Origin of the sequence: Phenylobacterium sp., assembly GCF_031984885.1 — a bacterium.
In the GTDB taxonomy this organism is placed as follows: domain Bacteria; phylum Pseudomonadota; class Alphaproteobacteria; order Caulobacterales; family Caulobacteraceae; genus Phenylobacterium.
In genome coordinates, this window is the sequence record NZ_DAMABV010000007.1 from 108,228 (window position 1) to 164,480 (window position 56,253).

The window sequence follows — 56,253 nt, forward strand, 5'->3', positions numbered from 1 at the left end:
CCTGCCGTTCGAACCCAAGCTGTTCGGCCAGGCGGCCAACAACGGCCAGATGATCAGCGAGGTCGGCCCCAAGTCGCGCTCGGCCGAGGGGCTCGACCACCTGGCCCAGCAGATCGCCCGCCGCGAGCCGCCGCAGGTCCAGAAGACCTCGCTGCTCTCCAGCCTGTTCAAGAAGAAGTAGATGTTCGGCAAGCGTCCCACAGAAGGCGGGTCGCAGGCGCCGCGCCAGGCGCCGCCGCCGCCGCCCGCCGAAGGCGCGGCGATCGCCACGCGGCCGCAGCGGGTCGATCCCGCCGCCGCGCCGATCGCCCCGGTCCAGACGCCGCCGCCGACCGAGCGCGCCGCCAAGCCTGCGGCCGGCCCCAAGCCGACGCTCGGCTTCGAGCAACTGCGCGCCGCCCAGGGCCCGGCCCCGGCCACCCAGGTCGTCCGTGAGCAGAGCGACTACTACCACGCCACCAAGACCACGATCTTCAACGCCCTGATCAACACGATCGACCTGGCGCAGCTCGCCCAGCTCGACGCCAAGCAGGCCGCCGAGGAGATCCGCGACATCGTCGCCGAGCTGGTGGCGATCAAGAACGTCTCGATGTCGGTGGCCGAGCAGGACACCCTGGTCCAGGACATCATCAACGATGTCCTCGGCTATGGCCCGCTGGAGCCGTTGCTGGCCCGCGACGACATCGCCGACATCATGGTCAACGGCGCCGGCCGGGTGTTCATCGAGGTCAGCGGCAAGGTCCAGCTCACCAATGTCCGCTTCCGCGACAACGGCCAGTTGATGAACATCTGCCAGCGGATCGTCAGCCAGGTCGGCCGCCGGGTCGACGAAAGCTCGCCGATCTGCGACGCGCGCCTGCCCGACGGCAGCCGCGTCAACGTCATCGCCCCGCCCTTGGCCCTGGATGGTCCGACCCTGACCATCCGGAAGTTCAAGAAGGACAAGCTGACCATGAAGAACCTGGTGGAGTTCGGCTCCATCAGCCCCGAAGGGGCGCGGGTTCTCGGCGTCATCGGCGCCTGCCGGTGCAACCTGGTCATCTCCGGCGGGACCGGCTCGGGCAAGACCACCCTGCTCAACACCCTGACCGCCTTCATCGACCCGGCCGAACGCGTCATCACCTGCGAGGACGCCGCCGAGCTGCAGCTCCAGCAGCCGCACGTCGTCCGCCTGGAGACCCGGCCGCCCAACCTCGAGGGCCAGGGCCAGATCACCATGCGCGACCTGGTCAAGAACTGCCTGCGGATGCGTCCCGAACGCATCATCGTCGGCGAAGTCCGCGGCTCGGAGGCGTTCGACCTGCTGCAGGCGATGAACACCGGCCACGACGGCTCGATGGGCACCTTGCACGCCAACTCCCCGCGTGAGGCGATCAGCCGCCTGGAATCGATGATCACCATGGGCGGCTACGGCCTGCCCTCGCGGACCATCCGCGAGATGATCGTCGGCTCGGTGGACGTCATCGTCCAGGCCGCCCGCCTGCGCGACGGCTCGCGCCGCATCACCCACATCACCGAGGTCGTCGGCCTGGAAGGCGACGTCATCATCACCCAGGACCTGTTCGTCTACGAGATCACCGGCGACGACGCCGACGGCCGGGTCCTGGGCCGCCACCGTTCCACCGGCATCGCCCGTCCCCGCTTCTGGGACCGCGCCCGCTACTACGGGCTGGAGCGCGAGCTGGCCGAAGCCCTCGACGCGGCGGAATAGCCGATGCTGATGACGTTGCTGATCGCGGTCCTGGGGTTCGTCGCCATCGCCGGCGTCGGCTTCGCCCTGGCCGGCGGCTCGTCGGCGGACGCCAAGACGCTGAAGCGCGCCCAGGTCATCGTCGGCGCCGAGGACGCCCGCGAGGCCGGCCGCCGCCGCCCCGCCGCCACCGCCCAGGAACAGCGCCGCAAGCAGATCCTCAAGACCCTCAAGGACCAGGACCGCGAGCAGAAGAAGGCCCTGCTCAGCATCACCGCCCAACTCCGCCAGGCCGGGCTGGAGATGAAGGTCGGGACCTTCTGGCTGATCAGCGGCGCCCTGGCCTTCGCGGTGCTGGTCGTCGCCTGGGTGGTCACCGGCACGCCGCTGGTCGCCGTCGGCCTGGCCTTCGCCACCGGCCTGGGCCTGCCGCGCTGGGTGGTCGGGGCGATGGCCAAGACGCGGATCAAGAAGTTCACCGAGACCTTTCCCGACGCCATGGACATCGTCGTGCGCGGCATCAAGTCGGGCCTGCCGGTGCATGACAGCCTGCGGGTCATCGCCAAGGAGACGGCCGAGCCGCTGGCCGGCCAGTTCAACCGCCTGGTCGAGAGCATCGGCATGGGCATGAGCGTCGACCAGGCGCTCGAGAAGATGCACGCCGAGATGCCGACCCCGGAGGTGCGGTTCTTCGCCATCGTGCTGGCCATCCAGGCCAAGACCGGCGGCAACCTGGCCGAGGCGCTGGGCAACCTCTCGACGGTCATCCGCTCGCGCAAGCTGATGCGCGAGAAGGTCAAGGCGCTGTCGGCCGAGGCGGTGGCCTCCGCGGCCATCATCGGCTGCCTGCCGCCGGCCGTGGCGGCGCTGATCTTCATCACCGCGCCCGACTATATGGGCCCGCTGTTCACCGACCCGCGCGGGCGCATCATGCTGATGATCGGCGCCTTCTGGATGACGCTCGGCGTCCTCTCGATGCGCAAGATGATCAATTTCAGGCTCTGACCGGCATGATCGCGGCGCTCACCAATCCGGCCAACCTGCTGGCGGCGTTCGTCGCCGTGATCTGCTTCGCCACCATCATCACCATCGCCATGCCGATGATGGACCGCCGCAACCTGGAGGCCCGGCTGAAGTCGGTCTCCACCCGGCGCGAGGAGCTGCGCCGCAAGTCGCGCGAGGCCCTGGCCGTCCGCGGCGGCCAGAGCAGCCTGCGCCACGTCGACGAAGGCCTTTACAAGCGGGTGGTCGAACGGCTGCAGCTCTCGCGGCTGCTGGAGGACCCGCAGGTGGTCGACAAGCTGGCCCAGGCCGGCTTCCGCGGCCCGCGGCCGGTCTCCACCTTCTACTTCTTCCGCTTCATCCTGCCCTTCGTGTTCTTCACGGTGATCGGGGCCTACCTGTTCCTGGTCAACGATTTCGGCCTGCCGCCGATGACCCGTTTCTTCTTCGCGGTGGCGGGCCTGACGGGCGGCTACTACGCGCCGAACGTCTTCATCAGCAACGTCGCCCAGAAGCGCCGCGAATCCATCGTCGGGGCCTGGCCGGACGCGCTCGACCTGCTGCTGATCTGCGTCGAGAGCGGCATGTCGATCGAGGCGGCGATCCAGAAGGTCAGCCAGGAGATCGGCGGCAACTCGATCGAGCTGGCCGAGGAGCTGACCCTGCTGACCGCCGAGATCTCCTACCTGCCCGAACGGCGCATGGCCTATGAGGGCCTCGCCCGCCGGACCAACCACCCGGGCATCAAGTCGGTGACCACCGCGATGATCCAGGCCGAGCGCTACGGCACGCCGCTGGGTGCGGCCCTGCGGGTCATGGCCAAGGAGAACCGCGACATGCGCATCGCCGCGGCCGAGAAGAAGGCCGCCCAGTTGCCGGCCAAGCTGACCATCCCGATGATCGTCTTCTTCCTGCCGGTGCTGTTCATCGTCATCCTCGGGCCGGCCGCCCTCAAGGTCCGCGACCTGATGGCCGCCAGCGCCACGGGCGGCTGAGGCTACGCCGCCAGCGGCCCGCCGGCGATGGTGATGCGGTGCATCAGACGGCGCCGGCCCTGATAGTCGTTCATCGCCTGGTGCCAGGTGGCGCGGTTGTCCCAGATCGCCATCGAGCCGGGCTTCCACGAGAAGCGATGCACGAACTGCGGCTTGACCGCGTGCTGGTAGAGATAGGCCAGCAGCGCGCGGCTCTCCTCCATGCTCCAGCCCTCGAAGCCCAGCGTGAAGGCCGGGTTCACATAGAGCGCCTTGCGGCCGCTGCCCGGGTGGGTGATCACCACCGGATGCACCGCGCTGGGCGTGTCGTCGTGCCCGGCCAGATGCGCCTGGTCGGTCTTGGTGAACACGCCTTCCTTGCCATAGATGTGCTCGGAGGCGTGGATCGCCTTCAGCCCCGCCAGCGTCGTCTTCAGCCCGTCCGACAGCGCCTCGTAGGCGGCGTACATGTCGGCGAACAGGGTGTCGCCGCCGCTCGGCGGGGTCTCGATGGCCAGCAGCACCGAGCCCATGGCCGGCTCGGCGTCATAGCTGTGGTCGGTGTGCCAGCCGCCGCCGATATTGGTGGTCTGGGCCTCGGTCTTCTCGACCTTGGCGATCTGCGGATACTTCTCCGAGGGCGGGAAGTAGCGGTTGACCACGATCGGCCCGATCTTCTCGGCGAAGGCGATATGCTCCTCCGGCGTCAGGTGCTGGTCGTGCAGGAAGGCCACCCCGCGGCGGTAGACGGTGTCGCGGATCAGGTCGATCTCGGCGTCGCTGGCCCGGGCCAGGGCGACATTGGCGATCTCGGCTCCGCAGCCTTCGGTTTCGCGGACGATGGCGTTCATGGTCGCCTCCCTGGCGCTGATCTTTGCGCGGAGCCTAAGAACGCCGCTCGCCGAAGATTGTCACTCAAGTTACAATTGGCCGATGACCGACGATCGCCAGGCCGCCCTCGACATGCTCCGCGCCGCCGGATGGCTGGCCCCCTATGGCGAGGACCTGGCCCAGGCGCTGCTGGCCGAGGGCTCGCTGGCGCGGCTGGCCGCCGGCCGCTGGGCCCAGGCCGAGGGCGACGAGCAGACCGGCCTGCTGGCGGTGGTCGAGGGCGCGGTCGATCTCTACTGCCAGGCGCCGGGCGACCGCGAGGTGCGCTTCAACCAGATCGGGGCCGGCGCGGCCCTGGGCCAGACCATCGCCTTCGGCGGCGGCCCGCGGCTGGTCACCGCCGTCTGCGCCGCGCCCAGCCTGCTGCTGCGGGTCTCCGACGCGGGGCTGGAGCGCATCGCCCGCACCCGGCCGCAGATCTGGCGCGCGGTCGCCTCCCTGGTCTATCTGCAACTGCGCGGCGCCCTGCACATGGCCGCCGACGCCATCGCCCTGCCGCCGCGCCAGCGCCTGGCCTCGCGGCTGCTGGCCCTGGCCCGCGCCCGCCAGGGCGAGCCGGTCCTGGCGCTCAGCCAGCAGGCCCTGGCCGAGATGGTCGGCCTGACCCGCAAGACCGTGAACGGCTACCTGGCCGACTTCCAGCGCGAGGGCATGGTCCGCCTCGACTACGGCGCCGTCGCCCTGCTCGACCTTCGCCGGCTGGAGCGCGTCGCCGCCAGCTAGGCCAGCCGGGCCTCCAGCCAGGCCAGCAGGTCGGCGACCACCTCCTCGCGGTTGGTCTCGTTCAGCATCTCGTGGCGCCCGCCGGGATAGACCTTCAGCGTCACGTCCAGCCCCGCGGCCTGGTAGGCCTCGACCAGCGGCGTCAGCGCCTTCAGCCGGTTGTTGATCGGGTCCTGGTCGCCCACGAACACATAGACCGGCAGCCCCGGCTTGATCGCGCCCAGGTCGCCGGCCGACAGCGCCTTGGCCGCGAGCCCATAGAACGAGGCCTGTGAGGCGTCGTTGAAGCGGATGCCGCAGAACGGGTCGGCGACATAGGCGTCCACCTCGGCCGGATCGCGGCTCAGCCAGTCATAGTCCGTACGCGGATTGTCGAACATGCTGTTCGCCGGCCCCTCGAAGCGCGGCCCCGGCCCGGTGGTTCCCGACAGCACCACGGCGTCGATCAGGTCCGAGTGCGCCCGCAGATAGGCCTGCGAGAAGATCGCGCCCATCGAATGGCCCATCAGGATCAGCGGCAGGCCCGGATGCTCGGCCCGCGCCAGCCTCGACAACTGCGCCATGTCGGACACGCAGGCCTCCGCCCCGCCGGGGCCGAAGTCGCCCAGGTGGCTCATGCCCGAGGTCAGCCCATGGCCGCGATGGTCGGCGGCGTAGATCAGGAACCCGGCCTCGGCCAGCGGCGCCAGCCGCTCGCGATAGCGGCCGGCGTGCTCGCCCGCCCCATGCGCCAGTTGCAGCAGCGCCCGCGGCGCGGCTGCGCCGCTCCAGCGGAACCCGGCCAGCGCCGTCCCATCGGCGCCCTCATAGCGAAAGCGGGTCTCGGCCATGCCTGTTCTCCTCATCCTGCGTCCAGGAATAACGACCTGCCGCGGCGCTGCAAGACGCGCGCGCGGCTAGGCGGCGGCTGCTCGCGCATAGCGGCCGGGCGGCTGGCCGACATGCTTGCTGAACGCGGTGCTGAAGGTGCTGGCCGAGCCGTAGCCCACTTGCTCGGCCACCTGCGCCAGCGCGACCTTGCTGCGCAGCAGGTCCTTGGCCAGGGCCATGCGCCAGGTCAGCAGGTATTCCATCGGCGGCACGCCCACGACCCGCGTGAAGCGGTCGAAGAAGGTCGAGCGCGACAGCGCGCTCTCCCTGGCCAGGTCCGCCACCGTCCAGGGCCGGGCCGGATCCTCGTGCATCCGCCGGATCGCCGGCGCCACCCGCGCCTCGCCCAGGCCGCGCAGCAGGCCCGGCGGCGCGTCCTCGCCCTGGGCCGCGCGCAGCGCCTCGACCAGCAGCAGCTCCAGCAGCCGCGAGACCACCAGGTCGCGGCCCGGCCGCTGGGCGTCGGCCTCCTCGCCCAGGAACCGGACCAGGGTCGCCAGCCGCTCGGCGCCGCGCATGTGCACCATCGGCGGCAGCAGCGGGCCCAGCAGGTCGGCGTCCGGCGAGTCGAAGACGAAATAGCCGCCCAGCAGCCGCACGTCGGCCGGCCCCTCCGGCGTCCCGTGGCGGACCTCGTCGGTCGGGGCGGGGGTCAGCTTCGGGTCGATGAACCGCGCCGTCGCGGGCTCGAAGCCCGACATGGTGAAGCCGGGCGTCGCCGGCAGCAGCACGAAGTCGCCGGTCTCCAGGGTCACGCTCTCCTGGCCGTCGACGGCCAGCCGGCATCGCCCCTCGATCACCGTGCAGAAGCTGGGCTGGCCGAAGTCCGAATAGCGGACCGCCCAGCGGCCGGCGCCGCTGATGCCCTTGGTGAACACCGTGCGTGGCCGCAGCAGCGCGATGACTTCCGACAGGGGATCGATCATGTCCGGACGATAGCCAACTAAATCCGGACTAGGAAGCGTAGATCGTCCGACGTTCGCCGCCTACCGTCCGATCGTCAGACACGAAAGGACATCCCCATGAAGACCGTGCTCATCACCGGCTGCTCCTCCGGCTACGGCCTGGCCACGGCCCGCCGCTTCCACGACCAGGGCTGGAACGTCATCGCCACCATGCGCACCCCGCGCGAGGACATCCTGCCGCGCTCCGAGCGCCTGCGCGTCCTCCGGCTCGACGTCACCAGTCCGGGCGGCATCGCCGCGGCCATCGACGCCGCCGGCCGCATCGACGTCCTGGTCAACAACGCCGGCATCGGCGTGATCGGCGCGCTGGAGGCCACCTCCATGGCCAAGGCGCGCGAGGTGTTCGAGACCAACACCTTCGGGGTGATGGCCATGACCCAGGCGGTGATCCCACAGTTCCGCCTGAGCCGGTCGGGGGTGATCGTCAACGTCACCTCCAGCGTCACCCTCGCGCCCATGCCGCTGGCCTCGGTCTACACCGCCAGCAAGATGGCCATCGAGGGCTTCACCGCCTCGCTGGAGCACGAGCTGCGCGCCTTCGGCGTCGGCGTGAAGCTGGTCGAGCCCGGCTATGGCCCGACCACCCGCTTCACCCAGAACTCCGACCTCGACCTCGCCCAGGCCGTCCCCGAGCCCTACCGGCCCTTCGCCCAGCCGATCCTGGACGCCTTCGCCACCCCCGCCCTGGTCACCACCGAGGCCGACGTCGCCGACGCCGTCTGGCGCGCCGCCAACGACACGACGGGCCAGCTACGCTATCCCGCCGGCCCCGACGCCGTGGCCCTGGCGGCCAGCTAGGCGGGGTCGCCGCACTCGTGTCATCCCGGTCCTGCTGCGCAAACCGGGATGACACGCGGGTATTCCGCCTACGCCGCCGCCTCGAGATAGTCGGTGATCGACTCGGGGCTGGGATCGAGGCCCTTCAACTGCAGGACGGCGCCGGCGTTGCCGCGGTGATAGACGCCGTGCAGGCTGACGTGCAGCAGGATCTCGCCGCGCCGCATGCGCGCCGGCTTGCCGCTGGTGAAGACGAAGTCCACCGGCTGCTCGAAGTCCTCCGCCGAGAGGTCCTCGGCATAGGTGGCGTACCAGTCGTCGACCTCGCGCATGCCGGCCGCCAGCGCCTCGAACGTCGGCAGCACCTCCGAGCGCGCCGCCCGGTAGCCGTGCGGGCGCCCCAGCAGGTGGTGCTGGAAGATCCGGTCGACCGCATGGATGTGGTCGAAGATGCGCAGGAGGATCTCGGTCTCCTGCTCGGTCAGTCGCTCCAGGTTCCGGTCGACCGCCTCGCAGAGGCCGCGATCGGCCCATCGTTTGACGGCCATGAGCTGGGCATAGGGCGGTCGGGTCAAGATCCAATCTCCATTAGGGCATTGATTTACTGGCCTTCTTCGGCAAGAATATGAGTAATAGCTCGCAACTTCCTACTCGCATTCGGAGCTTGAGGACCCTGGCGCGCAGGCCGCTGACAAACCCGAGGAAAAACGCCTCCCAGGCGCGGTCCCGCGCGACGGTCGACGCCCTGGTCGAGGCGACCGCTCGCATTCTGGTGCGCGAGGGTTTTGAGCGGGCCAGCACCAACCGCATCGCCGCCCAGGCCGGCGTCAGCATCGGCTCGCTCTATCAGTATTTCCCGGGCAAGGAGGCGCTGGTCGCCGCCGTCATCGCGCGCCACAACCGCGACCTGATGCGGGTCACCGGCGACGCCCTGGCCCAGGTCGCGGCCGCGCCGATCGAGACCGGCGTGCGGACCCTGGTCGCCGCCGCGATCGAGGCGCACCGCATCGATCCCCAACTGCACCGCGTCCTGGCCGAGCAGACCCCGCGCACCGGCGCCCTGGCGGACGTCGAGCTCTTCCACCGCGAGGCCCACGGCCTCTTCCGCGGCTACCTGGAGGATCACCGCGACGAGCTGGGCGACCTCGACCTGGACCTGGCGGCCTTCGTCTGCGTGACCTCGATCGAGGCCCTGACCCACACCGCGGTCATCCACCGCGCCGACATCCTCGCGGGCGACGCCGTCGCAACCCTGGTCGACGAAGCCGCCCGCCTGGTCATCGGCTACCTGCGCCCCCGCGCCGTCGCCTGACGGCTACGGCGGCGAGCGGATCGCCAGCCAGTCCTCGCACCGCAGGCCCTCGACTCGCCCGAACTCCGCCAGATTGCCGGTCACGACCGTAAGGCCCCGGCTCCGGGCGTGACCGGCGATCAGCAGGTCATATCCGCCGATCGGCTGGCCGCGGCGCTCCAGGCTCGCGCGGATCTCGGCCGCGTGGTCGGCGGCGACGTCGTCGAACGCGAGGACCTCCAGGCGCGAAGCGAACCGCTCCACCTCGTTGCGATTGTGTTCGGGCAGCGCCGTGAAGCAGCTCGGTCAGCACGATCGTCGAGATGCAGAGGCCGTCGGCCGCCGCCGATCAGGACAGCCGGTCGCGGAAGTCGGCGTAGTCGAACTGGCGGACCAGCCGCAGGGCGTCGGACTGGCTGTTCCAGAGCGCGATGGCGGGCAGGGGCACGCCGTTGAACGTCGTGGTCTTGACCATCGAGTAGTGCGCCTGGTCGAGGAAGGCGATGCGCGTTCCCGGCGCCGGGGGCTCGCCGAACAGGTAGTCACCGATGACGTCGCCGGCCAGGCAGGAGGGGCCGCCCAGGCGGACGGGCGCGCCGTGCTCGGCTTCGTTCAGCAGCGCCGGGCGGTAGGGCGCCTCCAGCACGTCGGGCATATGGCAGGTCGCCGAGATGTCGGTGATCGCGACGCGCACGCCGTTGTCGAAGGCGTCGAGGACCTCGCCCACCAGGATCCCGGCGTCCAGCGCGATCGCTTCGCCCGGCTCGAGATAGACCTCGACGCCATGCCGTTCGCCGATCTCGCGCAGGAAGGCGACGAGGTCCTCGCGCGCATAGTCGGCGCGGGTGATGTGGTGCCCGCCGCCGAGGTTGATCCACTTCAGGCCCGCCAGCGGCCCCGCCAGCCGCGGTTCCATCGCCGCCCAGATCCGGCGCAGCGGCTCGAAGCCCTGCTCGCACAGGGCGTGGATGTGCAGGCCGTCGACCCCCTGCAGGTGTTCGGCCCGCAGTTGCGACACCGGAAAGCCCAGGCGCGATCCGGGGCAGCAGGGATCGTACTTGGCGACCGCGGCCTGGCTGTGCTCGGGATTGAGGCGCAGTCCGATCTCGAAGACCGCCCCCTCGGCCCGCACCTGGGCGATCAGGTCCGCGAAACGGGCGATCTGGGCCGGCGAGTTGAAGATCACCGTGTCGGACAGGCGCAGGATCTCGGGCAGGTCCTCGGCGCGGTAGGCGGGGGAATAGGTGGTCAGCTCGCCCCTGTAGTGTTCGCGGGCCAGCCGGGCTTCCCACAGCCCGGAGGCGCAGACCCCGTGAAGGTGTTCGCCGACGAGATCGGCCAGCGCCCACATCGAGAACGCCTTGAGCGCCAGCAGCACCTTGGCGCCCCCGCGCTCGGCGACGTCCTGCAGCACCGCCAGGTTCCTGCGCACCGCCGCCTCGTCGACGACGAAGCAGGGCGAGGGCACGCGGTGAAGGTCGAAACGGGCGAAGGCCCCCGGGCCGCCGGCTTGGGTCTCCATCTTCAGAAGGCGAGCGGCGCGGGCAGGTCCTGAACCTGCCAGGGCAGGCCCTGGCGGTTCATCTGCGCCATGAACGGATCGGGGTCGAGCTGCTCCATGTTGAACACGCCCGCGCCCCGCCAGGCGCCCGTCAGCAGCAGCAAGGCGCCGATCATCGCCGGCACGCCGGTGGTGTAGCTGACCGCCTGGCTGCCGGTCTCGGCATAGGCCTCTTCGTGGTCGCAGACGTTGTAGATGTAGACCGTCTTCTCGCGACCGTCCTTCCGGCCGGTGGCGATGACGCCGATATTGGTCTTGCCGCGGGTGACCGGGCCCAGCGACGAGGGCTCGGGCAGCAGCGCCTTCAGGAACTGCAGCGGGATGATGTCCACGCCCTGGAACCGCACCGGGTCGATGCGGGTCATGCCGACGTTCGACAGCACCTCCAGGTGCTTCAGATAGCTGTCGCCGAAGGTCATCCAGAAGCGGATGCGCCCGATCTCCGGGAAGAACCTGGCCAGCGACTCCAGCTCCTCATGGTACATCAGGTACATGTTCCGCTCGCCGACCTGCGCGAAGTCGAACGCCTGCTTGTGGGCCAGGGCAGGTCCCTCCACCCACTGGCCGTTCTCCCAGTGGCGCGAGGGCGCGGTGACCTCGCGCAGGTTGATCTCGGGGTTGAAGTTCGTCGCGAACGGATGGCCGTGGTCGCCGCCGTTGCAGTCGAGGATGTCGAGCGTGTCGATCCGGTCGAGCAGGTGCTTGCGGGCATAGGCGGCGAACACCGACGTCGCGCCTGGATCGAAGCCGCAGCCGAGCACGGCCATCAGCCCGGCGTCCTTGAACCGCTCCTGGTACGCCCATTGCCAGCTATATTCGAACTTCGCCTCGTCGCGCGGCTCGTAGTTGGCGGTGTCGAGATAGTTCGCCCCGGCCTTCAGGCAGGCCTCCATGATCGAGAGGTCCTGGTAGGGCAGGGCCAGGTTGACCACCAGGGCGGGCTTCACCGCCTCGATCAGCGCGGCGGTCGCATCGATGTCGTCGGCGTCCAGTTCGGCGGTCGCGACGCTCACGCCGGTGCGCTGCTTCACCGAGGCGGCGATGGCGTCGCACTTGGCGCGGCGACGGCTCGCCAGCGTGATTTCAGAGAAGACGTCCGGGTTCATCGCCATCTTGTGGACGGCGACCGACCCGACGCCACCGGCGCCGATCACAAGCACCTTGCTCATCTATCCAACTCCCGACGTCAAATCCGTGCCGCCGCCCGTCGACCCCGACGCGCGGCGGCGGGCCTTATACGAGGTCGGGATAGGCCGTGCCCACCCCCTAGAGCAACGCCCGCTGCGCGCGCGACAAGGAGACCCACCCCTCATCTGGTCATTGCGGGAACCGCCCGCGCACCAGTTGCAGCCGGACCGGCTGGCCGTTCAGCGCCTTCGACGTCCAGGCGACGGTCGCCGCGTCCTTCGGCACCGGCGTGCAATAGACGATCGGGGCCGGGAACGGCCGTAGCTGGCGCAGGCAGATCTCGTCGGCCTTCAGGCTCCAGCGCCCGCTGGAGGGCTGCCCCCGCCGGCCGGCGGCCGTATAGCCGCCGTCGCTGTCGAGCCAGATGTGCTGGGTCTTGCCGTCGGGAAAGGTCGAGACCACGGTGTTGCCGAACGCCGCCTCGATCGGCGGCGCGGCGCTGGCCGAACTCGCCGCCAGCGCAAGAGCCAGGACGAGCGGCGCCGCGAATCGCATGCCGCCAGCCTGCCTGGCCTCTGCGTCAGTCCCGCGACGCTTCCGTCGCCAGGACGTGACGCCTTGTTCGAGGATCGGCCGGCGGGGAGGCCGCCGTCATCGCGCGCTACAACCGCGACCTGATGCGGATCACCCGCGAGGCGCTGTCCCAGGTCGCGGCCAGCCGATCGAAACCGGCGTGTCCGCCCTTGATCTGCGGGCGGGACCCCACCGGAGGGGACCGTTCAGCGCCAGCAGCGGACATCAGTTGAAGGGCCGAAAGCGGGCTTGCGAAGGTCTGCTGCCGGTGACCCCGTCAACAAACGCATCCGACCCAATGTGGGTATAGAGGCCACGCTACCCGCTGCTCGGCGGCGTTTACTTCCCTCAAAGCTAGGTTCGCTACCTTGGAGCGATGAAGCGCCTGATTGCACCTTTGTCGGCTCTGCTCTTGCTACCTGGATGTCAGAGTACGAACCCGACTGACGCCTACATCCAGGCCGCGGAACGAGCGTTGGAGGAAGCGACGGCGCCACCACCCGCTTCGTTCTCTGCCGCGGCGCTCGCCGAACTCGACGAATTGTCGCTTCCGGTGAGCGACCACCTTTCGGCGGTCCGCTATTGCGCATTCATTCTTAGCCACATCACGGTCGACCAGAACGTCTTCGTAGTCGCCAGGCAGCGCGCCGAATGGCAGCAGATCAATGGGCCAAGGCCCATGATCTCGAGCTTTGATTTTGGCTCGCTGTTCCCGGTGATCCAGACCGAGCCGAGCTTTAGTCATCAGGCGGCGGTCAACCCGGGCTCTGCCAGTCGAACTTATCTCGAGCCGAACGTCGGGGTGTGCACGATCCTCACGACCGGCGAGCCGGCCGCCCAGCAGAAGACGTCGGATTGGCTCAGGGCGAGGGGCTCGACGTGGGTCGCCGCCGGACGCAGCGGCGCGTGGCGTGCGTACAAGCTTCGCAATCCTGTCCGCCTCACCCAAGTTGACGTTCGAATTTTCGAAGCCGTGCTCTCAGCCGAGGCAAAGAACAATGGGGTCACCGGCCTGCATGTCGTGGCCTTGACCGGACTGCCGTAGCCGAGCGCCCTAAGGCAGAAGTGAACTGCCGGCCATGGTCGCGAATGCGCCACAAGCAGACTCTCCTGTCGGTGCGGAAGGCGGACTCTCTGGAGAGCCGACCAGTGACGTCATCGCCTAGTCGATCTGCCCACGACGAGAGATGTGGGATCCGCACGCACGGCCTCGCCGTTACCGACTGCGCCGTCAGCCGCGGATGCTTCTGAACGGGCGATCTGTTCAGGACGACGCCTTGCCGCGCAAAGGGCGATCCAAGCTTGACTGCAGGACGCAGCGTCATGAATCTGCCCCCAGGTGCCCCCCTCGCATGCCGCGTTGTTGTAGCTGCGACGTCTGACTGAATGTGTATAGAAATGATGATGAACGCCATGAATTACGCATGGTCACCCATCGAGAAGGAGGGGGGCGCCGCCGGGTGGGAAAGATCGCTGTAGAGCTTCAGTCCCACGCAGCGCTGCTGAAGTACCTGGGCCTTGGTAAGGCCGAGTACATCTTCCTGAAGCGATACGTTGCTTATCGTTACTCGGCCGTCGCAGTCCCGAAGCGCCGTGGCGGGTCGCGGACTCTCCTGATCCCTGAGCCACGCCTGAAGTACCTTCAGCGCAAGCTCTACGCCCTGCTGCAATCCGTCTATGTCAGGCGAGCGCCTGTGCATGGCTTTGTGGCGGATAGGAGCGCGATCACCAACGCCAATCAGCACCAGGCGAGACCTTTTCTACTGAATCTTGACCTCGAGAATTACTTCGGCTCGATCACAACAAACCGCGTTCGGGGGCTACTTACCGCAATCAGCTTGCCTCAGTTGAACGCGGACTTGATCGCGACCCTATGCACAACTGCCAATCAGCTGCCGCAAGGGGCACCAACGTCGCCCATTCTAGCGAACATGGTCACTCACCGGCTCGATAAGGAGTTGATGGCTTTCGCGGCCCGCCATCGCCTTCGCTACACGCGCTATGCCGACGATCTTTCATTCTCAAGCTACGTGCAGCCCACCGCCTTGTTCGCTGACGCGATCCCCCTACCTGGCCGCATCGCAGTTTCCGAGCTTTCAGTGGAGCTGCAGAGCCTAATCTTGGGCAATGGGTTTCGCATCAATCCGGGCAAGGTGTGGTTTGCAGATAAGCGTACGCGCAAGGAGGTGACCGGCCTGATCGTGAATGAGTTCACCAATATCAGGCGCACCCATGTGCGGAGCATTCGCGCGGGTCTTCATCGGCTTGACACCCTCGGCGTGTCTGCAGCTCTTTCTGCATATGAGCCTCGCCCCGGCAACAAGGGTACGTTCGATCAGGTGCTGAGAGGCCAACTGGAATGGTTGGCCCAGGTTCGGGGCCGGAGCTTCAGCGCCTATCGAACGCTTGCGAAGCGCTACAACACGCACTTTCCCGGGACGCCGCTACCCATTGATCCCACGCATGAAGAGATCGCGCGCGACGCTGTTTTCGTCGTGGACTGGGAAAGCCCTGACGGCAGTGATTGCGGGCAGGGCACTGCGTTCTTCCTCGCTGGAAGCGGCTTGGTAACCGCCGAGCATGTTGTTTCCGGTTTGGCTGGCGGGAAGGCGGAGATTTATCGCCCTCATAAGCCCACGTTGAAATACTCAGCTACTCTGAGCCCCGTGTACAGCGCGCATGCCGACTTGGCGCTGCTCGACCACGATGTTCCTGTCTCTGAGCAAGCGTGGCTGGAGGCCTCCCTGGGGGGCGAGCGGGCTGGCGAGCCCATCAAAGCGCTCGGTTTCCCTGACTACGCACCGGGCGACGAACTGAGTGTGAGGGAGGGGAAGATCGTAGGACGCTCGACGAAAAGCGCCGTCCGCATGGTGGAGGTCGACGCGATTCTTCCGGACGGTATGAGCGGAGGCCCAATCGTGAACAGCCGCTACCAGGTCCTCGCTGTGATCAAGAAAGGTGGACCGCTGGAGCACCGCCAGCTGGGCGTCGACCTTACCGAACTTGCGAAGCTTATTGATGCGTCCAAGACAGCAAGCGCCGTCGCGCCGCCGCCTTCGAGCTCGCCATAGGGCGGCTTCCAGATGTGGGCTGATGTCGCGTAGCGGCACCCTGCTGACTTTGAGCCTTCCGGGCGAAGCGCGGTCGCCGCGCCACTTGCGGACGTTGCCCTTGGGATCGAAAGCAGACCTTCAGACCGCACGCTGCCAGCTCGGTCGCGCCTGCTACAGGTAGATTTGCACGTGTAGGCGCGGCGTCGCTGTATTGTACGTCCTAAAGCATGCTGCAGCACGGGGCCTTGGTGGCGGGCGTCGCCGAATCTACAAGACGGTGAACCCTAACGCTTCCAGTCTAGGCTTCATGGCCTTCAAGTCGGCGGCGGGGACACCAATCCAGAGGAGGTCGCGGGGGCGGGTGACGGCGACATAACCGATGCGCCCGATCTCGCTGCCCGTGCCCGCGAGCATCCCTTCGAGGTGTGACTTGGTGGCGATGTAGAGCACCGCATCGAGGGTCTCGCCCTTGGCGCCGTGGACCGTGTCGACGCGAAGCGGCTTGACAGGATCGGCCTTCACAGTCGACACCGGCGTCGAGGGCAAAGCCTTGGCGCTGAGCCGCATGGCCAGGTTGGACGCCGCCGCCAGGCCGGTGCTGGCCTCGATCGCTGTGAGTAACACCTGGGTCGAGATCCGTAAGGCGTCCAGCCAGTCCGTGTTGGCCTGTAGGTGGGCGCCGGGAAGCCCGTCGGTGCGCGAGCGCACGAAGTTCCAGATCAGGCGGCGGACCGGCCGAAGCTCGGGATGACGCTTCGGGTCGAGCAGGTTATGGGCGAATCCCTCCGGCGGGGTCTCCAGCAGCGATTGCTCCAGCGCTTCGGCGACCAGGCGAAAGGCGCGGTGATACTCTCCGCGCCCATCGCGAAGCGCCGCGGCCCGCGCCAGCATGCGCACTGCGCCGGCACCCAGCGCGGTGCCGCCGCCGGTGATGGTCTCCACTAGTGAGGTGGCCCGGCACAGCACGGCGCTTCGACCGACATCCAGGCCACAAGCCTCGATGGCCTGACGGAAGGCCGCAATCAGCGCGTCGTGGCCGTTGGGCACGTAGGCGACGGCATAGGCGCCGGCGGGCGGCCCGACCGACCGCCGATGGGTCTCGCCGGTCTCGCCGGCCAAGCGCTGGGCGATCTCGTTTATGGCCGGGATCGATCGGTAGTTCCGGCTGAGCGAGTAGGGAGTTGTCGAGTGACCGCGCAAATAGGCGCCGTCGGCGCCAGCGTATTCATAGATGCCCTGGTGCGGATCGCCGATCAGGGTGACGGAGGAGCCCGTCTTCGCCAACAGGCCCAGGATGGCCTGCTGCGCCGAACCAATGTCCTGCGCTTCATCCACCAGGATTTCGGGATAGCGGTGGGCGAAGGCCTTCAACAGGTCGGCCTCGGCCATCAACGCCTTGCAAGTCCAGAACCGGCCGAGGTCGTGGGTGTAGGCCCCCACCTTGCCCAGCCGCTCGATCAGTCCGAGCGCCTTGGACTTGTCGAGCGCGACTTGGGTGCCCCGGATGTCGAGGAAGAACTCGAACCGCCGGTCGACCACTTTGGTGTGGATCTGACCGACAGAGATGGGCGGAGCGCCTTTCGACAGCGGCGGTAGGGTGAAGCCCTTCAGGAACGGCTCCGAGCCCGACACCAGGAACGCGGCGCGAGGCGCCTTCATCACGCGATAGGCATGCGGGCGTAGGATGTTGGCGGTGATGAACCCGTCGATCGTATCGATCTCGACCCCGCCGCCAGGTGGAATTGACCTGGCCTCGCAGAGCGCGGCGAAATCGCGCCGGAAGGTGTCGACCGCGATGTTGGAGAACGACAGCAGCGCGACGCGCCCGCGAGCGCGGTCGAGGCGGCGGCGGACCTCGACGAGGCGATGGACCGCCGTGCGCGTCTTACCGCTGCCGGCGCAGGCGAGCACGGCAAGCGGGCCGAGACCGGCTGCGATCACCGCCTCCTGCTCGCCGGAAAGGCTGGTCATGTCTCGGCCTGGCATGCGTGGGCGATGGCATCGCGGATGTATTGCGGGACCTTGCGGGTGGCTCCAGTCGCTAGGAGGGCCTGGGCGAGCGCCTGGCCGAACTTGCCCTTCTGGACGTTGTTCTGCTCCCGCTCGAACATCCCGCTGAATAGCGCTCGCGCCCGGGCGGGCGGGCCGGCCAACGCCGTCACCGTCGCGTCCAGGTCCGCTCCGATCTGTGGGTGGATCTCCTTGAGCGCGGTCAGCATGGTGGCGACGTTCTCGGGCTCAAGGGCGAGGTCGTATTCCAAGGTTTTCTGGCCATGGAAAACCTTGACCAGGCTGTCCGCCAAGTCCTGCATCTTCTTTGTGTTGTCGGAGACCGTGACCGTGTCGCCGGCGGCGGGGTAGAGGGCCTTTCCCTTGTCATCCGTGGGATCGGCATCGGTGATCACCGACACCGGAATCTTCAACGCCTTCTCACCGAACAGGGGCAGGAAGCAGTCGAAGTTCAGGCCCTCGACGCTGATCAGGCTGACCCCGTAGTCCCGCAGCTTGAAGCCGGCGAGCTCGGCCAGCACGCTGACCAGCATCAGCTCGGCCGCGCCCTCCACGAAAATGATCCGGCGGGCGAAGAAGATTTCGGCGCGGGTGACGTCGAGGTAGCGCTCCAGCTTCTCGCGCTTGCCTTTGGCGAACTTGATCGAGCGAGGCTGGAACGCCTCGACGTGACCGCCTTGGTCCACCAAGCAGACTAGGGTGTTCAACTCCGCGATGCTGGCGAAGTTCGGCGAGTGGCTGGTGACGAAGATTTGGACGGGCTTTTCGCCCGCGACCGTCTTCTGGATGTCGGCCAGGTAGCGGAGCAGCACCGCCTGGAGCTGCGGATGCAGGTGGGCTTCCGGCTCCTCGATAATCAGGCCGCGGTAGGCCGCGTCGGTGTTCTTGGCCATCTCGCTCAACACGACGGCCATGTAGATGAGGTTGTTGAACCCGAGGCCGTTCTGATCGATTTCGAACTGATCGACGGAGATGGACAGGCGCGCGGCCAGACGCTGGAAGTCGCTGGCGCTGAGGCCAATCTCTAAGGCCTGAGCCAGTTGATCGCCGAGCATCGACTCGTGGCGCCCAGTGATAGCGGCCTGGGTGCTCTTGATCGGCTCGTGGGCCTTCAGGGTCTTGTCCAGCTCCAGCAGCGCTGCGTTGACCGCCTCTTTGCCTGCGTCGTCGGTCAGAATCTGCAGCAGCCGCGCGAGCTGGCTGCCTCGGCTCGGCCGCAGGCCCTGGGAGGCGTCGCGCAACGCCGGCAGGTAGACGCCGCGCAGGTGGTCGCCCATCTCCGTGGTCAGGCCGTTCTCACGGTGCTCCCCGCACCAGCGCTTGGCTTGCAGCCGTCCGCCCTTGTCCGGCTCGGAATAGGCGACAGAGAAGTAGGCGTGCATCTTGCCGTCGTCGTCCGGACGGATGGCGGCCATGAACTCGGCCTCGTCATCCAGGCTCAGGTCTGCGAAGGTGAATTCGAACAGGATCGAGCCGGACGGTTCGCCACCCTTGGGGTGGTGAATGTCATCGACGTTGAGCCTGGGGTAGGGTTCGTCGATGCCGCCGAGCAGCGCGCGCAGGGCGTCGACCACGGCGGTCTTCCCGGCGTTGTTCGGCCCGACGAGGATGTTCAGGCCCTTCTGGAACTCAAGGGTCACGTCCTTGAGCTTGCGGAAATTCACGATCCTCAACTTGGACAGATACACCCGATCCTCCCGTCGGCAGATCCACGCGCGGGTGGGCTCGGAGAATCATCGCCGCTGCGCAGTATAGTTGCAGTTGTACAGTGACTGTTACCTCACACGAGTAACCGAGGGCTGCGAGGTTAGGGCGCTTGACTACACCGTCTGGGACACTTTGAGGCAAGTAGCTTCCGTCCTCGGCGCAGCCGACTCCGTCAACGCCCGCCTTCTTGCAAAACTACCCCGTGGAAAGGCTCTATATCCGCAATAGCCCTCCAAAAGGATCCCATGGACTCGCTCCTTTCGAACGCTGTTCAGTCCATCGAAATCGGAGTCGAGGACTTCAAATCATCCGATCCCCGGCGGCTTGCCTCGGCCGTCCGCAATGTTCAGGCCGGCATACTCCTGTTGTGCAAGGAGAAGCTTCGGTGCCTGTCGCCGCCAGGGAGCGACGAGGTGCTGATCAAGGCGCGGATTGTTCCAGGCCTGGACCCGGCCGGCCAGCTTGCATTCAAGGGGCATGGCGACAAGACCGTCGACGAACAACAGGTTGTCGATCGGTTCGGTCAGCTCGGAATTCGTCTCGATTGGGGCCCGCTGCGTAAGCTGACCATCCATCGAAATGTCCTGGAACACTACCGATACTCTGGCAGTCGTGAGGAGCTGCGCGAGGTGGTGGCGCAGTCGGCGACCATGATCCGACGCCTCTTCGACGTCTTGGAGCTGGATCCTGTCGACGAACTCGAGCCTGATTGCTGGGAGTTCCTGCTCGAGAACGAGGCGGTCTTCCAAGAAGAGTTGGCGCGCAGCCGCGCGTCAATCCAGACCATGCTTTGGCGGTCGCCCACGATGGCCCGCGCCGCGGCGACAGACCTTTCGTGCATGAATTGTCGCTCCGACCTGCTTGAGCTCGAGAACCCCGATGACGTTGAGCAGGACACTGCCCGCTTCAAATGTCGGGCATGCGGATGGACCTTCCCAGCCAAGGCACGCATCTGGCCAACCCTCGTCCAGTATTTCGGCCAGGATCTATATGAAGCCGCCACTCAGGGAGGCCTCGCCCCGCTCTTCAAATGCGATGCCTGTGGCGAGGTCGCAGTGGTGGTCGACGAGGGAGAGTGCGCCTCCTGCGGTAAGGGCGGATACGAGCTCCGTTGCGAAGTCTGCAACACGATCCTGACTGACGAAGACCGCGAGCAAGGCGACTCCCGATGCCTTCAACACCTCGATGCCGAGATCGCCTTCTTCAGCCGAGATCGCCATCCGACCGCCGAGTAGCGACGGCTTGGCCCGTGATCGCGCGGATGGGCGCGGCGCTATGGTAGGTTCCGACTTCGTTCCGAATCGACCTCAATGGCTACAGCACTTGGATACGTCGACCATCGCCCCTTCGCTGGGCTGGGCGCCCGGCTGATCTTCGGCCGCCGGCCGGATGGATCTGTTATTCGTATAGAGGACGTGCCAAGCGGACTGGCTTGTGACTGCGTCTGCCCTGCCATCGACTGCGCCCAGCCCCTGATTGCCAGCAAGGGCGAGAAGGTCGCGCATCACTTTCGACATGTGAGCAGTGCGGTCGGCTGCTCGGGCGCCGAGACGAGCGCGCACATCTGGGCCAAGCAGGTCCTGGAGCAGGAAAAGGCTATATGGCTCCCGGCGATCGAGGCGACAGTCAAAGGCGTCACCGTCACGCTCTTTCCCAAGCAGAAATTCAAGTTCGACGCCGTGCGGCTGGAAACGCGGATCGGCGAGGTGGTGCCCGATGTGGTGTTGTCGAAATGTGCCCATGACTTGATCGTCGAGGTGCAAGTCACCCATGCCTGCGGGCCGGAGAAGATCGCCAAGCTCGAAGCAGCTGGGATGTCGACCCTCGAAGTCGACCTCAGCGCCTACCGCACCTGTGACGATGAAGCGAATGTCCGAAAGGGGATCCTAATCACGGCGCCAAGGCGCTGGCTGGTGAATTCCAAGCTTGCGGCGGCCGAGGAGGCTGCGCGGCTCAAGGCTGCTGAAGTCGAGGCTGACCGGCGGCGCGCGGCGGAAGCAGAGGCCGCCGAACTGATGCGTCGGTTGGTTGAGGCGCCCAGGATGAACGAGAAGCCCTTTCAGCCCCTGGTCGAGGCGGCGGAAGCGCTCGGGCTGGGTCACCTGCTGGACGGCCCTGAACCGGCGCCGTCCGGATTCGCCGTTTCGACGCGAACCTGGCGCGCGGCCGTTTTCATCCGCGTCATCTACCCGGCGACCGCGCCTGGAAATTCCTGGTGGCAGCCGACCGTGGACTTTAATCAGGCAGCGGAGAAGATCCGAGACCTCTGGGCCCTCCCCTTTCGGCCGAAGATCGAGCTGAGCGTTCTTCGCGCGCTGGCGCGTCGACAACCAGCCATCGCGCATCCGACTGATACCGTCAGGGCTTTCCTCGAGCTTCTCCTGCAGGATGGACTGCTGACCTACGCCAAGGGCGACTATTCGGTGGCCCCCCACCATCGACAGGCCCTGAGAGACGGTGCCAAGGCGATCAACGAGCGGACGAAGCGATCGAAGGACATTGCCGAAAAAGTCGAGGCCATCCTTCAGCTGGCCGATGACGACGAACGTTCGGGCTTTCGTCTGGACGATTGGATGCGCACGCCGCCGCCGGGCTTTTCAACAGCGCCAGCCGACTTGATCGCCACCGGCGGCGAGGAGTTCGAGCGCCTGGAGAGTGCTTTGTACGGGCTCGAACCCATGCCCTGGCGTCGGACCATCCCGAGAGATGCCGTGGGGCTTCCTGTCAAGCGCCACCTGGAGCGCGAGGCCGAAATGGCGCGCGCAGCCGAGGAGGCCGCAGAGGCCGCACAGCAAGCGGAAGCCGAGAAGGCGCGGCTCAGTCGGATCGACAGGATCAAGGCCTATGCCACCGCCGCGCTGGGCTGGACGGGCAAGGAATGGCTGGAGCAGATGCCAGTCAACGCGACGATCTCTCGCCTGGCGGCCGCAGGCGCCAGCGACGAGGGCTATGAGCGGATCAGGCGGGGAATCGAGAAGGTAACTGCCGACCGGCGCCTGGCGCAGGAGCAGGCTGAGGCGATGGCGCGGCGCCAAGCCGTCCTTCGGCGTCGGGCCGCCGCAGCGCTGCCAGAGACCCATGCCGCATTTTTCTTGAACAACGCACGGGGCGAACTTGGTCGCCGCACCCCGCTGGAGGCTTGCGGCAGCGACCGCGGACTTGATGACGCCCTTGCGTTACTTCCGAAGAGACGACGCCACTAGCCTGCAAGAGGGACATCCCCTTGACTGCGACGCTAGGTGCCCCAGATTCACGGTGGGCCGCAATCGTCGGCCTGGCCGCTGCCCTGGCGAAGAGCATTCGCTCAACGACACCGTAGACCATGGTTTTCACGCCGATTTCCCATCTGGCCGTGAGAGCGAGCAGCGCGTTTTCGCGAAGGCCAAGACAAGGAAGTCGAAGTGTATACGACCCATGACGGTGCCAAAAGGCGCGCCAAGGAATTGAAGCGGCTGTTCGACGACAGCGGGCTGCGATACCCCCTCCACAAGACCCAACGCGCGATCGCCAAGGCTGGCGGCTACGCGGATTGGCACGAGCTGCAGGCGCGGCTGGCGGCCTCCGCGCCCGCTCAGGATTCGGCCACGTTTCGCCGCCACTTGCTCTCCGCCCTCCCCTTCCCGTGCCATGCCCCGGTCATGGCGTGGCTCGACGATGAGTTGACCGACGTCGCGCTCGAACCGGGAATCCCGCCGCGCTACTTCCGCGACGTTCACCCCTACGTCATGGGTGCCTCCGTTCTGCACCGCAGTCGCACGGCCCTGCTACGCCCGGGCTCCGGCGTTGGACAGAAGCTGCGGGAGCAACTTGTCGTCGGGCTCCTGCTGAACATCCACGGCGGCCCGAGCCCTTGGCCTCGTCTCGACCCCGAGTCCCTGGCCCTGGTTTTCGAGGGCGATCTGAGGGCTCTGTTCCGGCAGGATGTCGACCACGCCCGCTTCCCAGCGGAGTTTCAGCGCCTGCAAGAGGAGGGCCTGCTCGTCTGGAGCGGCGGGGTCCTTGAGGTGATGCCGCCCGACGTCGATGCGCTGATGGGGTGGGTACGCGATCACAACACCCGGCTCGCGGAACACTGGGTCGAAGACGGGCAGAACGCCGACATGTTGGCCGATAGCCTGCGCAATGCGCTCGCCGCGATCGGCATCGACAACGCCCGGCGTGTGGCGGACGCTGTCGCCCGGCAAGGCTCGGACGCCTACGTCACCCCGTCAGGCGCGATCCTCGAGTTGATGACGAACCTGGCTGCACAGGGAGACATCGCCACGCTGGCGCGCGCCTACGCGCTGTTCGCGCGCATGCACCGCGTGAACAGCAGGTTCGTTCGCGAGCAGGTGCCGGCCAAGATTTTGTCCAACTACTTCAGCGGGCGTCTCCAGCTGGATATGCGCAAGGCGGTCGCGTGGGCGTCGCAGACTCCCGGCTGGGAGACAGAACTGAAGGCGTCGCTGGCTGAGCCCGCGATGTTCGTTTCGGCGGTTTATCGGATGGCGGAGCAAATCCGCGCGGCGGCGTGACATCAAAGCTGTGGTAACGGCGCTGATCGCGCCGCTGAGATCGCAGTATAGCTGGAGATTAGCCTCCCCAACCCAGTACGCTACCCGGAGATCACGTCTGGCCGGTCATCCTCGCACCGCGTCGAAGTGGCTCTGACGGCGGAGCAACTCAATCTTCATATTTTGCGCAAGCGCCCTCGCGAAGTAGCGCCGGCAAGGCGCGCAGCGTCGCCCCATCGCGAAAGTCTGGCCTCATGCGCGCCCACTGAGTGAGAGTCGATGGTGCTCCTGGCGTTGCGCCCGGAAACGGACACTCCCGACGTCAGCAATGAGCCCAAAGCGGCAGCCCTCCGCTCCCACCCCCTACGGCGTCTGCCGCAGGCTCTCCCACGAGCGGTTCGCGCCCGCCGCCGCCGCGTTTGCGGCCGGGGCCTTGGCGCTGCGCAGCCAGGCGAGGTTGTTCTCGACCATTTCGGGCGGCAGGTCCTGGCGGGCCAGGCGTTCGGCCTCGTCCAGCCGGCCCGAGAGGCCGACCACCAGGGCCAGGTTCTGGCGCACCGCGATCGGGGCGTCGGGCCGGGCGGCGGCCTGGCGCAGGGTCGCCTCGGCCTGGGCGGTGTCGCCGCGCGCGGCGTAGTACATGCCCAGATTGCCCAGGGCGACGGGGTTGTCCGGGGCCAGGGCCAGGGCCTGGCGGTGGGCGGCCAGGGCCTCGTCGAAGCGGCTGGCCTGCTCGTAGGCGACCCCCAGCAGCGAGGGGATGCGCCAGTCGCGCGGCGCCAGCTTCTGCGCCTGGCGCGCGGGCTCGATGGCGTAGAAGCCCCGGCCGCGGCCGACATGGCTGCGGGCCGCCTCCAGCAGCGCCTCGACATTGTTCGGGGCGGTGATCAGGGTGCGCTGCGCGGCCTGCAGGGCGTCGTCGTAATTGCCCATCTGGCGCAGCGCCTGCGAGAGATAGACCCCGGCCTCGGGGTCGGCGGGGTCCAGCTCGGCCTCGTGCGCCCAGAACGCCGCGCGGGCCAGCGGATCGAGCCGCTGCACCTGGGCGCGCTCCTGGGCCGTGGCCTTGCGCGGCGCCGCGGCCGCTTCGCCGGCCTTGTCGGCCGGCTTTGCAGAGGGCGCGGCCAGGGCCGGGCTGGCGCCCAGGGTGAGGGCGAGGGCGGTTGCGGCGAGGGCCGACATGCGACACATGAAGTGACGGGCTCCGGGTGATTGCGGCCAAGCATCCCCCGCCCGCTTAAAGGAAGCGTTAAGCATAATTTCCGCCGCCGGGCGGGCTTGGAGAGCGCCATGACCGAAGTCGTCGTCGACCATGCGGAGGGCGCCGTCGTCCCCGTCCATGCGCTGCGCGAAAAGGAGGTCGCCGGCTTCCTCGACGGCCGCCAGGCCTTCGTGAAGGCGTTCGCCGAGCTCTCGGAGTTCAAGGGCAAGCCCGGCCAGGTGCTGGTCGTCCCCGACACCGAGGGCGGCCTCGACCGCGTGCTGTTCGGCCTGGGCGAGAGCGGCGACGCCCAGGCGTTCCGCGCCCTGGCGGCCAAGCTGCCGGCCGGCGACTACCGCATCGCCTCGGCCCCGGCCGAGCTCGCCCCCGACCAGGTCGCGCTGGCCTTCGCGCTGGGGAGCTACCGCTTCGACCGCTATAAGAAGAAGGGCGAGAAGCATCCGCGCCTGGTGGCGGGGGAGGGCGTCGACGTGGCCGAGGTGCGCCAGGTCGCCCATGCCTGCGCCCTGGCCCGCAACATGGTTAACACCCCGCCCAACGACATGGGGCCGCTGCAGATCGAGACCATCGCCCGTGAGATCGCCGAGCAGCACGGCGCCTCGATCACCGTCATCACCGGCGAGGGCCTGCTGGAGGCCAACTACCCGGCCGTCCACGCCGTCGGCCGCGCCGCCACGCCCGAGCGCGCGCCGCGCATGATCGAGATCACCTGGGGCGAGGCCGGCAGGCCGCTGGTCGCCCTGGTCGGCAAGGGCGTGGTGTTCGACACCGGCGGCCTCGACATCAAGCCGGCCGCCGGCATGCGCACCATGAAGAAGGACATGGGCGGCGCCGCCCACGTGCTGGCGCTTGGCCGGATGATCATGGCGGCCAGGCTGCCCGTGCGGCTGGCGATCCTGGTCCCGACCGTCGAGAACGCCATCTCCGGCGACGCCATGCGGCCGGGCGACGTGCTGGCCAGCCGCAAGGGCCTTTCCATCGAGGTCGGCAACACCGACGCCGAGGGGCGGCTGATCCTAGCCGACGCCCTGACCCGCGCCGCCGAGCTGGAGCCGGCGCTGACCCTCGACCTCGCCACCCTGACCGGGGCGGCGCGCATGGCGCTCGGCCCGCAGTTGCCGCCCTTCTACACCGACGACGACGAACTGGCCGGCCAGATCGAGGCGGCGATGAACGCCGTCGCCGACCCGATGTGGCGCATGCCGCTGTGGAAGGGCTATGTCGACTCGATCGACTCCGACGTCGCCGACGTGAAGAACGACTCCGACGCCTGGGCCCAGGCCGGGTCGATCACCGCGGCCCTGTTCCTGCAGAAGTTCGCGCCCAGCGGCCCGTGGGCCCATTTCGACATCTTCGCCTGGAACCCGCGCGGGCGGCCCGGCTGGCCGTCGGGCGGCGAGGCCCAGGCCATCCGCGCCCTCTACAGGATGATCGCGGACCGCTTCGGATGAGCCTCGATCCCCGCGCCGTCCTGGCCCGCCCCGACCTCGCCGCCCGCGACCTGGAGGCTATCGTCGCTGCCGATCGCTATGACGATAGGCGCCGATACGTCTGTCGGACCCCTGCCGCGGCCTTGCGCCGCGCGCCATCGTCCGACGCCGAGCAACTCGACCAACTCCTTTTCGGAGAAGGGTTTGACGTGCTTGAGGTCCAGGACGGCTTCGCCTGGGGCCAGGCCCGCCGCGACGGCTATGTAGGGTTTGTGGAAGCTGGCGCCCTGAAACCTGCCGATAGCGTCGCCAATATGAAGGTTTCTGCGCTCCGCACCTATGCCTTCGCGCAGCCCAGCATCAAGTCGCGGGCCATCGGTCCGTACTCGCTGGGAAGCCTGCTGACGGTCGAGGCGCGGGAGGGCCGATTCGCCAAGGCGGCGGACGGCGGTTGGTTCGTGGAGGATCACCTGGCGCCGATCGGCGTCTTCGAGGCCGATCCGGCCGCCGTGGCGCTGCGCTATCTGGGGACGCCGTACCTGTGGGGCGGGCGCGAGAGCCTTGGCCTCGACTGCTCGGGCCTTACGCTGCAAGCGCTCGGGGCCTGCGGCGTGGCCCTGCCGCGCGACACCGACCAGCAGGCGCAGGGCGGGGCGGCGGTGGCCGAGAGCGACCTGGCGCGCGGCGACCTGGTGTTCTGGAAGGGCCACGTGGCCATGATGCTGGACGGCGAGGCCATCGTGCACGCCAACGCGCACCACATGGCCACAGCGATCGAGCCCTTGTCGGTGACAAGGGCTCGCTACGTCGCGGCGGGGGTGGGCGAACCCACCGCTTTCCGCCGTTATTAGAAGGGCTTAGTGCGTGGCGGCCGGGGCCGCAGTCGCCGGGGCGGCGGCGTCGCCAGCGGCCGGAGCCGCAGCTTCCTCGGCGGCCGGAGCCGCGGCGGCCGCCGGGTTCGGGGCCGGGAAGGGCAGGTTGGAGCCCTGGGTGTTCAGATAGGCCAGCAGGTTGATCCGGTCCTCGGCCTTCTTCAGGCCGACGAAGGTCATCTTGGTGCCCGACAGGTGCTTTTGCGGGGCCTTCAGGAACTCCGAAGTCTCCTCGAAGGTCCAGACGCCATGAGTACCGTGCTCGATCATCGCCGGCGAGTAGGCGAAGCCCGGATGCTGGCCCGACTTCTTGCCCAGGACGCCATGAAGATTGGGGCCGGTGCCGTTGGGGCCGCCCGCTTCGATGGTGTGGCAGGACTTGCACTTGGCGAACACCGCCTCGCCCGCCTTCACGTCGGCGGTCGGCAGCACCGTGCCCCAGTCGATCGGCGCCTCGGCCGCAGCGCCGCCGGCGCTGGCCTCCTCGGCGACCTCGATCGCGTAGCCCGGCTTCTCGACGGCGTGCGGGGCGAAGACGCCCGAAGAAATTTCACGAAGGCCGACGATGGCCAGGCCGGTCGCAAGCACGGCGCCCGCGACTTTATTGAACGTCAGGTCGCTCATAGTCTCTAAATCGGCCCTCTTAACGGCCAGCCGCAGAGGCTGGCGTCAGCGCGGGAATCCCCGCCCCTTATTGCGCCCGGCTCTCTTACACGCTACCGCCGCCCGCGCAACCAGCCAGTTGGTCGCTTCCGGGTGTCATGAAACCGATCATCCTCATTCCTGCACGCATGGCGGCCACCCGGCTGCCTGGGAAGCCCCTCGCCGATATCGAGGGTCTGCCAATGATCGTCCGTGTGCTGCGCCAGGCGCAGGCCGCCAACGTCGGTCCCGTCGCGGTGGCGGCCGGCGACGCCGAGATCGTCGAGGCGGTGCGGGCCGCGGGGGGGCGGGCGGTGCTGACCGATCCCGACCTGCCCTCGGGCTCGGACCGCATCGTCGCGGCGCTGAACGCCCTGGACCCTGCGGGCGAGCACGACGTGGTGATCAACCTGCAGGGCGACATTCCCTTCCTGGCGCCGTCGGTGGTCGAGGCCGCGGCCCGGCTGCTGGCCGAGCAGCCGAGCTGCGACATCTCCACGGTGATGGTCGCCGAGGCCGACATCGCCGAGCGCAGCAATCCCGACATCCCCAAGGTCGTGGCCTCGATGGCCCCCGACGGCCGCAGCGCCCGCGCGCTCTATTTCACCCGCTCGGTGCTCTATGGCGACGGGCCCGTGTGGCTGCACCACGGGGTCTACGGCTACCGCCGCGAGGCGCTGCTGCGCTTCTGCGCCGCCCCGCCGTCGCCGCTGGAGATCCGCGAGCGCCTGGAACAGTTGCGCGCCCTGGAGCTGGGCATGTCCATCTGGGCCGCGGTGATCGACGAAGCCCCGATCTCGGTGGACAACCCCGCCGACCTCGAACGCGCGCGTAAATATGCAAGGGAACACGCATGACCAAGGGACGCATCGCCTTCCAGGGCGAACTCGGCGCCAACAGCCACGAGGCCTGCGTCGCAGCGTTTCCGGACATGGAGCCCGTTCCCCACGCCGCCTTCGAGGAAGCCTTCGACGCGGTGAAGATGGGCGACTGCCAACTGGGCATGATCCCGGTCGAGAACTCGATCGCCGGCCGCGTCGCCGACGTGCATCACCTGCTGCCCTCCTCGGGCCTGAGGATCATCGGCGAGCGGTTCAAGCCGATCCACTTCCAGCTCATGGTCAATCCCGGCGTGAAGCTGGAGGACGTCAGGACCGTCGCCTCGATGCCGATCGCGCTGGGCCAGTGCCGCAAGTCGCTGCGCCGCATGGGGCTGAAGACCGAGCCGGTCGGCGACACCGCCCTGGCCGCCAAGCTGCTGTCGGAGCATCCCGATCCGACCCGCGGCGCCGTCTCGCCGGCCCTGGCGGCCGAGCTCTACGGCCTGGAGATCGTCGCCCGCGACATCGAGGACGAGCACAACAACACCACGCGCTTCCTGGTGATGACGGCCGATCCGAACCCGCCGCCGCCGCCGTTCACCGCCCCCTGCGTGACCAGCTTCATCTTCCGCGTCCGCAACATGCCCGCGGCGCTCTACAAGGCCCTGGGCGGCTTTGCGACCAACGGGGTCAACATGACCAAGCTGGAGAGCTACATGGAGAACGGCGCCTTCACGGCGACCTTCTTCTACGCCGAGGTCGACGGGCGGCCCGAGGACCGCGGCCTGGCCCTGGCCTTCGACGAACTCAAGTTCTTCTCGGAACGCTTCGAGATCCTCGGCGTCTATCCGGCCGACCCCTTCCGTTCGCGAGCCGGCTGATGAACACTATCGAGATCGACGCCAGCGGCTGCTGGAACCGCAAGGAATTCGCCAGGCTGCTGCAGGAGACGATCCAGGCGCTGCCGGGGCATGGCTCCAGCGTCGAGTCGTTCGTCGACTCGATGGTGTTCGGGACCATGAGCGAGCTGTCGCCGCCGTACCGGATCGTCGTGCTGGGCGAGCTGCGGCCCGAGGTGCGGGCCTTCGCCGCCGACCTCTCCAACGCCATCGGCCAGGCGCGCCTGGAGCGCCGCACCCGCCGCGGCGACGACGTCGAGGTCAGCCTGAAGGTCGGCTAGGTACGGCCGCCCTGCCACGAAGGGGGAGAACTGGGGTTCGGCGTCATCCCGGTTTGCGAAGCAAGACCGGGACCCATTCGCGCCGCGGTGCAGGATGCGGCGCGGCCTCGCCATAGCTGTGCTCGGCGGCTCAGTCCCCGCTCTCGGCCCAGGTCTTCAGCAGTTGGTGGGCGATGGCCATGGCGCCGGGGGCGAACGTGCCTTCGACCTTGCCGGCCAGCACGTCCCTGGCCTCGGCCTTGGTGAACCAGCGCACTTCGGAAAGCTCAGTCTGGTCGGGCGTGGCCTCGTCGCTGGCGACCTGGGCGATCAGGCCGATCATCAGCGACGACGGATAGGGCCAGGGCTGGGTCGAGTGGTACTCGACCGACAGGGTCTTCAGCCCCGCCTCTTCCTCCAGCTCGCGCGCGCAGGCCTCCTCGATGGACTCGCCGGGCTCCAGGAAGCCGGCCAGGGCCGAGAACATGCCCTTGGGCCAGGCCTCCTGGCGGCCGAGCATGCAGCGCTCGCCATGCACCGCCAGCATGATCACCACCGGGTCGGTGCGCGGGAAGTGCTCGGCCTTGCAGGCGGGGCAGGCGCGCTTCCAGCCGCCGTCCACCACGTCGGTCTGCTCGCCGCAGGATGAACAGTGGCGGTGCCGGCGGCGCCATTCGAACATCGACTTGGCGGTGGCCATGATCGCCGCGTCCGTGGCCGGCAGCCGCAGGGCCATGGCCCGCAGGTCCTCGAATCGGCCCAGCCCGGCCAGCGGCCCGTCGGCCGGGTCGTGCCCGCCCTCCAGGTCGATGGCGAACACCGCCGTCTCCTGCCAGAGGCCCATGAACAGCAGCCGCTCGGGCCCGCCGGACAGGTCCTCGGCCATGCGCGAGGGCAAGTAGGCGATCTGCACCCCGCCGTCGGGCGCGTTCTCGACGAACGGCCGGCCGTTCCAGAGGGCGATGGCCAGGGAATCAGGCGCCAGCAGCTTCTCGGCGAGCCAGGACGCATCCCCGCGTCTCTCGCTCGCGCGGTTCAAAGGGTTGCCGGCGAAGGTGTTTTGATGGGCGGAAAGCGGCATGCGCGGAGTTGTAGCTGCGCTGGCGCTTGCGCGCGAGCGCCAAGGTCGCGATATAGGGGGCGGAGATCGGCGACGGGCGGACGCCTCGCCAACCCGGTCAGGTCCGGAAGGAAGCAGCCGTAACGAGTTTCGCTCCGGGTCGTTGTTCGGTCTCCACCCAGCCCCACAAGGCTTCAGCCTCCATCCTCGGGCGCCAATGGCAGAAGACGACGAACCCGAGACGTTAGAGCGCGATCCCAATACGAGCGATATGTTCGGCGCGCCCGCTGCGCCGCCGCCTGCGCCGGTCGAGGAATCGGCCGCCTACACTGTCATCGCGCGCAAGTACCGGCCGCAGACCTTCGACGACCTCTATGGCCAGGAGGCGATGGTGCGCACCTTGCGCAACGCCTTCGCCAGCGGCCGGATCGCTCACGCCTTCATGCTGACCGGGGTGCGCGGGGTCGGCAAGACCACCACCGCGCGGCTGCTGGCCCGGGCGCTGAACTACGAGACCGACGCCATCCACGAGCCCACCCTCGACCTGACCGAGGAGGGCCGGCACTGCCGCTCGATCATCGAGGGGCGGCACATGGACGTGCTGGAGCTGGACGCCGCCAGCCGCACCGGCGTCAACGACATGCGCGAGCTGCTGGACGGGGTGCGCTACGCCCCGGTCGAGGCCCGCTACAAGGTCTACATCATCGACGAGGTGCATATGCTCTCGACGGGGGCGTTCAACGCGCTCCTGAAGACCCTCGAAGAGCCGCCGCCCCACGCCAAGTTCATCTTCGCCACCACCGAGATCCGCAAGGTGCCGGTGACGATCCTCAGCCGCTGCCAGCGCTTCGACCTGCGCCGGGTCGAGCCGGACGTGATCGTCAAGAACCTCGACATGATCGCCGGCAAGGAGGGCGCGCAGGTCGAGCCCGAGGGCATGCTGCTGATCGCCCGCGCCGCCGAAGGGTCGATGCGCGACGCCCAGTCGATGCTCGACCAGGCCATCGTCCAGGCCGAGGCCGGCCAGATGGTCACCGCCGCCTCGATCCGCGACATGCTGGGCCTGGCCGACCGCGCCCAGACCATCAGCCTGTTCGAGCAGGTGATGCGCGGCCAGGCCGGGCCGGCGGTCGAGACCTTCCGCAGCCTCTACAACTTCGGGGCCGAGCCGGGCCAGGTCATGCTCGACCTGATGGACCACACCCACGGCGCCTCGGTGGCCAAGGCCATCGGCCCGCAGGCCCTGACCCTGCCCAAGGAGCAGGCCGCCCGCCTGGCCGCCGTCGGCGCGGCGGTGTCGGCCGGCAACCTCTCGCGCATCTGGCAGATGCTGCTGAAGGCCCATGAGGAGGTGCGCCGCGCCCCCGACGCGGCCGCGGCCTGCGACATGGCACTGATCCGGCTGGCCTACGCCGCCGACCTGCCCGGCCCGGAAGAGGCGCTCAAGCGGCTCGCCGCAGGCGATTCCATGCCCAGCGGCCCGGCGCCTGGCGGCGGGGGCGGCGGTGGTGGAGGAGGCGCTACGGCCAGCCTGGGCGGCGGCGTCACCGCCCAGGCCCGGGTCATGGCGCCGCCGCAGGAACAGGCCGACGCCGTACCGACCCTGAACTCGTTCGCCGACGTGCTGAACCTGATCAAGGCCAAGCGGGACATCGTCCTGCAGTTGGACGTCGAGCGCTTCGTGCGCCCGATCAGCTTCCGCCAGGGGGCGATCGAGTACGAACCCGTGCCCGGCGGGCCGAACAACCTGGCCCAGCGCCTGGTGACGCGGCTGAAGGAATGGACCGGCCAGCCCTGGCTGATCGCCGCGCGGGGCGGCGGCGGGACGGAGAGCGCCTGGGAGCGCCAGAAGCGCGAGGCCCAGGAGGTCCGCGCCGAGATCGAGGCCGATCCCTTCGTCCTGTCGGTCATGCAGGCGTTTCCGGGGACCGAGATCGTCGGCGTGCGCAACCTGCCGCAACCGGATATCGCGCCCGTGATCGAGGGCGTTGAAGACGACGAAGACGAAGAGTGAGATTGCGATGAAAGACCTCGGCTCCCTCATGAAGCAGGCCCAGGCCATGCAGCAGAAGCTGGCCGACGCCCAGGCGCGCATCGCCGAGATCGTGGTCGAGGGCACGTCCGGCGGCGGCATGGTCAAGGTGACCCTGAAGGGCACGGGCGAGATGTCCGGCGTCGAGCTGGACGAGAGCCTGCTGGCCCCCGGCGAGGGCGAGGTGATCTCCGACCTGATCGTCGCGGCCCACGCCGACGCCAAGCGCAAGCTGGACGCCCAGCAGTCCGAACTGATGCGCGAGGCCGCCGGCCCGCTGGCGGCCATGGGCCTGCCGGGAATGCCGAAGTTCTAAGCCTTTGGGCGCTTCCGCCGGACCTGAGATCGAGCGGCTGATCTCCCTGCTCTCCAAGCTGCCGGGCCTTGGCCCGCGCTCGGCCCGGCGCGCCGCCCTGGCGCTGCTGAAGCGGCGCGACCAGCTCTTGCTGCCGCTGTCCGACGCCCTGTCGACGGCGGCCGAGCGGGTGAAGACCTGCGGCGTCTGCGGCTCGCTGGACACCCAGGACCCCTGCGCCATCTGCGCCGACCCCCAGCGCGACGCCTCGCTGATCTGCGTGGTCGAGGAGGTCGGCGCGCTCTGGGCGATGGAGCGGGCGGCGGCGTTCCGCGGGCGCTACCACGTGCTGGGCGGCCTGCTCTCGGCCCTGGACGGGATCGGGCCAGAGGCGCTGCGCATCGGGCCGCTGGTGGCCCGCGCCGCGGAGACCGGCGTGCGCGAGGTGATCCTGGCCCTGCCGGCGACGGTCGACGGCCAGACCACGGCCCATTACCTGGCCGAGCGGCTGGAGGGGGCGGGCGTCAGCGTCACCATGTTGGCGCGCGGCGTGCCGGTCGGCGGCGAGCTCGATTGGCTGGACGACGGCACCATCAACCAGGCCATGCGCGCGCGCCGGCCGGCCTGACGGCTATTTCAGGCCCGACCAGTCGGCGGCGCCGAGCGCGGCGATCACCTCGTCGAGATCGGCCTTCAGGCGCTTGAAGCCCTTGGTCGGCTCCAGCGTGCCTTCGTTCAGATAGAGGCCGCGGTTGATCTCGATCTGCAGCGCGTGGGTGCGGCGGTTGGGGCGGCCGTAGTGCTCGGTGGTGTAGCCGCCGGCATAGGGGGCGTTGCGGGCCACCTTGTAGCCGCGGGCCTCGAGCTCGCGCTCGACCTTCTGGGTCACCTGGGCCGAGCAGGAGGCGCCGAAGCGGTCGCCCAGCACCATGTCGCAGGGGCCGTCGCGGCCGCTGGCCTTGGCCGCGGCGGCGGGCATCGAGTGCCAGTCGATCAGGATGGCGTAGCCGTGGGCGGCGTGCGCCTCGCCCAGCAGCCGGGCCAGGCCGGCGTGATAGGGGGTGTGGACGCCCTCGATGCGGCGGCGGGCCTCGGCGAAGGTCAGCTTGCGCGCATAGATCTCCTGGCCCTCGGACACCACCCGGGCGATGGCGCCCAGGCCCGCGGCCACCCGCGCGGTGCGGGCGCGGGCGAAGTCGGGCAGCTCGTCGGCGAACATCGCCTGGTCGAGCTCGAAGGCCTCGCGGTTCACGTCGATATAGGCCCGCGCCAGGTTGGCGCAGATCAGCGAGGCGCCATGGCTGGGGCCGGTCCCGATCAGCTCGTCGACAAAGGCGTCTTCCGACCGGCGGATGGCGTGGGCGTCGAGCGCCGCGGCCTGCATCATGTCGTCGGGATAGAGCCGGCCCGAATGGGGCGAGGCGAAGACCAGGGGCGTGGGCGCCGGCGCGCCGTCAGCCGCAGCGCGCCGCACCTCGAAGGGTGAAATGGCCGGCGCGGAACGGTTCGCGGCGATGGGCTCCCAGGCGTTCATCGCCGCCATATGACGGTGCGTCTTCCTGTGGGTCAAACGGATCGCGCATCCCAGAGCCTGTCCCGGCTGGCTTGCATCAAGCCAGCCGGGGCTCGTCCTCTTGGATTTGGAGCCCTTCTTGTCCACTCTCGATCCATCGGGAGTGGGAAGGGCTCCAGACGGTTCATCGGGGATTTACGTCTGGCCAGCTAGTGTGGAGGCTTACTTGTTGCGCCTTGCGGAGCTCCCATGCCCCGAATTCTCCTCGCCGAAGACGATGACTCCCTGCGCGGCTTCCTGTCCCGCGCCCTGGAGCGTGCAGGATATGAAGTGACCTCCTGCGCCGACGGCGAGGAAGCTGCGGCGATCCTCGACCAGGACTGGGACCTGCTGCTCACCGACATCGTCATGCCGGGCATGGACGGGATCGAGGTCGCGCGCCTGGCCGCGGCCCAGCATCCGGGCCTGCGCATCATGTTCATCACCGGTTTCGCCGCCGTCGCCCTGGCCGCGGGCGAGAGCGCGCCGCCCGGCGCCAAGGTGCTTTCCAAGCCCATCCACCTGCGTGAGATCGTCTCCGAGGTGGAGCGGATGATGGCCGCCGCATAAGGTGTGAAAATGCGGCCGAGGGCGCTTGCGCAAGCCCGCCCTCGCCGCTATACCGCCGCCTCCCGTTCCCGAAAGGGAGCCGAGTGGTTCGGACGTGTAGCTCAGCGGGAGAGCACCTCGTTGACATCGAGGGGGTCACAGGTTCAATCCCTGTCACGTCCACCATTCCTTCCGCCGCTGAGCCGGTGTGATTTTCCTCCCCGCCAATACCTTCAAGACGTCCGCCGGTTAGGCGGCTATGCATCCCTGCGTCCGGCTCTCCGAGAGCCGCAAACCGGCGCCGAAGGCCTCCATTCGCCGCGTTCTCTCCAGGGCCATTCCGGAAGTGTAGGTTTCGATCGCTGGTCGTCAGCCGGGCAGCTCTTCACGGTACAAGGCGTTGATCAACTGCGGCAGCGTCCGCGCGGTTCGGACCGCCTCCTGCAGTTCATCCAGCATTTCCCGTTCCTCCCGCGGCGGCCCATCCTCGCCGGCGATCGCTTCGTCGTCCCGCCAGTCGTCCGGATTGGCCTCGATCGAGGCGCATGCCCGCTCTTTCACCTGGTCCAGGGCGAGGGGATCGATCTCGACAAGCCGCTGGTCGATCCGGTGCACGCTCTGCCGCATCAAGAAGCGGAACGCCCGCTCCCAGAAGGGCCTCACGACGCCGAGGTCAACGACGGCCAGAACCTTCCAGCACCGACCACCGCTGTCGGCCAGCACCATCCCGAGCCGCTCGCCATGCTTGAGCTCCCAGGAGGTGCAAGTCGAGAAGTCCTCGGAGTCGAGAAACCAGGTCAAGCGCTCCCGCCCCGGAACCGCGTAACGCCCGACATCGCGACGAAACGCCAGGGCGGGAAACGAGGGAGCGTCCAGGGTCAACGGCGCTTGTCCGCCTGGGCTTTTCCAGCCGCTGCAGGATGGCCGACCGCCGCGCCCGTTCCGACTTTCGACCAAGTGGGCGTCCCGTACATGTATCTCTCCACCGCATTGAACTGCGGCTTGCCTTTGTAGGAGTTGGTCAGGCGCCCGTGAACCTCGGCGCTGGGCATGGGCTTGATGTTCCACGGCTGGTTCTTGATCCAGTCCGGCACGTTCTTGCCCCAGCCATTCTGTGGAATGGCCCAGTGATGGCCATGCTGTTTTGGCGCAAGCATGCCCCTTTCCTTGCCCAACCACGGCCTCACGTACCGGTCCCAATCGTACGGATTCTTCGCCGCATTCTTTGCGACGTCCGCCCCTCCCTTTCCTTCCCTGATCCCCGCTCGCGCGATGCTGTAGGGCAGGGCCGAATTCGTAAGGGCCGGGACGGGTCGTCCGCGCGCCGCCCACGCCGCCATCCCCCAAAGGTCCCTTCGACCTTCCTCGCCACGGCGCTCTTGCGTCGCGGTGGCGGACGGACTTTTGCGCGGGGGCGTCAAAAACCCTTTCGGGATAACGGTGTTGCGATTTGAACGCAGTTCGGATGCATTGTTGCGGTTCTGCAAAATTCACCTAGCGCCAGGGCTGCGAACGAGCATTTGATCCTCCTACCCACGGGCGACCATCGCGTCAGATCGAAAACGGCGTCCGTCGAGGGGGAGGAAATTTGATGTTGAAGAGCAGGTATCTCTGCGGCGGCTCCGTCATGGCCGTTGCTCTGGCCCTGGGCGGCCAGGCCTTTGCCCAGCAGGTCAGCACCGTCGAGGAGGTGGTGGTCACCGGGTCGTTCATCCGCGGCACGCCCGAGGATGCGGCCCTTCCCGTGGACGTGATCAGCTCGGACGACCTTGAAAAGCAGGGTTCCCCGTCCACCGTCGAGCTTCTCAAGGCCCTGCCGGTCTCCAGCGGCGTCCTGGGCGACACCAACCAGTTCGACCCGCGGGCCCAGGGCTCGGAAGGTTCGGGCTCGGTCAACCTGCGCGGCCTCGGCGCGCAACGGACCCTGGTCCTGATCAACGGCCGCCGCATGGCCTCGAACCCGTTCGGCCAGGCCGGCGCCGGGATCGTCGACACCAACATCATCCCGTCGGCCGCCATCGGCCGGGTCGAAGTGCTGAAGGACGGCGCGGCCGCCACCTACGGCTCGGACGCCATCGCCGGGGTCGTGAACTTCATCACCCGCCGGGACTTCGACGGGCTCGAGCTGAACGGCAGCTACCGGTTCATCGACGGCTCGGACGGCGACTACACCGGCAGCATCCTCTTCGGGCACACCTGGGACAACGGCAACGTCCTGCTCAGCGCCGGCTACCAGCACCGCTCGGAGCTGCCGACGACGGAGCGCGACTGGGCGACCCAGTCCTACTTCAACAACCCGGAAGGCGGCTGGTCGGCGGGCAACGCCGTCGCCCCGTTCCTGCCGGTGACCAACGGTCCGAACGGCGCCTTCATCCCGGCCGCGGGCTTTGCGCTCGACAACGGCTGTACGCCGCTGGGCGGCGTGGCCCAGGGCGGGGCCCTGCCGGCCTGCTTCTTCCCGTACATTCCGTACGACAACCTGGTCGAGAAGGAAGACCGCTTCCAGCTCTATGGCGAGGCCAACGCCGACCTGGGCGAGAACGCCCAGCTACACATCGAGGTGTTCTACTCCGAGACCGACGTGCCGGAGTGGAAGACTTCGCCGTCGTACCTGGCCCTGCAGACCCCGACCGCGAACACCAACCCGACCGTCGGCCAACTGCCGGCCTCGGTGCTGGCGGGCTATTTCGTGCCGGCCTCCAATCCGGGCTTCATCGCCTATCGCAACGCCAACCCGACGCAGATCCCGGCCTTCGCGACCGGCGCGCACATTCCGGGCGTGCGCTATCGGCCGCTGTCGTTCGGCGGCAACCCGGCGTTCGACTACGGGCCCTCGGAAGGCCGGCGTCATTATGATGCGTTCCGCGTCAGCGGCGGCATCAAGGGCCAGTTCAACGACGCCGTCGGCTACGACTTCGCCCTGACCTACGGCCAGGAGACCGGGGTGCGGACCGGCTACGACACCGTGGTGTCGCGGTTCCAGATGGCGCTGCGCGGCTACGGTTCGCTCAACAACGGCGCGGCCGGCGGCTGTACGGCGGCGGAGACCAACAACTTCACCACCAACGCCGGCAACACCGCGCTGGGCTGCTACTACTTCAACCCCTTCTCCAACGCGGTCTCCAGCAACGCGATCACCGGCGCGACCAATCCGGGCTTCAACAGCTCGGTGGCCAACGACCCCGAGCTGGTCCGGTGGTTCTTCCAGGAGGTCTCGACCAAGCAGACCTCGAAGCTGTTCGTGGCCGACGCGGTGTTCAACGGCGAACTGCCGTGGGAGCTGGGCGGCGGCGCGATCGGATGGGCGGCCGGGGCGCAGTTCCGGCGCAGCTTCTTCACCTCGTCCTATAACGACCTCAGCAACATCGACGCCAACCCCTGCATCGACACCCCGTTCAACGGTTCGACCGACTGTGCGGTGCGCAACGGTCCGCTGATGTTCCTGGGGACCGGCGAGGAAGCCGATCTCGAGGCCGACGTCTACGGCCTGTTCGCCGAAATGGCGCTGCCGGTCACCGACGACCTGCAGATCCAGTTGGCGGCGCGTTACGAGGACTACGGCGGCGAGACCGGCTCGACGCTCAATCCGAAGATCGCGGTGCGCTGGCAGGCGACCGACATCCTGGCGTTCCGCGCCTCGGCCGGCACGACCTTCCGCGGCCCGCCGCTGACCCAGTTGAACACCAGCAGCGTCACGGCCCTGTCGTTCATCGGCGGCGCCTTCCGCGCCATCGACATCTTCGGCAATCCGGACCTCGAACCGGAAAAGGCCACGACCTACAGCGTCGGCGCCCTCGTCAAGGTCGGTAACTTCAAGGGCAGCATCGACTACTGGAACTTCGACTTCGAGAACCCGATCGTCGCCGAACCCTCGGCCTCGATGGTCAACACCATGTTCCCGGGCGGCGCGTCCACGAACTGCGACCAGCCGGCCTTCGCGGCCCTGCAGGCCCGCTTCGTCTTCCAGGGCGCCTGCAACATCGCGACGATCTCGCGGGTGCGGACCAACTGGACCAACGGGCCGGGCGTGAAGACCTCCGGCATCGACGTGCTGGCCGACTACGACGTCGGCGACGTCTGGGGCGGCGACCTGCGGTTCGGCGGCTCGGTCAGCTACACGATCGAGTACAAGGTCGATCCCTTCAAGATCGGCGACGTGACGGTCGAGAACGCCTTCGACGCGGTCGGCTACCTCAACTACCAGCTCACCGCGACGTCGCTGCCGCAGCTCAAGGGGTCGGTGTACGGCGAGTACTCCCACGGGCCTCATAACTTCCGCTGGACGGTCAACTACATCGACTCCTACGTCGATCAGCGGGCCTCGATCTTCGCCCCCAACCCGGTCAACGGCGCGGTCCAGCCGAACGGCGCCAAGATCGACGAGAGCTGGGTGCACGAGATCGACTACCGGGTCCTGCTGCCCTGGGACTTCACGGTGAACGTCTCGATCGACAACGTCTTCGACACCGAGCCGTCCTTCGCGCGACTCGACCTCAACTACGACCCGTTCACGGGCAATGCGCTGGGCCGGACCTACAAGGTCGCGGTCAAAAAGAAGTTCTAAAGCCAGGCGGCCGGCCGCGGGGCGACCCCCTGCGGCCGGCTTGCAGCCGCCTTCAAGGCGCCGCGGGGTTCCCCCGCGGCGCCTTTTTCTTCGGCCGCGGCATGGGCGCCACACCCTCCGGGAGCGGGTTTTCGACGGGGCGGCGATCGGCATGCGGAAGTTTTCGAAGGCCGGGTTTGATCCGGCCGCCGTTAGGTTTGGTCAGGGAGTCCGTAAATTACGCAAAACCAATGACTTAGTGAGTATTATTCGTGAGTGATCAAAAATTACTTATTCGGGTATGCGGTCGTATATGAAATTTCTCAGTTACGTCAAAAATATGAGCTGAAATGGCGCGCATTTCAAGGCTGTAATGTTCGCAACAACGCTCTGGCGTCCTGCAACTTCTCCGTCAATGATCGCCATACTCGAACATAGACAATCGCGGCATTTCAATCGCCGCGTGGGTTCGAGGGGGAAAGGAAACACTGATGTTGAAGAGCAGATATTTCTGCGGCGGGTCGATTTTGGCCGTCGCCCTCGCGTTCGGCGTGTCCGGCGTGGCCGCCGCGCAGGAGGGCGCGACTGTTGAGGAGGTGGTGGTCACCGGCTCATTCATCGCCGGGACACCTGAAGACGCGGCCCTGCCGGTGGACGTCATCAGCTCCAGGGAGCTGGAGGCGCGCGGTTCGCCGACCATGGTCCAACTGATCAAGACCATCCCGTCGTCGGGCGCGGTGATCGGCGAAAACAACCGCTTCGGCTCCGGCTCGGGCGCGGCGACCATCAACCTGCGCAACCTCAACTCGCCGACGACCGGCTCGCGGACCCTGGTCCTGTTCAACGGCCGCCGGGTCCCGGTGTCGCCGCAGAGCCTCAACTCGGTGGACGTGAACCTGCTGCCGACGGCCGCGATCGGCCGGGTGGAAGTGCTGAAGGACGGCGCGGCCGCGACCTACGGCTCGGACGCCATCGGCGGCGTCGTCAACTTCATCACCCGCACCGACCTCGACGGGTTCGAGTTCAGCGGGCAATACCAGTTCATAGACGGGTCGGACGGCGACTACGAAGCCAACCTGGCCTGGGGCAAGAAGTGGGACAACGCCGACGCCCTGGTCACCCTCGGCTACCGGCATCGCTCCAAGCTGCCGATCCAGGAACGCGACTGGGCGCTGCGCACCGGCGTCGACGGCTTCCTGCAGAACCCGCTGGGCGGCTGGGCCAGCACCGGCAACCCCGGCCAGTACAACGTGATCTCGTCGATCACGCCGGGGCTCAACGGCGGCTTCGCCACGGCAACGCTCGGCGCGGGCCTGCCGGACATCGGCTGCGCGGCCAACGGCGGCGCGCCCTACAACATCACGGCCGTGATCGGCCTGCGTCAGCTCAACCCGGACGCCAACTCGTGTCAGTTCCAGTACACGGTGTTCGACAACCTGGTTGAGGACGAAGAGCACTTCCAGGCCTACGGCAAGTTCAACTTCGACATCACCGACACCCTGTCGGCCAATATCGAAGTGCTCTACGCCATGCACGACACGCCCGAGCAGAGCTGGGCGGTGACCGGGCCGAACCAGTTCCCGACCCCGCTCAGCGCGGGCGGCACCTCGCCGATCCCGGCGCTCAGCCCGTCGGATCAGGGCCGCTTCTACATCCCGGCGACCAACCCGGGCCTGTTGGCGCTGATCAGCCAGGTCAACGGCGCCAACTGCAACGGCTCGGTCCTGCCCTACGGCATCGACGCGGCCAGTTGCCAGACGGCGCTGAACGCGGCGCGGGCCGCGGTGGCGACGGCGGCGACCAACGGCGTCGCGGCCAGCCAGACGTCCTGGCGTCCGATCGGCTTCGGCGGCAACCCGTACACCGAAGACAAGCACGCCCACTATTCCTACAAGGTCGACACCTTCCGGGTGTCCGGCGGCTTCAAGGGCGAGCTGCCGTTCGGCATCAACTGGGACGGCGCGCTGACCTATCAGCAGCAGGACTACACCCGGGTGCAGGAAGACATCTCGGTCAACCGCCTGCAGCAGGGCCTGAGCGGCTTCGCCAGCCGGGCCGGGGCGGCCGACCAGTGCACCGCGGCCGAGACCAATAACTGGACGAGCAACGCCGGCAACGCGGCGATGGGGTGCTACTACTTCAATCCCTTCGCGAACGGCTTCGAGCAGAGCCTGTCGGACGTCGCGCCCAACCCCTACTATCTCGGCTCCGCCGCCATTCCGGGCTTCAACGAAGCCGTCGCCGCCCGCAACGAGGTGGTCGACTGGATGGACGAGCGGCTGGTCAACAAGATGTCGACCCGCCTGTTCGTCGCCGACCTGATCCTGAACGGCGAACTGCCCTGGGAACTGGGCGGCGGCGTGGTGAAGTGGGCGGCCGGCGGCCAATACCGCTACGACCAGTACCGTCAGAACCCGGAGATCCTGCACGACGTCAACGCCACGCCGTGCGTGGACTCGCCGCCGTTCGGCGACGGCCAGCCCTACTGCCTGGTGCCCACCGGGCCGTACCTGTTCAACGCCAACCTGGCCCAGTACGACGTTTCGCGTGAGATCAGCTCGGTCTTCGCCGAAACCCTGCTGCCGATCACCGACGACCTCGAGCTGACCCTGGCGGCCCGCTACGAGTACTATGCGGGGCAGGGCGAGACCTTCAATCCGAAGGCTTCGCTGCGCTGGCAGGCCCTGGACTGGCTGGCCCTGCGCGGCTCGGTCGGCACCACCTACCGCGCGCCCTCGGCGATCATCACGACCACGAACTTCACCCGTGGCCTGACCAACGCCAACGGCACGTGGCGCGCCAACGACCAGTACGGCAACCCGAACCTCGATCCGGAAACCGCCTTCACCTACAGCGTCGGCGCGATGGCCAAGATCGGGGCGTTCCGCGCCACGATCGATTACTGGAGCTTCGACTTCGAGGACCAACTGATCCTCGAAAGCGCCACGGACATGCTGGCCGCCGCGTTCCCGGCCGCCGGCCCGAACGTCTGCACCAGCGCCGATCCGGCCTACGTGGCGCTGCGTTCGCGCTTCACCTTCACCGACCTGGGCTGCGGCCGCGCCAACGTCCAGTCGTACCGCACGCAATACATCAACGGCGGCAAGGTGAAGACCTCGGGCGTCGACTTCCAGGCCAACCTCGACGTCGGCGACCTGTTCAACGGGCAACTGACCACCGGCTTCGACGGCAGCTACCTGATCCAGTACGACGAAGATCCCTACACGATCGAAGGCGTCGCGGCTCCGGCCGCCGGCACCCAGGAGCGTGCGGGCACCTACCGTGCGTCGATCTTCACCGGCTACAACAGGCTGCGCGCCAACGCCTATGTGAACTGGTCCAGCGGCATCCATAACCTGCGCTGGCAGACCCGCTTCATCAGCTCGGTCAACCAGACGGAGTCGAACCCGATCGGCCTGGCGCTCGCCACCAAGTCGACGACCAAGATCCCGGAATACTGGCAGCACGACCTGACCTATCGGGCCGAACTGCCGTGGGACACGACCCTGACGGCGACCGTGCAGAACATCTTCGACGAGGAGCCGCCGTTCGCGATCGGCACCCAGTACAACTACGACCCCTCCAGCGCCAACCCGCTGGGCCGGGTGTTCGCGGTGGCGGTGAAGAAGCGCTTCTAGGCGCGGGCTCACCGAAGCTAAGCCGAAGCGCCGTCCCCGAAAGGGGGCGGCGCTTTTGTCTTGCCTGGGGTACGGCTCGCGTTCCGCGGCCGATCGAGCGCCCAAAGCGCGGCTTTCATGCAACAGTTATGCGTTTACTTGCCGTTGCGGCGCCCTTCGCCACGGGCGCGCGCGCCTCAGGCGTCTCCAAGGCGGCGGCGCACGCGAGCAACATTCTGAAATATGCGCATATCCTGTTGCGGTAAGGGGTTGAGGCGCATTCAGGCGTCAAAGGCGCCCATGTATCAGGGGTTTATGAACGCCGATCACTACCGCTCACCGTGCGATTCTGAATTGTGGACAACGGTATGTTGCGGCCTTGAAAAATAGTGGCGCAGCCGCAAGGCGCGTCGGATGATCTTTCTGCTCATGAGTCCACAGCCCTCGCACCAGATGAGGGCGGCTCTCGAGGGGGAAGGAAACCTATGTTGAAGAGCAGATATTTCTGCGGCGGCTCAATATTGGCCGTCGTCCTGGCAATTTCAGCCAACAGTTCAGCCCAAGCCCAGTCCAGCCAGGTATCCACCGTCGAGGAGGTGGTCGTCACCGGCTCGTTTATCGCCGGCACGCCCGAGGATGCGGCCCTGCCGGTGGACGTCATCGGCTCCAAGGAGCTCGAGACCCGCGGCTCGCCGACCATGGTCCAGTTCATCAAGACCATCCCGTCGTCGGGCGCGGTGATCGGCGAGAACAACCGCTTCGGCTCGGGCTCCGGCGCGGCCACGGTCAACCTGCGCAGCCTGAACTCGACGGTGACGGGCGCCCGGACCCTGGTGCTGTTCAACGGCCGGCGGGTGCCGGTCTCGCCCCAGGGCCTGAATTCGGTCGACATCAACCTGCTGCCGACCGCGGCGATCGGCCGGGTCGAGGTGCTGAAGGACGGCGCGGCCGCCACCTATGGCTCCGACGCCATCGGCGGGGTGGTCAACTTCATCACCCGCAGCGATCTCGACGGCTTCGAGGTCGGCGGCCAGTACCAGTTCATCGACGGCTCCGACGGCGACTACGAGGCCTCGGTCGCCTGGGGCAAGAAGTGGGAGCGTGCGGACGCCCTGCTCACCTTCGGCTACCGGCGCCGGTCGGAGATGCCGATCTTCGAACGCGACTGGGCGATCCGGACCGGAGCCGACGGCTTCCTGGAAAACCCGCTGGGCGGCTGGGCCGGCACCGGCAACCCCGGCGGCTACAACTATGCGACCACCGCCCCGGTCGGCTCGCCGACGAGCGGTTTCAGCGCGGCGACCTTCACGGGCGTCCTGCCGGACATCGGTTGCGCGGCCAATGGCGGCGCGCCCTACAACCTTACCACCCTGATCGGGGCCCGGGCCGTGGTGCCGGACTCCAGCGTCTGCAATTTCCAGTACACCAGCTTCGACAACCTGGTTGAGGACGAGCACCACTACCAGGCCTACGGCAAGTTCAACTTCGACGTGACGGACAACATCACCGCCAACATCGAAGTGCTGTACGCCATGCACGAAACCCCGCTGCAAAGCTGGGCCGTGACCGGGCCGAACCAGTTCCCGGCGCCGCAACTGGCCTCCGGCGCCTCGCCCGGCGGCGGGGTCTCGCCGATCCCGGCGACCGGCACCGGCGAGCAGTCGCGCTTCTACATTCCCAACACCAACCCGGGCCTGCTGGCGCTGATCTCGCAGATCAACGCGGCGAGCTGCGCGGGGCCGAACCTGCCTTACGGGGTGGATGCGGCGAGCTGCGCGACCGGCCTGGCGATGGCGCGGGCGGGGGTGGCCAACGCCCTGGCCTACGGCGTGGCGACCAGCCAGAGCGTCTGGCGTCCGATCGGCTTCGCGGGCAATCCCTATACCGACGACCAGCACGCCCACTACACCTACAAGGTCGATACGGCGCGGGTGTCCGGCGGCTTCCGGGGACGGTTCGAGAACGGGCTCGGCTTCGACCTGGCGCTGACCTACCAGAAGCAGGACTACAACTATAACCTCGAAGACCTGTCGGTTAACCGGCTGCAACTCGCCCTGCGCGGCTTCGGCAGCCGCGACGGCGCCTCCGACCAGTGCACGGCGGCCGAAACCGCCAACTACACCACCAACGCCGGCAATGCGGCCCTGGGCTGCTTCTACTTCAACCCGTTCACCAACGCCTTCGGCGAGAGCCTGGCGCAGGTGGGGCCGAACCCCTTCTACGTCGCCGACAGCGCCATCCCCGGCTTCAACGACGCGGCCGCCAACCGCGGCGCGGTGGTCGCCTGGATGGACGACAAGCAGCGCAACGAGATCTCCTCGGAGCTGTTCGTCGCCGACCTGGTGGTCAACGGCGAACTGCCCTGGGACTTCGGCGGCGGCAACGTCGCCTGGGCGGCCGGCGCCCAGTATCGCTACGACCGGACGATCCAGGACCCGGACGTCATCTACGACGCCAACGCCACGCCCTGCGTGGACTCGGTGCCGTACGGGGACGGCTCGCCGTTCTGCCCGACCACCGCCAACGGTCCCTTCCTGTTCAATGCGAACCTGCGTCCGTACGACGTGAACCGGAAGATCAGCGCGGTCTTCGCCGAGACCAAGATCCCGTTCACCGACAGCCTCGAACTGACCCTCGCCGGGCGCTACGAGTACTATGAGAGCCAGGGCGAGACGTTCAATCCGAAGGCGGCGATCCGCTGGCAGGTCCAGGACTGGCTGGCCCTGCGCGGCTCGGTCGGCACCACCTACCGCGCGCCGGCGGCGACGATCACGACGACGAACTTCACCCGCGGCCTGACCAACGCCAACGGCACCTACCGGGCCAACGACCTCTACGGGAACCCGAACCTCGATCCGGAAACCGCCTTCACCTACAACGTCGGCGCGGCGGTGAACTTCGCGAACTTCCGCGGCACGATCGACTACTGGAACTTCGACTTCGAGGACCCGCTGACCTCGGAGGTCACGGCCGACCTGCTGAACGTGATGTTCCCGGGCGGCTCGGCGACCGGCAACTGCGGCGCCGCCGCCTATGCCGCGGTCCAGGCCAGGTTCACCTTCGCCGGGGCCTGCAGCCGCGCCAACATCCTCTCCTACCGCACCCAGTACATCAACGGCGGCAAGGTGAAGACCTCGGGCGTCGACTTCCAGGCCAACCTCGACGTCGGCGAGGTGCTGAGCGGCGTCCTGACCGCCGGCTTCGACGGGACCTACCTGCTGAAGTACGACGAGGCGCCCTACATGATCGAGGGCTTCCCCTCGAACGCGGCGGGCGTCCAGGAGCGGGCCGGCACCTATCGCGCCTCGCTGTTCACCGGCTACAACAAGCTGCGCGCCAACGCCTACATGAACTGGTCCAGCGGCATCCATAACCTGCGCTGGCAGACGCGGTTCGTCTCCTCGACCAACCAGGTGGAGACCAACTCCATCGCCCTGGCCGCGGCCCTGAAGAAGCCGATCAAGATCTCGGAATACTGGCAGCACGACCTGACCTATCGGGTCGAACTGCCGTGGGACACGACGGCGACCGTGACGGTCCAGAACATGTTCGACGAGGATCCGCCCTTCGCGCTGGGCACCCAGTACAACTATGACCCGGGCAGCGGTAACCCGCTCGGCCGCGTCTATGCGGTGGCGCTCAAGAAGCGCTTCTAGGCAGACCTCCGGCCAGCGCGGTTTTCAGGCGCAGGGCCGATCTGCGGGCGTCGCCCCCTCGAAGGCGGCGCCCGCTTTTTCTTTTCAGGGCTTGGCCTTCTCAGGCGTAAGCGGGGCCATGCTCATGCTCCCTTCGCTGCCTGGGGCGCGAGGCTATGACCTTTGCGGGCCGCGCGCTTCCGGAATCGGTCCGGGGCGACCAGCTCGGCCAGGGGCGCGGGCAGGGGCGAGGGCGCGCCGAGGACCTGGGCGGCGACGTGCTCGGCCAGCAGCGGCGCCAGGCAGAAGCCGCGCGATCCCAGGCCGGCCAGCACGTGAACCCCGGCCAGGCCTAGCGCGGCGCCGGCCAGCGGCAGGTGGTCGGGCGTGGCGGCGCGGACCGAGGCGCGGCCGTCCAGCTCGGCTCCGACCAGCCGCGCGGCGAGGCCCGGCAAGGCGGCGGCCAGGGTGGCGCGGTTGCGCTCGTGATCGGCGGCGCGCAGGTCGGTGGCGGTCTCGCCGCGGTCATGGGTGGCGCCGAACAGCAGGCCATCGCGGGTGGGGACCGCATAGCCGCCCCAGGCGGCGGCCTGGGCGGGGCGGGCGGCGCGCGTCCAGCTCGCCTGGCCGCGGACGGGGCCGATCGGCAGGCCGTCCAGCAAGGCGCCGATAGCGGGGCCTATCGTCAGGATTACCGCCTCGGCTTCCACAATCGTGCCGCCCGCGGCGTCCAGCAGCCGCCAGCCGCCGTCCGTGGGGGCGAGGCTCGCGACCTCGGCGCGCAGGACGGGGCCGATCCAGGCCGAGAGGATCGCCGCCGGCTCGACGACGAGGGCGGCGGCCAGGTCCAGCGCCGGGGCGGGGGAAGGCTCGCCCAGGCGAGCGCTGGCCGCCTCGACCTCCAGCAGCGACAGCGCGCCCGGCTCGAAGAGGTCGGCGGCGGCGATCTTGCCGAACCGCTCCAGGTCGCGCTCGCCGCCGGCCAGTTGCAGCACGCTGCGGGCGATGATCGCGTCCGGCGGCTCGTCATAGAGCCGCCCCGCCCGGGCGAACGCCTGGGCGAAGAGCCGGGCCAGCGGGCCAAGGCCGGCGTCCAGGCGCGGGGTGACCAGGGCGGCGGGATTGCCCGAGGCGCCGGCGCCGGGGCCTTCGGCGTCGAGGACCACGGGATCGCAGCCAAGGGCGCGCAGGGCGCGGGCCGCGCCGGCTCCGGCGATCCCCGCCCCGACCACGGCGACTCTCGGGAAAGGCGGCTCCGAGACCGCGCCGGGTAGCCGCGCTTCCAACCGTTCGCGCTTGCGCCCGAAGCCGGGGCGTTTCTCGACCTCGAAGCCGGCGGCGGCGAGGCCGCGACGGACCGCGCCGGCGACGGTGAAGGTGGCGGCGCGGGCGCCGGGCGCCGAACGGGCGGCGACCAGGGCCATGATCTCCTCGCGCCACATGGCCGGATTGAGCGCCGGGGAGAAGCCGTCGAGGAACCAGGCGTCGGCCTGCCCGCTCCACTCGGCCAGGGCGCTTTCGACGTCCATCACCGCCAGGTCGAGGACGGCGCCCAGCTCGGGCAGGTCGATCCGGTGAAAGCCCCGGGCGCGGCCGGGCCAGCGGCGCACCAGCAGGCCGGCCAGGTCGGCGAGCTCGGGCCAGCGCGAGAGGGCGCGCGCGGCCTCCTGCGCGGTGATCGGGTGGGCCTCGATGCTGAAGACGTGCAGGCGCCCGCCCGGCGGGGCGCTGCGCCGCCAGAGATCGAGCAGGGCCAGGATGTTGAGGCCGGTGCCGAAGCCCAGCTCGCCGACCGTGAAGGCCCGCCGTCCGGCCCAGGCCTGCGGCAGGCCGCAGCCTTGCAGGAACACCGCGCGGGTCTCGGCCAGGCCGTCCTCGGCGGAGAAATAGACGTCGCCATAGAGCCGCGATCGCGGTTGGCCGTCGTCGGTCCAGGCGAGGGGGGATTCGTCGCTCATCGCGCCGTTATAACGCGCAATAGAAAAGGGCCGCCCCTCGGGACGGCCCTTCGCTCAAGAACGCAGATGCGTTCGAAAGACTTACTTCGCGGCCGGAGCAGCGGCTTCAGCAGCGGCGTCGGCCGGAGCAGCAGCAGCGGCGGCAGCGGCGTCGGTCGCGTCGCCAGCGGCCTTCGTGGCGTCGGCGGCGGCGTCAGCGGCAGTGGCGGCGGCGTCGGTCGCGGTGGCGGCGGCGTCGGTCGCGGTTTCGGCGGTGGCTTCGGCAGCGTCAGCGGCCTTTTCGGCCGGCTTGCCGCAAGCGGCGACGGACAGAGCGGCGACGGCGGCGCCGGCGACGAGCAGCTTGCGAAGGATTTCGGTGGTCATGTCCCTGGGTCCCCTGGAAACGGAGGTTAGAAGGCGCCCAACGAGGCGCCCCTGACGGGGAACTTCGCTGCGCTGTTTCGGAATATGCCCGGCTTCGCGCTCAGGGCAAGGCTTTAATTCACGCCCTCGTGATCACTTTTACAGCCCAGCCGTCGATCGCCTGGAAAACCAAGGCCTTCACGGGTGTTGTCGGACGGCGCGTCAATGTGGTTTCGAAGGATGGTGCGCGGCGCGATAGGCGGTCGGCGGAGGGTTTGGCGATGGATTCGGTTCTGGCGGAGGCGCCGCGGGCGCGGCTGATCGACCTGGAGGGCCGCGGCGGCGCCATGGCGGCGTTGGATTTCGGCGATCCCCAGCGGCCCGTGGACGTGGTCTTCGTGCACGCCAACGGCTTCAACGCCCGCACCTATCGCGCGATCCTGGCGCCGCTGGCGCGTGAGCTGCGGATCCTGGCCGTGGATCAGCGCGGACACGGACGCTCGACCCTGCCGGCCGAAACCGAAGGCCGCACCTCCTGGGACGGGCTGCGGGACGACCTGCTGGCGCTGCTGGCCGCGCTCGACCTGCGCGACGTGGTGCTGGCCGGGCACTCGATGGGCGGCACGGCCTGCGTGCTGGCTCAGGCGCAGGCGCCCGAGCGGGTGCGCAGCGTCGTGCTGTTCGATCCGGTGGTGATCGCCTCGGCCGGCCTGGTCGATCCCGAGCAGTTCGCCAACTCGCCCCTGGCCCAGGGCGCCCTGCGCCGCCGTTCGGTGTTCCCCGACAAGGCCAGCGTGGTCAGCGCCTATACCGGCCGCGGCGCCTTCAGGACCTGGAGCGCCGAGACGCTGGCCGACTACGTGGCCGACGGCTTCCGCGAGCGTCCCGACGGCCAGGTCGAACTCGCCTGCGCGCCGGAGTGGGAAGCCTCCAACTTCTCGTCCCACGCCCACGACACCTGGGGGGCGTTCGAGCAGGCCCAGGTCCCGATCCGCATCCTGCGCGCGGGGGAAGGTTCGACCTGCCGCGAGGACCCGAAGCTGGACGCCCTGGTCGCCGCCGGCCGGATCGCGATGGAGACGGTTGCGGGGACCACCCACTTCCTGCCGATGGAGCGGCCGGACCTGGTGCAGGCGGCGTTGCGGGCCGCCGCGCTCTAGAGCGCCAGGCCGGGCGGCGAGGCGGCGCGGAACGCGTCCTGGGCCTGCGGCGAGATATCCACGACCTTGCGCAAGTCGAGGTCGAAGGAGACGACCACGGCCTCGGCGCTGGCCCAGGCCTGGCCGGTCTGCGGGTCCAGCATCCAGTGCATCACCCGGCGGGTGCGCGCATCGCAGCCGGCGAAGCCCGAGCGCAGCTCGACTCCGTCGCCGGCCTCGGGCCAGGCCAGGTGCAGCACCCGGTACTCGAGCACAGCGCCGCCGATGCGGGGCGCGGGCTGGTCCTGCGCGACTTCGGGGCCGGGCCGAACGTCGCCGAACAGCCGGCCGACCCCGTCGGAGACCCGGCCGATGAAGATCTCGGGCCGCATCCGTCCGAACACGTCGCATTCGGCCGGCCCCACGACCCCGAGGCCGATGCGCTTGAGGCCCAGCTCATGCGCCCGCGGCAGGCTGGCGGTGGACGTCACCGGCGAGAGGTCGATGCTGCGCGCGGCGGCGTAGGGCGGAACCTCGACGGCCAGCGCCCTGGCCTGGTCGAGGATGCGCGCGGGCCAGGGGAAGGGGCGCAGCTCGCGCGCCGTGGCGTGGTCGACCCGCAGTTGGAAGGTGGCGGCCGGATGGCCGTCCAGATGGCGGATGACCAGCAGCAGCCGCGCGTCGCACTCGCCCATCTCGATCACGCCGCCGGTCATGTGCAGCGAGGCGCCGGGCTTGGCCTCGCGCAGGAAGCGGATGTGCTGCTCGCGGACGATCAGGGTCGACTCGCCGTCGGCGGCGAAGGCGCGGGGCATCCCGAGTCGGGCGGCCAGGCCGGCCAGCCCCTCCTGGGCCTTGGCGACCCAGAAGCGGACGTTCATGTGGCCCATCTCGTCGCATTCCCAGGTGTTGACCCCGCCGCTCCAGACCTCGACGCCAGACACTTGGATGCTCCCCCGGAAATTCGAACGGCGGGACCTTAGGGGGTGCGCCCCCGGGGCGCCAGCCGGGGGAGGCGATGGGTTCCGGCGCCATCCCGGTTTGCGAGGCAAGAGCGGGGTCCATTGAGGCCGCGATGGCGGGATGGGGCGCCGGCTGCGCGAGGCTTGCGAGATCAGGTGTTCATGGGTCCCGGTCTTCGGCCTGCGGCCGAAACCGGGATGACGCGGGGGCGGGGGAGACCATGCGCGGGGAGGAAATGAGACGCCGGCGGCTGGCTCTCGTCGCTTCGAAGCTCTAAGCCACTGCCGAATCAGGTTGCGAGGACGGCATGAGCGGAAACAACGACGAGTTCGTCTATGACGAAACCACGGGCGAGTGGGTCAGCGCGGCGGACGCCGCGAAGAACGCCGCGAGCGCCCAGCAGGTGGACGTGCGCGACGCGGTGGGCAACCTGCTGGCCGACGGCGACAGCGTCACCCTGATCAAGGACCTGAAGGTCAAGGGCGCGGGCCAGACCCTGAAGCGCGGCACGGTGATCCGGTCGATCCGGCTGACCGGCGACGAGCAGGAGATCGACTGCCGCCACGAGAGCATCAAGGGCCTGGTGCTGCGCGCCGAGTTCGTGCGCAAGCTCTAGTCGCGCTTGCCTTCGGCCGGGTCGCCGGCCGCGCCCATATGGCCGCCGGGCGGGGTGTCGGTGGCGAAGCTGCGGCTCTCTTCCAGATCGCGGGCGGCGTCGGGCGGGGCCTCGCCCGGGGGCCGGCGGCGCGGCGGCGACGGGCGGTTCGGCGTCGGATCACGGGGTTGCGGCATTGGACGTCCTCCTGGCCTGAAGGAAAAATCGCCGGAGGGCCGCGACGTTCCAGGCATCCGGCCAGGAGTGGCCGCCGTATCGGCTACATGCCACAGTCGAGCGCCCCCGGAGGAAGCCAGATGCCGCCGCCCGCCAGCATGCTCGTTCGCCGGCACGGCCTGGTGACGCGCGTGACCCACTGGGTCAACCTGGCGGCCGTGGTCGTGCTGCTGCTGAGCGGCCTGCAGATCTTCAACGCGCACCCGGCGCTCTATTGGGGCGACGTCTCCACCTTTGCCGATCCATGGGTGTCGCTGTTCGCGGCCGAGCGCGGGGGCCAGGGCGTGGGCGTGACCAAGGTCGGCTCGGCCTATTTCGAGACCACCGGGGTGCTGGGCTTCTCGGACGGCGAGGTGCGCGGCTTTCCGGCCTGGGCGACCCTGCCCAGCTATCGCAGCCTGGCCGACGGGCGGCGCTGGCACTTCGCCTTCGCCTGGCTCTTCGTGCTGAACGGGCTGGTCTATGTCGGGGGCGGGCTGATCGGCGGCCACATCCGGCGCGACCTGCTGCTGGCGCGCGATCAGGCCGCGGCGCGCCATCTGCTGCGCGAGATCGCCGACCATGCGCGCCTGAGGTTCCCCAAGGGTCCCGCCGCCCTGCGCTACAACGCCCTGCAGAAGCTGGCCTATCTGGCGGTGATCTTCGGGCTGCTGCCGCTGATGGTGCTGACCGGGCTGTCGATGTCGCCGGGCATGAACGCCGGCCTGCCCTGGCTGCCGGAGCTGTTCGGCGGGCGGCAGTCGGCGCGGACGATCCACTTCATCTGCGCCGGTCTGATCGTGCTGTTCGTGCTGGTCCACGTGGCGATGGTGCTGGTCGCCGGGCCGGTGAACGGCCTGCGCGCGATGATCACCGGCAGGTTCGCGGTCCGCCGGGGAGAGCCATGATGAACCGCCGCTCCTGGCTGTCGGGCGCCGCGGCCGCGGCGATGGGCGCGGTGCTGGGGGCCTGCGACAGGCTCACCATGAACCCCGGGGTCCAGAGGGGCCTGGCGCGCGCCGAGGGCCTGACCCGGCGGGTCCAGCGGCTGGTCGTCGATCGCCGGGCGCTGGCCCAGGAGTTCACGCCGGCCGAGATCTCGCCGGACTTCCGCGCCAACGGCTCCACCGCGCCAGGCGACCCCGAGTACCGCGCCCTGGTCGAGGGCGGGTTCGCCGACTGGCGGCTGGTGATCGACGGCCTGGTGGAGCGGCCGCTGTCGCTGACGATGGCGCAGTTGCGCGCCCAGCCGGCGCGGACCCAGATCACCCGCCACGACTGCGTCGAGGGCTGGTCGGCGATCGGCCAGTGGTCGGGCGCGCGGCTGGGGCCGCTGCTGGACCGGGCCGGGCTGAAGGCGGGCGCGCGCTACATCGTCTTCCATTGCGCCGACACCCTGGACCCGAACGCGCCCGAGGGCCTGCGCCGCTATTACGAGAGCATCGACCTGATCGACGCCTATCACCCGCAGACCATCCTGGCCTACGACATGAACGGCGCGCCGCTGGCGGTGAAGCACGGGGCGCCGCTGCGGCTGCGGGTCGAGCGGCAACTGGGCTACAAGCACGCCAAGTACGTCATGCGGATCGAGGCGGTCGCCGACCTGGCCGGGCTCGGCGCCGGCAAGGGCGGGTTCTGGGAAGACCGCGGCTACGAGTGGTACGCCGGCATCTGAGATCGCCTGGAATTGACATCGGCGACGGAATTCACGGAACTGGCCGGGGCGGGGGCGGGCCCCCGTGGGACAGGGCTCTGAGCATGAATGCTTTCATCGCCTCCGGCGCCGGCTTCCTGGTCGCCGTGCTGTGGCTTGACCTGATGTTCGACGTCCAGGTGCAACGGCGTGGTCCCGACCGGGCCTCGAACGAGGTGCTGGCCTCGATCTCGGCCTACTACCGGCGGGTGACGACCGAGGCGTGGCCGATGAACTGGCTGATCTCGTCGGTGATGGCGCTGACCCTGGCGGCGATCCTGGTCCAGATGGTCCAGGGCGCGCATGCGGTCTGGGTCGGGGTGGTCTCGCTGCTGCTGGCGGTGCTGGCGATCGGGCTGGCCCTGGGCCGCACCGTGCGCAACGCCGTGCGGCTGGGGCAGGCGGTGGACCTGCCGCAGGTGCAGACCCATCTGGCGGTGCAGATCTACCACGACCACATCATCTGCCTGGCCGCCATGCTGGGGCTGGCCGGCCTGCAACTGGCAACGAGCCTCTAGCTAAGGCGGCTTAGTTGTAGGGCGATCGGGCGATCAGCTCGGCCTCGGCCGAGCAGGCCGCGCCGTCGGGGGCCTTGGCGCCCTTGCGCAGGGCGGCGAGCTCCTTGCGGGCGGCGTCCATGTCGGCGCGAAACCGGGCCGAGCCGTGCAGGCCGGCGACGACGATGGAGCCGTTGGTGCGCCCCGCCTCGACCGCGCTCATATTGTGCACGCCGCAGACCAGCCGGCTCTCGCCGAACGAACGGGCGCGGGCGAGGATCTCGGTCGAGCGGTCGGGAACCAGCTCGGCCAGGATCAGGCCGACGGTCCAGCCCCAGGTGGTGTGGCCGGAGGGGTAGTCGGGGCTCTTGGCCAGGCCCTCGGTCTTGGCCACGCAGATGTCGCCCTCGTCGATCAGGTAAGGGCGCTGGCGCTTGTAGATGTCCTTGGGATGGTTGACGGCGCGGCGCACGTCGTAGCGGGCGGTCATCAGGATGCCGGTCAGCCTGGGCGCGGTCTGCGCGGTCAGCTCCATGCCGAGGGCGCAGCTCATGTCCTTGACGATCGCGGCCTCGTCGGCGTCGGCGCTGGCCAGCGACCAGCGGGGGCTGTCCTTCAGCGCGCGGGTGGCCAGGAAGGCCGAGCGGTCGGCCTGGTAGCGGATCGTGCCGGGCGTCGGGGCCGGAGGCAGGATCTTGTAGGTGTCGGGCGCGGCCTCGCCGAGATAGCCGCTGGGCTCGGGGGCCGGGTGCTGCTGGGCGAGGGCTGCGCCCGAGGCGGCGAGGGCCAGGGCGGCGGCCAGGCTGATCAATAGGCGGTTCATGACATCCCTCCCGAACGGGCCCCGATCATGCGGAGGCGCGTGCGCCGTTCAAGCCTCTCCGCTCAGATTTGAGTCACCGCACGCGCGCGAGCCGATAGAGTGCGGCCCACAATCTGCATCCTGGAGATCGCCATGCATCGCGCCATCGCCCCTGGAAACGTCGCCGTCGTCACGGGTGCGGCGGGCGGCATCGGCGAGGCGGCGGCCCGCCGCTTCGTGCGGGAGGGGCTGCGGGTGTGCCTGGCCGACGCCGACGCCGAGGGCCTGGCGCGCGTGCAGGCCGAGCTGGGCGACCAGGCGATCGCGGTGCGTGTCGACGTGTCGGACCGCCAGGCGGTGGAGGGGCTGGCGCGCACGGTGGCCGAACGGCTGGGCGCGGTCTCGGTGCTGATGAACAACGCCGGGGTCGGCGGCGGCGGCGATGCGCTGTCCAATCCCGAGGGCTGGTCGCGGGTGCTGGGGATCAACCTGATGGGGGTGCTGCATGGCGTGCAGGCCTTCGCGCCGGCCATGGCCGAGGCCGGCGCGCCGGGGCTGGTGATCAACACCGGGTCCAAGCAGGGCGTGACCATGCCGCCGGGCGACACCGCCTACAATGTCTCGAAGGCGGGGGTGAAGGCGCTGACCGAGGGGCTGGCGCACACGCTGCGCAACACGCCCGGCTGCCAGGTGAGCGCCCACCTGCTGGTGCCGGGGTTCACCTATACCGGCATGATCGCCCGGCGCATCCCCGAGCGCCCGACCGCGGCGTGGACGCCCGAGCAGGTGGTCGAGCGCATGTTCGAGGGGATCGCGCGCGGCGACTTCTACCTGTGGTGCGAGGACAACGAGACGCCGCGGGCGGTGGACGAGAAGCGCGTGCTCTGGACCGCCGGCGACATCGTCGA

Annotated in this window: 51 protein-coding genes, 1 tRNA gene and 1 other RNA gene (2 of these 53 running past the window's edge); 32 read left to right on the forward strand and 21 right to left on the reverse strand. The window is 68.6% G+C overall.

Going from position 1 to position 56,253, the window contains the following annotated elements; all coding sequences use genetic code 11:
• The 4 genes in view from RTL41_RS12355 to RTL41_RS12370 are tightly spaced (at most 6 nt apart) and all read left to right on the forward strand, a layout consistent with a single transcriptional unit that may run on beyond the window.
• Window positions 1-181, forward strand: partial view of a CpaE family protein gene (locus tag RTL41_RS12355; protein WP_312164810.1) — the end only. The gene continues 1,298 nt to the left of window position 1, outside the view; only the last 181 of its 1,479 coding nucleotides appear in the window; its start codon lies off the left edge, out of view; its stop codon occupies window positions 179-181.
• A complete protein-coding gene (locus RTL41_RS12360; RefSeq protein ID WP_312164812.1) occupies window positions 182-1,711 on the forward strand; it encodes a CpaF family protein in 1,530 nt (509 codons plus the stop codon). It begins immediately after the preceding gene.
• A 6-nt stretch (window positions 1,712-1,717) separates the two neighbouring features.
• A complete protein-coding gene (locus RTL41_RS12365; protein ID WP_312165128.1) occupies window positions 1,718-2,695 on the forward strand; it encodes a type II secretion system F family protein in 978 nt (325 codons plus the stop codon).
• A gap of 5 nt (window positions 2,696-2,700) precedes the next feature.
• A complete protein-coding gene (locus RTL41_RS12370) occupies window positions 2,701-3,687 on the forward strand; it encodes a type II secretion system F family protein (protein ID WP_312164813.1) in 987 nt (328 codons plus the stop codon).
• Window positions 3,688-3,689: 2 nt separating this feature from the next.
• Here RTL41_RS12370 and RTL41_RS12375 read toward each other — a convergent pair whose 3' ends face one another.
• Window positions 3,690-4,517, reverse strand: coding sequence for a TauD/TfdA family dioxygenase (locus tag RTL41_RS12375; RefSeq protein WP_312164815.1), 828 nt, complete (start codon window positions 4,515-4,517; stop codon window positions 3,690-3,692).
• Between the two features lie 82 nt (window positions 4,518-4,599).
• Between RTL41_RS12375 and RTL41_RS12380 the strand changes: the two genes are divergently transcribed.
• Entirely contained in the window at window positions 4,600-5,280 is a 681-nt protein-coding gene (locus RTL41_RS12380; protein ID WP_312164817.1) for a Crp/Fnr family transcriptional regulator, read from the forward strand.
• On the opposite strand, the gene RTL41_RS12385 is transcribed toward RTL41_RS12380, so the two are convergent.
• Window positions 5,277-6,110 carry an alpha/beta fold hydrolase gene (locus RTL41_RS12385; protein ID WP_312164819.1) on the reverse strand — a complete coding sequence of 278 codons (834 nt, stop codon included), beginning with the start codon at window positions 6,108-6,110 and terminating at the stop codon, window positions 5,277-5,279. The genes RTL41_RS12380 and RTL41_RS12385 overlap by 4 nt on opposite strands.
• A 66-nt stretch (window positions 6,111-6,176) precedes the next feature.
• Window positions 6,177-7,076: an AraC family transcriptional regulator gene (locus RTL41_RS12390; protein ID WP_312164821.1), complete on the reverse strand. Its 900-nt coding sequence runs from the start codon at window positions 7,074-7,076 to the stop codon at window positions 6,177-6,179.
• A 96-nt stretch (window positions 7,077-7,172) separates the two neighbouring features.
• Between RTL41_RS12390 and RTL41_RS12395 the strand changes: the two genes are divergently transcribed.
• On the forward strand, window positions 7,173-7,913 hold the full coding sequence (locus RTL41_RS12395) for an SDR family oxidoreductase (RefSeq protein ID WP_312164823.1): 741 nt from the start codon (window positions 7,173-7,175) through the stop codon (window positions 7,911-7,913).
• A 68-nt stretch (window positions 7,914-7,981) separates the two neighbouring features.
• Here the strand turns inward: RTL41_RS12395 and RTL41_RS12400 are convergent, their stop codons facing one another.
• Entirely contained in the window at window positions 7,982-8,467 is a 486-nt protein-coding gene (locus tag RTL41_RS12400; RefSeq protein ID WP_312164825.1) for a DinB family protein, read from the reverse strand.
• Window positions 8,468-8,517: 50 nt separating this feature from the next.
• Here RTL41_RS12400 and RTL41_RS12405 point away from each other — a divergent pair, with 50 nt between their 5' ends.
• The gene (locus RTL41_RS12405; RefSeq protein ID WP_312164827.1) at window positions 8,518-9,204 is read left to right on the forward strand and encodes a TetR/AcrR family transcriptional regulator; all 687 of its coding nucleotides are present in this window, start codon (window positions 8,518-8,520) and stop codon (window positions 9,202-9,204) included.
• Window positions 9,205-9,207: 3 nt separating this feature from the next.
• Here RTL41_RS12405 and RTL41_RS12410 read toward each other — a convergent pair whose 3' ends face one another.
• The 4 genes from RTL41_RS12410 to RTL41_RS12425 form a co-directional block, all read right to left on the reverse strand.
• A complete protein-coding gene (locus RTL41_RS12410) occupies window positions 9,208-9,447 on the reverse strand; it encodes a PIN domain-containing protein (RefSeq protein WP_312164830.1) in 240 nt (79 codons plus the stop codon).
• Window positions 9,448-9,532: 85 nt separating this feature from the next.
• Window positions 9,533-10,705: a carboxynorspermidine decarboxylase gene (locus RTL41_RS12415; RefSeq protein WP_312164832.1), complete on the reverse strand. Its 1,173-nt coding sequence runs from the start codon at window positions 10,703-10,705 to the stop codon at window positions 9,533-9,535.
• Between the two features lie 2 nt (window positions 10,706-10,707).
• Entirely contained in the window at window positions 10,708-11,913 is a 1,206-nt protein-coding gene (locus RTL41_RS12420) for a saccharopine dehydrogenase family protein (protein ID WP_312164834.1), read from the reverse strand.
• 148 nt (window positions 11,914-12,061) lie between these two features.
• Complete coding sequence (locus RTL41_RS12425) at window positions 12,062-12,427, reverse strand: hypothetical protein (RefSeq protein ID WP_312164836.1); 366 nt, start codon at window positions 12,425-12,427, stop codon at window positions 12,062-12,064.
• 394 nt (window positions 12,428-12,821) lie between these two features.
• Between RTL41_RS12425 and RTL41_RS12430 the strand changes: the two genes are divergently transcribed.
• Window positions 12,822-13,490: a hypothetical protein gene (locus RTL41_RS12430; protein ID WP_312164838.1), complete on the forward strand. Its 669-nt coding sequence runs from the start codon at window positions 12,822-12,824 to the stop codon at window positions 13,488-13,490.
• A 415-nt stretch (window positions 13,491-13,905) separates the two neighbouring features.
• Window positions 13,906-15,516 carry a reverse transcriptase domain-containing protein gene (locus tag RTL41_RS12435; protein ID WP_312164840.1) on the forward strand — a complete coding sequence of 537 codons (1,611 nt, stop codon included), beginning with the start codon at window positions 13,906-13,908 and terminating at the stop codon, window positions 15,514-15,516.
• A gap of 249 nt (window positions 15,517-15,765) precedes the next feature.
• Here RTL41_RS12435 and RTL41_RS12440 read toward each other — a convergent pair whose 3' ends face one another.
• Both RTL41_RS12440 and RTL41_RS12445 read right to left on the reverse strand, forming a co-directional pair.
• Window positions 15,766-17,469: an ATP-dependent helicase gene (locus RTL41_RS12440; RefSeq protein ID WP_312164842.1), complete on the reverse strand. Its 1,704-nt coding sequence runs from the start codon at window positions 17,467-17,469 to the stop codon at window positions 15,766-15,768.
• Window positions 17,466-19,196 (reverse strand): ATP-dependent endonuclease, encoded by a 1,731-nt coding sequence (locus tag RTL41_RS12445; RefSeq protein WP_312164844.1) that lies wholly within the window; start codon window positions 19,194-19,196, stop codon window positions 17,466-17,468. Before RTL41_RS12445 ends, RTL41_RS12440 begins: the two co-directional genes overlap by 4 nt.
• A 264-nt stretch (window positions 19,197-19,460) precedes the next feature.
• Here RTL41_RS12445 and RTL41_RS12450 point away from each other — a divergent pair, with 264 nt between their 5' ends.
• The 3 genes from RTL41_RS12450 (at window position 19,461) to RTL41_RS12460 (ending at window position 23,729) form a co-directional block, all read left to right on the forward strand.
• Window positions 19,461-20,450 (forward strand): hypothetical protein, encoded by a 990-nt coding sequence (locus RTL41_RS12450; RefSeq protein WP_312164845.1) that lies wholly within the window; start codon window positions 19,461-19,463, stop codon window positions 20,448-20,450.
• A gap of 75 nt (window positions 20,451-20,525) precedes the next feature.
• On the forward strand, window positions 20,526-22,418 hold the full coding sequence (locus RTL41_RS12455; protein WP_312164847.1) for a hypothetical protein: 1,893 nt from the start codon (window positions 20,526-20,528) through the stop codon (window positions 22,416-22,418).
• 198 nt (window positions 22,419-22,616) lie between these two features.
• Window positions 22,617-23,729, forward strand: coding sequence for a hypothetical protein (locus RTL41_RS12460; protein ID WP_312164849.1), 1,113 nt, complete (start codon window positions 22,617-22,619; stop codon window positions 23,727-23,729).
• Between the two features lie 342 nt (window positions 23,730-24,071).
• On the opposite strand, the gene RTL41_RS12465 is transcribed toward RTL41_RS12460, so the two are convergent.
• Complete coding sequence (locus RTL41_RS12465; RefSeq protein ID WP_409418332.1) at window positions 24,072-24,890, reverse strand: tetratricopeptide repeat protein; 819 nt, start codon at window positions 24,888-24,890, stop codon at window positions 24,072-24,074.
• Between the two features lie 108 nt (window positions 24,891-24,998).
• Between RTL41_RS12465 and RTL41_RS12470 the strand changes: the two genes are divergently transcribed.
• Both RTL41_RS12470 and RTL41_RS12475 read left to right on the forward strand, forming a co-directional pair.
• Complete coding sequence (locus tag RTL41_RS12470) at window positions 24,999-26,381, forward strand: leucyl aminopeptidase family protein (RefSeq protein WP_312164853.1); 1,383 nt, start codon at window positions 24,999-25,001, stop codon at window positions 26,379-26,381.
• The gene (locus RTL41_RS12475) at window positions 26,378-27,211 is read left to right on the forward strand and encodes an NlpC/P60 family protein (protein ID WP_312164855.1); all 834 of its coding nucleotides are present in this window, start codon (window positions 26,378-26,380) and stop codon (window positions 27,209-27,211) included. The genes RTL41_RS12470 and RTL41_RS12475 overlap by 4 nt, the downstream gene beginning before the upstream one ends.
• 6 nt (window positions 27,212-27,217) lie before the next feature.
• Here the strand turns inward: RTL41_RS12475 and RTL41_RS12480 are convergent, their stop codons facing one another.
• Window positions 27,218-27,856, reverse strand: a complete 639-nt coding sequence (locus RTL41_RS12480; RefSeq protein WP_312164857.1) for a cytochrome c family protein — start codon at window positions 27,854-27,856, stop codon at window positions 27,218-27,220.
• 137 nt (window positions 27,857-27,993) lie between these two features.
• Between RTL41_RS12480 and RTL41_RS12485 the strand changes: the two genes are divergently transcribed.
• From RTL41_RS12485 to RTL41_RS12495, 3 genes are read left to right on the forward strand one after another with little or no spacing between them, the layout of a single operon-like run.
• Complete coding sequence (locus tag RTL41_RS12485) at window positions 27,994-28,731, forward strand: 3-deoxy-manno-octulosonate cytidylyltransferase (protein ID WP_312164859.1); 738 nt, start codon at window positions 27,994-27,996, stop codon at window positions 28,729-28,731.
• Window positions 28,728-29,576 (forward strand): prephenate dehydratase, encoded by an 849-nt coding sequence (locus RTL41_RS12490; RefSeq protein WP_312164861.1) that lies wholly within the window; start codon window positions 28,728-28,730, stop codon window positions 29,574-29,576. The genes RTL41_RS12485 and RTL41_RS12490 overlap by 4 nt, the downstream gene beginning before the upstream one ends.
• On the forward strand, window positions 29,576-29,875 hold the full coding sequence (locus tag RTL41_RS12495) for a hypothetical protein (RefSeq protein WP_312164863.1): 300 nt from the start codon (window positions 29,576-29,578) through the stop codon (window positions 29,873-29,875). Before RTL41_RS12490 ends, RTL41_RS12495 begins: the two co-directional genes overlap by 1 nt.
• Before the next feature lie 130 nt (window positions 29,876-30,005).
• Here the strand turns inward: RTL41_RS12495 and nudC are convergent, their stop codons facing one another.
• Complete coding sequence (gene nudC, locus RTL41_RS12500; protein WP_312164865.1) at window positions 30,006-30,935, reverse strand: NAD(+) diphosphatase; 930 nt, start codon at window positions 30,933-30,935, stop codon at window positions 30,006-30,008.
• Window positions 30,936-30,995: 60 nt separating this feature from the next.
• Here nudC and ffs point away from each other — a divergent pair.
• From ffs to recR, 4 genes are all read left to right on the forward strand, one after another.
• Window positions 30,996-31,094, forward strand: an RNA gene (gene ffs, locus RTL41_RS12505) — signal recognition particle sRNA small type.
• A gap of 37 nt (window positions 31,095-31,131) precedes the next feature.
• Complete coding sequence (locus RTL41_RS12510; RefSeq protein ID WP_312164867.1) at window positions 31,132-32,928, forward strand: DNA polymerase III subunit gamma/tau; 1,797 nt, start codon at window positions 31,132-31,134, stop codon at window positions 32,926-32,928.
• A 7-nt stretch (window positions 32,929-32,935) separates the two neighbouring features.
• On the forward strand, window positions 32,936-33,262 hold the full coding sequence (locus RTL41_RS12515) for a YbaB/EbfC family nucleoid-associated protein (RefSeq protein WP_312164869.1): 327 nt from the start codon (window positions 32,936-32,938) through the stop codon (window positions 33,260-33,262).
• 4 nt (window positions 33,263-33,266) lie between these two features.
• Entirely contained in the window at window positions 33,267-33,869 is a 603-nt protein-coding gene (gene recR, locus RTL41_RS12520) for a recombination mediator RecR (RefSeq protein WP_312164870.1), read from the forward strand.
• Between the two features lie 3 nt (window positions 33,870-33,872).
• On the opposite strand, the gene RTL41_RS12525 is transcribed toward recR, so the two are convergent.
• Window positions 33,873-34,775 (reverse strand): N-formylglutamate amidohydrolase, encoded by a 903-nt coding sequence (locus tag RTL41_RS12525; protein WP_312165131.1) that lies wholly within the window; start codon window positions 34,773-34,775, stop codon window positions 33,873-33,875.
• Between the two features lie 228 nt (window positions 34,776-35,003).
• Between RTL41_RS12525 and cpdR the strand changes: the two genes are divergently transcribed.
• Both cpdR and RTL41_RS12535 read left to right on the forward strand, forming a co-directional pair.
• Window positions 35,004-35,363 (forward strand): cell cycle two-component system response regulator CpdR, encoded by a 360-nt coding sequence (cpdR, locus tag RTL41_RS12530; RefSeq protein ID WP_312164872.1) that lies wholly within the window; start codon window positions 35,004-35,006, stop codon window positions 35,361-35,363.
• A 90-nt stretch (window positions 35,364-35,453) separates the two neighbouring features.
• Window positions 35,454-35,528 (forward strand) — tRNA-Val (locus RTL41_RS12535).
• A gap of 183 nt (window positions 35,529-35,711) precedes the next feature.
• On the opposite strand, the gene RTL41_RS12540 is transcribed toward RTL41_RS12535, so the two are convergent.
• Entirely contained in the window at window positions 35,712-36,143 is a 432-nt protein-coding gene (locus RTL41_RS12540; RefSeq protein ID WP_312164873.1) for a hypothetical protein, read from the reverse strand.
• A gap of 77 nt (window positions 36,144-36,220) precedes the next feature.
• The gene (locus RTL41_RS12545) at window positions 36,221-36,829 is read right to left on the reverse strand and encodes a hypothetical protein (protein WP_312164875.1); all 609 of its coding nucleotides are present in this window, start codon (window positions 36,827-36,829) and stop codon (window positions 36,221-36,223) included.
• 140 nt (window positions 36,830-36,969) lie between these two features.
• Here RTL41_RS12545 and RTL41_RS12550 point away from each other — a divergent pair, with 140 nt between their 5' ends.
• The 3 genes from RTL41_RS12550 to RTL41_RS12560 all read left to right on the forward strand — a co-directional run bounded on the left by RTL41_RS12550 (window position 36,970) and on the right by RTL41_RS12560 (window position 47,158).
• Window positions 36,970-39,906: a TonB-dependent receptor domain-containing protein gene (locus RTL41_RS12550; protein ID WP_312164877.1), complete on the forward strand. Its 2,937-nt coding sequence runs from the start codon at window positions 36,970-36,972 to the stop codon at window positions 39,904-39,906.
• Between the two features lie 470 nt (window positions 39,907-40,376).
• Complete coding sequence (locus RTL41_RS12555) at window positions 40,377-43,523, forward strand: TonB-dependent receptor domain-containing protein (protein WP_312164879.1); 3,147 nt, start codon at window positions 40,377-40,379, stop codon at window positions 43,521-43,523.
• Window positions 43,524-44,023: 500 nt separating this feature from the next.
• Window positions 44,024-47,158 (forward strand): TonB-dependent receptor domain-containing protein, encoded by a 3,135-nt coding sequence (locus RTL41_RS12560; RefSeq protein ID WP_312164881.1) that lies wholly within the window; start codon window positions 44,024-44,026, stop codon window positions 47,156-47,158.
• Window positions 47,159-47,280: 122 nt separating this feature from the next.
• Here the strand turns inward: RTL41_RS12560 and mnmD are convergent, their stop codons facing one another.
• Both mnmD and RTL41_RS12570 read right to left on the reverse strand, forming a co-directional pair.
• The gene (mnmD, locus tag RTL41_RS12565) at window positions 47,281-49,095 is read right to left on the reverse strand and encodes a tRNA (5-methylaminomethyl-2-thiouridine)(34)-methyltransferase MnmD (RefSeq protein WP_312164883.1); all 1,815 of its coding nucleotides are present in this window, start codon (window positions 49,093-49,095) and stop codon (window positions 47,281-47,283) included.
• Between the two features lie 81 nt (window positions 49,096-49,176).
• On the reverse strand, window positions 49,177-49,461 hold the full coding sequence (locus RTL41_RS12570) for a hypothetical protein (protein WP_312164885.1): 285 nt from the start codon (window positions 49,459-49,461) through the stop codon (window positions 49,177-49,179).
• 260 nt (window positions 49,462-49,721) lie between these two features.
• On the opposite strand from RTL41_RS12570, the gene RTL41_RS12575 reads away from it, so the two are divergent.
• Complete coding sequence (locus RTL41_RS12575; RefSeq protein ID WP_312164887.1) at window positions 49,722-50,600, forward strand: alpha/beta hydrolase; 879 nt, start codon at window positions 49,722-49,724, stop codon at window positions 50,598-50,600.
• Here RTL41_RS12575 and RTL41_RS12580 read toward each other — a convergent pair.
• A complete protein-coding gene (locus RTL41_RS12580) occupies window positions 50,597-51,523 on the reverse strand; it encodes a thioesterase family protein (RefSeq protein ID WP_409418333.1) in 927 nt (308 codons plus the stop codon). The genes RTL41_RS12575 and RTL41_RS12580 overlap by 4 nt on opposite strands.
• A 422-nt stretch (window positions 51,524-51,945) precedes the next feature.
• Between RTL41_RS12580 and RTL41_RS12585 the strand changes: the two genes are divergently transcribed.
• Entirely contained in the window at window positions 51,946-52,158 is a 213-nt protein-coding gene (locus RTL41_RS12585) for an alkylphosphonate utilization protein (protein ID WP_312165135.1), read from the forward strand.
• On the opposite strand, the gene RTL41_RS12590 is transcribed toward RTL41_RS12585, so the two are convergent.
• Window positions 52,155-52,334, reverse strand: a complete 180-nt coding sequence (locus tag RTL41_RS12590) for a hypothetical protein (protein ID WP_312164889.1) — start codon at window positions 52,332-52,334, stop codon at window positions 52,155-52,157. The genes RTL41_RS12585 and RTL41_RS12590 overlap by 4 nt on opposite strands.
• 120 nt (window positions 52,335-52,454) lie before the next feature.
• Here RTL41_RS12590 and RTL41_RS12595 point away from each other — a divergent pair, with 120 nt between their 5' ends.
• The 3 genes from RTL41_RS12595 to RTL41_RS12605 all read left to right on the forward strand — a co-directional run bounded on the left by RTL41_RS12595 (window position 52,455) and on the right by RTL41_RS12605 (window position 54,564).
• Window positions 52,455-53,261, forward strand: a complete 807-nt coding sequence (locus RTL41_RS12595) for a cytochrome b/b6 domain-containing protein (RefSeq protein ID WP_312164892.1) — start codon at window positions 52,455-52,457, stop codon at window positions 53,259-53,261.
• Window positions 53,261-54,028: a molybdopterin-dependent oxidoreductase gene (locus RTL41_RS12600; protein WP_312164894.1), complete on the forward strand. Its 768-nt coding sequence runs from the start codon at window positions 53,261-53,263 to the stop codon at window positions 54,026-54,028. The genes RTL41_RS12595 and RTL41_RS12600 overlap by 1 nt, the downstream gene beginning before the upstream one ends.
• An 83-nt stretch (window positions 54,029-54,111) precedes the next feature.
• Entirely contained in the window at window positions 54,112-54,564 is a 453-nt protein-coding gene (locus RTL41_RS12605; protein ID WP_312164896.1) for a hypothetical protein, read from the forward strand.
• A gap of 10 nt (window positions 54,565-54,574) precedes the next feature.
• Here the strand turns inward: RTL41_RS12605 and RTL41_RS12610 are convergent, their stop codons facing one another.
• On the reverse strand, window positions 54,575-55,366 hold the full coding sequence (locus RTL41_RS12610) for a phosphatase PAP2 family protein (protein ID WP_312164898.1): 792 nt from the start codon (window positions 55,364-55,366) through the stop codon (window positions 54,575-54,577).
• Between the two features lie 132 nt (window positions 55,367-55,498).
• Here RTL41_RS12610 and RTL41_RS12615 point away from each other — a divergent pair, with 132 nt between their 5' ends.
• A protein-coding gene (locus tag RTL41_RS12615) for an SDR family NAD(P)-dependent oxidoreductase (RefSeq protein ID WP_312164900.1) crosses the window boundary here: on the forward strand, window positions 55,499-56,253 show its 5' portion. The gene runs 73 nt beyond the window's last position; the window shows 755 of its 828 coding nt (coding positions 1-755); it begins with the start codon at window positions 55,499-55,501; the stop codon falls past the right edge of the window.

Coding starts and splice junctions, on each gene's coding strand:
- RTL41_RS12360 (WP_312164812.1), top strand. CDS start 182: ATGTTCGGCAAGCGTCCCACAGAAGGCGGGTCGCAGGCGCCGCGCCAG.
- RTL41_RS12370 (WP_312164813.1), top strand. CDS start 2,701: ATGATCGCGGCGCTCACCAATCCGGCCAACCTGCTGGCGGCGTTCGTC.
- RTL41_RS12375 (WP_312164815.1), bottom strand. CDS start 4,517: ATGAACGCCATCGTCCGCGAAACCGAAGGCTGCGGAGCCGAGATCGCC.
- RTL41_RS12380 (WP_312164817.1), top strand. CDS start 4,600: ATGACCGACGATCGCCAGGCCGCCCTCGACATGCTCCGCGCCGCCGGA.
- RTL41_RS12385 (WP_312164819.1), bottom strand. CDS start 6,110: ATGGCCGAGACCCGCTTTCGCTATGAGGGCGCCGATGGGACGGCGCTG.
- RTL41_RS12390 (WP_312164821.1), bottom strand. CDS start 7,076: ATGATCGATCCCCTGTCGGAAGTCATCGCGCTGCTGCGGCCACGCACG.
- RTL41_RS12395 (WP_312164823.1), top strand. CDS start 7,173: ATGAAGACCGTGCTCATCACCGGCTGCTCCTCCGGCTACGGCCTGGCC.
- RTL41_RS12405 (WP_312164827.1), top strand. CDS start 8,518: ATGAGTAATAGCTCGCAACTTCCTACTCGCATTCGGAGCTTGAGGACC.
- RTL41_RS12415 (WP_312164832.1), bottom strand. CDS start 10,705: ATGGAGACCCAAGCCGGCGGCCCGGGGGCCTTCGCCCGTTTCGACCTT.
- RTL41_RS12420 (WP_312164834.1), bottom strand. CDS start 11,913: ATGAGCAAGGTGCTTGTGATCGGCGCCGGTGGCGTCGGGTCGGTCGCC.
- RTL41_RS12425 (WP_312164836.1), bottom strand. CDS start 12,427: ATGCGATTCGCGGCGCCGCTCGTCCTGGCTCTTGCGCTGGCGGCGAGT.
- RTL41_RS12430 (WP_312164838.1), top strand. CDS start 12,822: ATGAAGCGCCTGATTGCACCTTTGTCGGCTCTGCTCTTGCTACCTGGA.
- RTL41_RS12440 (WP_312164842.1), bottom strand. CDS start 17,469: ATGACCAGCCTTTCCGGCGAGCAGGAGGCGGTGATCGCAGCCGGTCTC.
- RTL41_RS12450 (WP_312164845.1), top strand. CDS start 19,461: ATGGACTCGCTCCTTTCGAACGCTGTTCAGTCCATCGAAATCGGAGTC.
- RTL41_RS12455 (WP_312164847.1), top strand. CDS start 20,526: ATGGCTACAGCACTTGGATACGTCGACCATCGCCCCTTCGCTGGGCTG.
- RTL41_RS12465 (WP_409418332.1), bottom strand. CDS start 24,890: ATGTCGGCCCTCGCCGCAACCGCCCTCGCCCTCACCCTGGGCGCCAGC.
- RTL41_RS12470 (WP_312164853.1), top strand. CDS start 24,999: ATGACCGAAGTCGTCGTCGACCATGCGGAGGGCGCCGTCGTCCCCGTC.
- RTL41_RS12475 (WP_312164855.1), top strand. CDS start 26,378: ATGAGCCTCGATCCCCGCGCCGTCCTGGCCCGCCCCGACCTCGCCGCC.
- RTL41_RS12480 (WP_312164857.1), bottom strand. CDS start 27,856: ATGAGCGACCTGACGTTCAATAAAGTCGCGGGCGCCGTGCTTGCGACC.
- RTL41_RS12485 (WP_312164859.1), top strand. CDS start 27,994: ATGAAACCGATCATCCTCATTCCTGCACGCATGGCGGCCACCCGGCTG.
- RTL41_RS12490 (WP_312164861.1), top strand. CDS start 28,728: ATGACCAAGGGACGCATCGCCTTCCAGGGCGAACTCGGCGCCAACAGC.
- RTL41_RS12495 (WP_312164863.1), top strand. CDS start 29,576: ATGAACACTATCGAGATCGACGCCAGCGGCTGCTGGAACCGCAAGGAA.
- nudC (WP_312164865.1), bottom strand. CDS start 30,935: ATGCCGCTTTCCGCCCATCAAAACACCTTCGCCGGCAACCCTTTGAAC.
- RTL41_RS12510 (WP_312164867.1), top strand. CDS start 31,132: ATGGCAGAAGACGACGAACCCGAGACGTTAGAGCGCGATCCCAATACG.
- RTL41_RS12515 (WP_312164869.1), top strand. CDS start 32,936: ATGAAAGACCTCGGCTCCCTCATGAAGCAGGCCCAGGCCATGCAGCAG.
- RTL41_RS12525 (WP_312165131.1), bottom strand. CDS start 34,775: ATGAACGCCTGGGAGCCCATCGCCGCGAACCGTTCCGCGCCGGCCATT.
- cpdR (WP_312164872.1), top strand. CDS start 35,004: ATGCCCCGAATTCTCCTCGCCGAAGACGATGACTCCCTGCGCGGCTTC.
- RTL41_RS12550 (WP_312164877.1), top strand. CDS start 36,970: ATGGCCGTTGCTCTGGCCCTGGGCGGCCAGGCCTTTGCCCAGCAGGTC.
- RTL41_RS12555 (WP_312164879.1), top strand. CDS start 40,377: ATGTTGAAGAGCAGATATTTCTGCGGCGGGTCGATTTTGGCCGTCGCC.
- mnmD (WP_312164883.1), bottom strand. CDS start 49,095: ATGAGCGACGAATCCCCCCTCGCCTGGACCGACGACGGCCAACCGCGA.
- RTL41_RS12570 (WP_312164885.1), bottom strand. CDS start 49,461: ATGACCACCGAAATCCTTCGCAAGCTGCTCGTCGCCGGCGCCGCCGTC.
- RTL41_RS12575 (WP_312164887.1), top strand. CDS start 49,722: ATGGATTCGGTTCTGGCGGAGGCGCCGCGGGCGCGGCTGATCGACCTG.
- RTL41_RS12590 (WP_312164889.1), bottom strand. CDS start 52,334: ATGCCGCAACCCCGTGATCCGACGCCGAACCGCCCGTCGCCGCCGCGC.
- RTL41_RS12595 (WP_312164892.1), top strand. CDS start 52,455: ATGCCGCCGCCCGCCAGCATGCTCGTTCGCCGGCACGGCCTGGTGACG.
- RTL41_RS12600 (WP_312164894.1), top strand. CDS start 53,261: ATGAACCGCCGCTCCTGGCTGTCGGGCGCCGCGGCCGCGGCGATGGGC.
- RTL41_RS12605 (WP_312164896.1), top strand. CDS start 54,112: ATGAATGCTTTCATCGCCTCCGGCGCCGGCTTCCTGGTCGCCGTGCTG.
- RTL41_RS12610 (WP_312164898.1), bottom strand. CDS start 55,366: ATGAACCGCCTATTGATCAGCCTGGCCGCCGCCCTGGCCCTCGCCGCC.